The following is a 56,528-nucleotide window of genomic DNA, read 5'->3' as shown; positions in this document are numbered from 1 at the left end:
GGCGTCATGGCGATCATCGGCGACCTGATCCCGCCCCGCGAGCGCGGCAAGTACCAGGGCATGATGGCCGGCGTGATGGCCCTCGCCATGATCGGCGGACCGCTGGTCGGCGGCACCATCACCGACCACATGGGCTGGCGCTGGTCCTTCTACATCAACCTCCCGCTCGGCGCCGTGGCCCTGGCCATGGTCACCGCGGTGCTGCACCTCCCGAAGAAGCAGCACGAGGAACGCCCCAAGATCGACTACCTCGGCGCGGCCCTGCTGACGGTCGGCATCACCTCCACCGTCCTCGTCACCACCTGGGGCGGCACCGAGTACGCGTGGGGCTCCACCGAGATCATCGGCCTGATCGCCGTCGGCATCGCCTCCATCGCCGGCTTCCTCTACGCCGAGACCAAGGCCGCCGACCCGGTCATGCCGCTGCACATCTTCCGCAGCCGCAACTTCACCCTCATGTCCGTGATCGGCTTCCTGGTCGGCTTCGCGATGTTCGGCGGCGTGCTGTACCTGCCGCTCTTCCAGCAGTCGGTCCAGGGTGCCTCGGCCACCAACTCCGGCCTGCTGCTCCTGCCGATGCTGCTCTCGATGATGGTGGTCTCGCTGGTCGCGGGCCGCATCACCACCAGCAGCGGCAAGTACAAGATCTTCCCGATCATCGGCGGCGGGCTCATGGTCGTCGGGCTCTTCCTGCTCGCCACCATGGACACCGGCACCAGCCGCCTGATGTCCGGTGTGTACATGGCGGTGCTCGGCGCGGGTCTCGGCTTCCTGATGCAGATCACGATGCTGGTCGCGCAGAACAGCGTCGACATGAAGGACATGGGCGTCGCGTCCTCCTCGGCGACCCTGTTCCGTACGCTCGGCGGCTCCTTCGGCGTGGCCCTGATGGGCTCCCTGTTCACCAGCCAGGTCACCAGCACCATGACCGACCGGCTCGGTCCCGAAGCGGCGGTCAAGGCGGGCTCCGCCCAGCTGGACGCGGCGAGCCTGGCGAAGCTCCCGGAGGTCGTCCGGGACGCCTACCAGCACGCGGTGGCCGCCGGTACGCACTCGGCGTTCCTGCTGGGTGCGGGGATCGCCGTACTGGGCTTCGCGGCGGCCTGGTTCGTCAAGGAGGTCCCGCTGCGGGGCGCCGGTCCGGCCGGCGCGTCCGGTGGTGGCGGCTCGGCGAAGTCCGAGGCGGCGCCGGAGGCGGCCGTCGTGCACTGAGCCGCTCTCGCGGCCGGTCGTGGTGGGCCTGGCTCGTTGGATCTACGGATCCTCCGGGCCGGGCCCACCGGCACACCCGGCGCGGCACCAGGCGTCGCGGGCCCGGCAAGATCCGAAAGAGACGGCCTAGCGCAGGGCCGACTTCTTCTGCCAGTTCTCCCACGACAGGTTCCACTCGCCGTAGCCGTTGCCGGCGGCCACCGTTTCCTTGCCGCCCGTGACGTCGAAGACGTCGCCGACCTGGGCCTGGTCGTAGAACCACGTGGCGTCGGCCCTCTTCATGCCGATGCAGCCGTGGCTCCTGTTCGCCGAGCCGATGTAGCTCTCCGCCCATTCCGCCTGGTGCGCGAAGGTGCCCGAGACCGTCAGGCGCATCGACTTGTCGACCCACTGGTCGTAGCCGGTCAGGCCGACCGACTGGGCCGTCATCTTGATCTTGCCCTCCTTGGCCATCAGGGGCATCTTCCCGCTCCACGTCGGCGTCTTCGCCGGATCGCCCGCCGTGATCGGGATCGACTTCACCACCTGGCCGTCGCGCTCCAGTGTCAGTTCGTGGCCGGTGATGTCGACCTTGGCTATCTGGCTCCTGCCGATGGTGAACGAGGTCGTGTACGACTTCGTCAGGTAGCGGCCGTCCCCCGTGGCGGCCCCCGACAGGGGGGCTTCCAGCGTCACCCGGGTGCCCGGCTTCCAGTACTCCTTCGGGCGCCAGTCCACGCGGTCCAGGCCGGTGAGGGTCTCCGTCAGCCAGCCCCACGAGCCCTCGGTGGCGTTGTTCGTGGTCACCTTCAGCCGCCGCTCGATCGCGGCCTTGTCCTTCACCTTGTGGTCGAAGGTGAGGGAGAGCGGCTGGCCCACGCCGACGGTCGTCCCGCCCGCGGGCCGCACGGTCACCGTCTCCGTCTGGTCCTTGGAGGGTTCGAGGGTGTGGAAGGTGGACTCCGAGACGGTCTCCTTGCCGTTCTCCGACGCGGCCGTCGCCCTCACCTTGTAGTCAGCGTCCACCGCCAAGCCCTCCTTCGGGGTGAACACCCCGTCCTCGACCGTGCCGTCGGCCGGCTTCCCGTCGGGTCCGGTCACCGTCAGCGCCGTCAGCGTGCCGTGGTTCACGCGCGCCGTGAGCGGCTCGTCCGGCTTGACGTCCTTCGCTCCGTCAGCCGGTACGAGGCTCAACTCGGCCGCCGGCCGCGAGGATTCCGAGGCGTCCCCGCCCCCACCGGCCCCACACGCCGTCACCGCCAGGGCGAGCGCGGTGAGCAGGGCCGGCCATGCGTACGGGTGGGTTGTCGCTGCCTTGCGCATGGGTAGGTGAACCTCCTGCTCGAGCCCGGGTCTTGGGACCGGGATGTCCGGTATGAGGCCGGTCCGCGCGTCCCCGGTTTCAGTCGGGACGGAATTCGGGACGATGGAGGACCAAAGTCCTGCAACCCGGAATTTATGGGCCATTCGGCTGGAACCCCGCATCCACGGCCGACGTCCTGACCAGTGCGAGCTCACACGGGGACGTCGATTCGGGGAGTTGAGACAGCACATGGGGTTCATGGCGCGCACGCGGATGCAGCGGATGCAGGGGACGAAGGCACGGATCGCCGTCGCCGCGGCGGTGGCGGCGGTGGCCGCGACCGCCTGGGGGGTGACGGCGGTCGTCGACCCGGGGCACGAGACCAACCACCAGAACGTGTCCCGGCAGACCGACGACCCCGCCAAGGGCGGCGACGGCGATCCCCAGGCCCCCGGGGAACCGGGCGGGCGGGTCCCGGACGGCATAGCCCACGCGTCGGAGAGCGGCGGCGACGCGGTCAACATCACCATCGACGACGGGCCCGACCCCAAGTGGACCCCGAAGGTGCTGGAGGTGCTGAAGAAGTACGACGTGAAGGCGGTCTTCTGCATGATCGGACCGCAGGCCAAGGACCACCCGGACCTGGTCAAGAAGGTCGTCGCCGACGGGCACCGGCTCTGCGACCACACCATGGACCACAACACCGGGATGGACAAGAAGCCCCCGGCCTACCAGCGGCAGCAGATCCTCGACGCGAAGAAGCAGATCGAGGACGCCGCGGGCGGCGGGGCCAAGGTGGAGTACTACCGGGCCCCCGGCGGCGCGTTCACCCCCGAGAGCCGGGCCCTGGCCGCCGCCAACGGCATGCGCCCGCTCGGCTGGAACATCGACACCAAGGACTTCAGCAAGCCCGGCGTCGCCGCGATCGTGGGCACGGTCAAGGCCGAGATCGGCAACGGCCCGACCATCCTCTTCCACGACGGCGGCGGCGACCGCACCCAGAGCGTCGCGGCACTCGACCAAGTGCTCGCCTGGCTGAAGGAGCAGGGCCGGCCCACCGGCTTCCCCGTGGTCACCGGCCCCAGCGCCTGACCCGCGGTCCACCACCGTCCGGCCGGATCCCGTACGGGTGAAAGGGCGCCCGGCGTCGTTCCGGCCCGCCGGAGGGTCCCGTTGGTCCGGGCATGAACCGCACCCGCACCGCCGCCCTCGTCCTCGCCGCCGCCGCGGCGGCCCTCGCCCCGGCCCTCTCGGGCGCGGCCACCGCCGCGGAGGGTACGTACCTCCAGGATCCGAGCGGCGGGGAGAAGTCGATGAAGTCGATGTGGACCAAGGACGACATGCACAAGGTGGAGGCGCAGTTCCGCTTCCACCCGTCCGTCCAGTACAAGACGATCACCCGCCCCGGCCCCAAGGGCGCCGAGGAGTACGAGCGCAAGATCGGCGATCCCAAGACCCTGGCCTGGGAGCCCGGGTACGAGTTCGCGTGGTCGGTGGCGGATTCGCAGGGTGTCAAGAAGGTGCTGACGACGAAGGACGGCAAGCAGGTGCTCGTCCTGCACGCGGTCCTGCGCGACTCCCGGCGCGCCGAGGTGGCCCAGGTGCACCAGGAGCTCAAGAACCGGCCCGCGACGGGCCGTACGAAGATCCCGGGCGGCAAGCGCATCAAGTGCGACACCGGGACCTACACGGTGGAGTGGTCGGTCACCCGCACCGGCTACGGCACGCTCACCGGGTCCCTGCCGTGGGACTCCAGCTGCGAGCAGTACCGCGTGGCGTTCACGCCGAAGAACCAGGGCGCGAGCTGATCGACGGCCGTGGCGGCCGGCCTCCGGGTAGGGAGAGGAGCGGAAATTCCCACGGGAACCCCCTGGCCGCCCGCCCGCCCATAGGATTGCCCGCATGGCTATGGACGGCATGCAGATGACCCCGGACGTGGTGGAGGACGTGTTCGACGGACACGCCACGGGCATCGAGGTCGAGGACCCCGGCGACGACACGATCCGGATCCAGCGACCTTGGAATCCGGACCAGATCCGTGTGAACACCAGCCAGTTCTCGCTGCGCAACATCCTCGACCAGATCGACGAGGGCTCTATCGAGCTTGCGCCGGACTTCCAGCGGTTGCAGGTCTGGCGGACGGACCAGAAGTCGCTGTTGGTCGAGTCGCTGCTGCTCCAGATTCCGCTGCCCGCGTTCTACTTCGCGGAGGACACGGACGGGTCCTTCCGCGTCGTGGACGGGCTTCAGCGGCTGTCCACGCTGCACGCGTTTGTCCGGGGCGGAGAGGACGGCTTCGCCCTCGGAAAGCTAGAACACCTGAACGATCTCAAGGACCTGAGGTTCAGTGATCTGCCCGTGCCGTCCCAGCGGCGGATCAACAACACCCAGCTGATCGTCAACGTGATCGACCCGACCACGCCGCGTGGGGTCACCTACGAGATCTTCAAGCGGATCAACACCGGTGGAACCCCGCTGAACGCCCAGGAGATCCGGCACTGCATGAGCAGTCCGCGCAGCCGGGACGTCCTCCACCGGATGACCCACACGCCTGCCTTCAACAAGGCCACCGGGGGCCGCCTCACCAACCACATCCGGATGAACGACCGGGAGATGGCCCTGCGGTTCGCCGCGTTCTGGCTGAAGGGGGTCTCGGCCTACCAGGACCGACCCATCATGGAGCAGTTCCTGATGGACGCGACCGAGATGCTCGACGATCCGAAGCAGGTCCCGGACAGCCAGGTGGCGGAGCTCGAGGCGGCCTTCGAGCAAGCGATGGCACACGCGTACCTCGTCTTCGGCGAGCACGCCTTCCGTAAATGGCCGAACGGCGACGACTACCGCCGTCCGATCAACCGCGCCATGTTCGAGAGCTGGTCCATGGCCCTGGCCGACCCGGACTGCACGGCCGCCGACCTGCGCGAGCGTCGCGTGGCCATCGTGAAGGCGGCCCGTGAGCGGATGACCACCGATGTCACCTACCTCAACTCCATCACGTCCTCCACCGCCGACCGGTTCCGGGTGGACTACCGGTTCAAGGCCGCCGTGGCGGATGCGGAAGCCGGGCTGTGATCACCTCGCTGGAGATCCGGGGCTTCAAACGATTCGAGTCCGAGTCGTTCGGCCTGCGCCCGTTGACCGTCCTGACCGGCGTCAACGGCGGTGGCAAGAGCACCGTGATCCAGGCACTGCTACTGGCGAGGCTGGCAGCCACGTCAGGCACGGCGCCCGGGGGGACGGTCCGGCTGAACGGTCCGCTCGGGCTGGCCCTCGGCGAGGCCCGGGACGTACTGAACTGGACGACCGACGCCCGGGAGATCACCGTGCGGCTGGGCGGCCGGGGTGGTGAGTCCTGGGTGTACGGCTTCGGGCTGCCCGACGCCGAACAGGCGCTGCACCTCGATGTGCGGCGGTTGCCGGTGGCGCACGTCCCCGGTATCGGGCCGGCCGTCGCGGACCCCGCCTTCACCTACCTGTGCGCCGAACGTCTGGGCCCCCGCGACACGCTGTCGGTGTCCGCTGAGGAACCCGACCGGATCGGCGTCGGGGTGCGGGGCGAGTTCACCGCACAAGTGCTGGCACTGCGCGAGTCACGCGCGGTAGGTACGCGAAGGGCGGTCCGGAGAGCGTTGTCCCACACGGAGGCCGCCGGACCGCAGCTGAGGGTCCAGGCGGAGTCGTGGGCGTCGGAGATCATCCGTCCGCTACGGATCACCGCACGGGTGGCCGTGGGGATCATGGCCACGACGATCCGGTTCGGCGAGCCGGGCCTGAGCGGTGAGGAGATCCGCCCCGCCAACACCGGTTTCGGTATCTCCTACGCCCTGCCGGTCATCGTCGCGGGGCTGCTCACCGAGCCGGGCGACCTCCTGATCGTGGAGAACCCCGAGGCGCATCTGCACCCGGCGGGACAGTCCCGGCTCGGCCGGTTCCTCGCGCGGGTGGCGGGCAGCGGGGTGCAGGTCGTGGTGGAGACGCACAGCGACCACGTTCTCAACGGAATCCGCCTCGCCGTCGCGCAGGACCGCTCTCTCCCGGCAGCGGACATGATCACCCACTACTTCGATCACGACCGTGCCCTGCCCATCGACATCAACGACAAGGGCGAGCTCAGCTACTGGCCCCATGGCTTCTTCGATCAGATCGAGACCGACCTTGGGGGACTGGCCCGTGCCCAACGTGGCAGGTAGGAACGGAGGGGAAGACCAGCAGGCGCCGTCGGGTACCGTCGCCGCCCCCGACGGCGACGGCGACTACCGGGTCGTGATCGCGGACGAGTGCTTCGACTGGCGCGAACTGACGGACTCCGGCCTGCAGGACGCGCTGAACGCCCTGGCACAGGCACTCCAGCCGTTCGCTGACGGCCGTTCGGCAGCCTTCATGGAGCCGGCGTACGACGTCGAGTGCCGGCCCTCGGTCACGCTGATGGACGCCCTGTACTCCCCGGACGGCGGCCTTCCCCGGGACAAGCGGGCCCGTCTGCAGCAACTGGTGAGCAAGTGTCGGTGCGTGAAACCGGGCGAGGCGGATCTTCCACAGCCGGTCCGGGTGCCCGACGGTGAATGGCGGGAACCGTCCTGGGGTGCGGCCCACGCCCTGGCCCGGGCAGCAGAGGGCCGCGCCATGTCCTGTCTTGTGGGTTCGCATGCCAAGGAGCCCGACTGGCCGTCCGGATGGATCACCGTCACGCGGACGACTGAGGCAGGCCAGGACGAGGTGACGGTGCACGTCCTGCGCCTGGCCGATGACATACCGGTCTTCTGGCGCCGCCTCCTCACCCACGAGAGCGTTCCGGCCGAGCGCTTCTTCACCTTCACCGGGCAGGCCTTCCCCCGGTTGCTCTTCGCGGACTCCCTGCGGCTGCACCACTTCAAGGGGGACTATCCCGAAGTCCTCCCCTGGCTCGTGAAGTTGCTCGGAGCGCTCGACGACCACTTCACCAGGACACTGGCCGAATGCGGTGGCGACCAGACGCAGGTCGTCCGCAGGTTCGCCGCGCAGGGTCTGGACATTTCACCCGAGAGTGCGAACACGAAGAAGAACGCGAAGGCGTGGGAACAGCGCAACGTCGAGTACAACAGCGGCACCTACCGGTGCGAGTGGCACGGCAAGCGGCTCTGGGACCGCGATAGGGTCCATTTCTCGCTACCGATCGCCGCATACGGCGACCGGATACTCATCGGGGTCTTCGCGGAGCACCTACCGACCTGATCGAGAGGCCGCCGGTACGAGCTGTCCGCCCGACGGTGCCGAGTGGGATCGGCTTCCCCGCGCGAGGTGGGGCCGGCCGCCCCGCGCGCCTTGTGGGCGCTTGCGGGCGACTGGGCCTCGGCCTTGGATCAAAGCCGTACCAGCCATGATGCCGCCCGGGGTGGGGTGCGGCAGGGGGCGAAGGTCCCTTTCTGCAGGGGCCTTCGGGGGGACTTCCGCGTCGGCGGGGAGCCGGGTCGCGCCGGTGGGGCGCAAGGTGGCGTCGGCGGGGCGCCGGGTCAGCGCGCCGCCTTCTTGGCCTCGTTCGCCTTGGCGGCGATCTCCTCCAGGACGGCCTTCGGGTCGCCGGAGGGGTCGACGGCGCGGCCGATGTTGCGCTTGATGGTGTCGCTGATGATCACCCAGGACGGGTCGTTGACCGGGTAGAGCTGCGCACCGCGCAGGGCGTTCAGGAACTGCTGGTCGTTCTCGTCCATGCCCGAGGAACCGGCCATGGTGCGGGAGGCCGAGACGGTGGACGGCAGCAGGTGGTAGCGCCCGGCGAAGTCCGACAGGTTCTTGTCCCTGTAGACGAAGTCCAGGAACTTGCCGATCTCGTCGCGGTGGCCGTTCTGCTTGAAGGCCATCATCCAGTCGGCCACGCCCACGTTCGGCGGGGCCTGTCCGGTGTTCAGCGTGTCCGAGACGGGCATGGCGACGGCGCCGACCTTGATCCCCTTGTTGCGCGCCTCGTGGGCGAGCTGGGGGTAGCCGTTGAGCATGCCGACCTCGCCGTTCGCGAAGGCGGCGAAGGCGTCGGCGCGGTTGAGCTGGGACGGGGGCGTGGGACCGAGCAGCCCGGGGGCGACCAGGTGCTGCTTGATCCACTTGAAGGTCATGATGTTCTGCTCGGACGCCAGGCTGTAGTTGCCGCTGTTGTCGGCGTAGCCGCCGCCGTTGCTGAGCTCCCAGATCATCGCCTCGGCGTGCGCCTCTTCGGGGCCCAGGGGCAGGGCGAACGGCGTCTTCACGCCCTTGGCCTTGAGCGCCACGGCCGCGGCCTTCAGGTCCAGCCAGGTCTTGGGCTGCCAGCCGTTCTTGGAGTCCTTCGGGATGACCCCGGCGTCGGTGAGCAGCTTCTCGTTGTAGAAGAGGAGACGGCTGCTCGCCACGAAGGGCAGGCCGTAGAGGGTGTTGCGGACGGAGCCGGCGTCGGCGAGGGGCTGGAGGAAGTTCGCCTCGGCGCTGACCGAGAGGAGCTCGGGCGCGGAATAGAGCTTCCCCTGCGCCGCGAAGTCCGAGTAGCCGCCCATGAGGGCCATGTCCGGGGCGTTGCCGGCCTTGACCATGCGCGAGACTTCGCGGTCGATGTCGGCCCACGGCAGGATCTCGACCTGGACCTTGATGCCGGGGTTCGAGGCGGTGAAATCGTCCGTCACCTTGTCCCAGAAATCCTTGGAACTGTTGGTCGAGGTGTCGCCGTATTCGGCGGCGACGAGGCGGAGGGTGCCGTCGTCATCAGCGCTTCCGCCGGGGCCGCCGCAGCCGGCCAGCGGTATCAGCAGACCGAGCACGACCGTGGTGGCGGCCGCGCTGAAGATTCTTCGTCGCACGGGTGGGTTCCCCTGATTTTCTTTTGAGTCGCGTTATTACTTATGAGTTGCTCCGGGCTTGGTGTCCCTCCATGGCCCGTTGGCCGGAATTCTCTCCTGTGGAAGGGCGGTTGGTTCCATTGGGTCGGTACTTATGGTCAATGCTCCAACTGCGGCATTTCGGAATGGTGTTTTCCGATATGTGATCAACAATTCGGACGCGCGTAGACATGCCGAAACGCCCGTTTCCGGCCAAGGGGCGGCGGAACGGGCGTCGGGGGAGTGGGGAGGTAGGTGGGGGAGGAAGGTGTGGGCGAGCGGGCGGGACTCAGTCCGCGAAGTCGCCCGCGTACGGATCGGGCTCGCCCGTTTCGGGGTTGCGCCCCTCCTGCCAGCGGCGCTGGGCCTTCTGCCAGTGCACGAAGCTGAGGTGGCCGCCGTCCCAGAAGGTGATGCTGACCGGGCTCACGTCGAACTCGTCGGAGCACAGCAGGTAGAGGAACTCGGCCATGCCGTACGGGTACACCGCGAAGGAGTCGGCGGTGTGCCGGCCGACCACCAGAACGGGCCAGCGGTCGGGGTCGGGGTCGGTCGTCAGCCAGCACAGGATGTCGGAGCCGCCGGTGACGCCCCAGGCGAGGATCGACTCCGGGTCCACGTCCAAGGCGGCCCGGCCGCCCTCCGCCTCCCAGACCTGGCGGGCGTTGCCCGTCTCCTCCGTCATCTGTGCGGGATCCCACTGGAGTCCGGGCTTGGGCAGCGGAAGCAGCACGCTGGCCTCGCCGTTGATGGAGCCCGCGCCGAAGCGGCCCATGAAGGCCACGTAATCGGAGGGGAACCGGCTGCCCCAGACGGCCTCGGCCGCCTGCCAGTCGATGTCCTCGTCGGCCCCGTGGGTCGCCGGCATGATCTGCTCCAGCGCTTTGACGCGCGCGTTCTCGGTCATGCCGCTCCCCTGCCACCCCAGCTCAACCGCCCCAACCTACCGCCGGCGCGGGGTGGCGCCTAGCCGCCGGTGAGACGGACCCGCAGCGGGGACCCGACGCGCAGCCCCCAGGCGGCCATGGCTCCGGCCTCGGCTTCCAGGACGTGGCGGGCGCGCAGCCGGGGGAGGCCGAGCCGGCCGGGGGGCATGGTGGTCAGCGCGATGACGGTGAGCCGGCGGTCGAGGTGGGCCACGTCGATGGCGAAGCGCATCCGGAAGGTGTGCACGCTCGACGCCGGGGTGAGGAGCATCGCCCCGTCGATCCCGTCCCGTCCGAGCAGACCGCGCGTGCGGGCCCGGTAGGAGGCCGCCACCTCCACCGGCACCTCCAAGGGCGCCTCCGGCACCTCCAGGGGCCTCTCCGGCACCTCCAGGGGCGCCCCCGGCGCCTCCGGTCGTCCCGCCCGCCCCCGGTCGACGTAGAGCGTCCCCGGGCCGTCGTGCCACCGCTCCCTGTTCCCCATGCGGGCCACCCTAGGGTGCGTCCCGCCCCCGGATCCGGCCTTCGGCGTCAAGCCGGTGCACCCGGCCGGGTCCCCCGGGGGAGGGACGGCACGAGGTTGCTCCGTACGGGCGCGTGCCGGGCCCCCACAAGGCCTGTGGGGGCCGTCCCGGCTCTGCGGAGTGCGCCCGGGTGGCTGCGGAGCGTAGTCGTGTCGCGGTGATGCGCGCAGCAGGCTTTACGAAGGGTTATGGTGGAACCCCCCCCTCGGGCCGGTCCGTATCCCCCCCACGGACCGGCCCGTTTTTCGTTCCCGCGCAGTCTCGGGACAGGGTTGGGCGAACGCGCAGGTCAGCCCCGCTGGGCCCAGATGTTGGCGCCGGGGGTGGAAACCGCGAAGGAGTCGATCTCCTTCAGCTCCGCGTCCGACAGCGGTGCGCCGGCCAGAGAAGCCACGTTTTCCTCGAGCTGCTTCACGCTCGACGCGCCGATCAGCGCCGAGGTCATCCGCTCGTCCCGCAGCACCCAGTTCAGCGCGAGCTGGGCCAGCGTCTGCCCGCGCCGCGCCGCGATCTCGTTCAGCCCGTTGAGCCGGCGCACGACCTCGTCCGACAGCAGGTCCGGGTTGAGGGACTTGCCCTGCGTGGCCCGCGAGCCGTCCGGGATGCCCTTGAGGTACTTGCCGGTCAGCAGGCCCTGCGCGAGCGGTACGAAGGAGATGCAGCCCATGCCGGCCTCCTCCAGGGTGTCCAGCAGGCCGTCGTCCTCCGTCCAGCGGTTGATCATGGAGTACGAGGGCTGGTGGATGAGGGGACGGATCCCCATCTCCTTCAGCAGCCGGGCCGCCTCGGCGGTCTGCTCGGCGGTGTACGAGGACACGCCCACGTAGAGCGCCTTGCCCTGCTGGACCGCGGACGCCAGCGCGCCCATGGTCTCCTCCAGCGGGGTCTCCGGGTCGAAGCGGTGGGAGTAGAAGATGTCGACGTAGTCGACGCCCATCCGCTTGAGCGAGGAGTCCAGCGACCCGAGCAGGTACTTGCGGCTGCCCCACTCGCCGTACGGCCCCTCGTGCATGAGGTAGCCGGCCTTGGTGGAGAGGACCAGCTCCTCGCGGTGGGACGCGAAGTCCTGCGCGAAGATCTTGCCGAAGTTCAGCTCGGCCGAGCCGGGGGGCGGGCCGTAGTTGTTGGCCAGGTCGAAGTGGGTGACGCCGAGGTCGAAGGCCCGGCGCAGGATCGCCCGCTGGGACCCGAGGGACTTGTCGTCGCCGAAGTTGTGCCAGAGGCCGAGGGAGATCGCGGGGAGCTTGAGGCCGCTGCGGCCGGTGCGCCGGTACTCCATGGAGTCGTAGCGCGAGGGCTCTGCCCGATAGGGATTGTTTTCAGTCACGTTGTCCTCCCTATCACGGACTTGTGACAGGACCGAGTTGGATGCCGGATCCCGTCGCGCAGTAATGTGGCGGTCTGTGGACTTGGGGGGGACCACCGCATTCCGCACGGGGGTATCGCTCGGAGGGGCTGGAAGATCGTGAAGCTGCGCGACCTGGTACGCCGTCCTGTGTACAGGCTCTACGCACGCCGGGTGGAAGGCCGCATCGACCATGACGAGACGCCCAAGCACATCGGCGTGATCCTGGACGGCAACCGGCGCTGGGCCAAGGCCTCCGGAGGCACGACGGTGCAGGGGCATCAGGCCGGCGCCGACAAGATCTCCGAAATGCTGGGCTGGTGCACCGAGACGGACGTCGAGGTCGTCACCCTGTGGATGCTCTCCACGGACAACCTCGACCGGCCCGAAGTCGAGCTCCGCCCGCTGCTCAACATCATCGAGAACACCGTCCGGGGCCTCGCCTCCGACGGCCGCTGGCGCGTCCACCACGTCGGCAACCTCGACATCCTGCCCGCGGGCACCCAGAGCGTCCTGAAGGAGGCCGAGGAGGCCACGCGCGACATCGACGGGATACTCGTCAACGTCGCCGTCGGCTACGGAGGCCGCCAGGAGATCGCCGACGCGGTCCGCTCGCTGCTGCTGGAGCACGCCTCGAAGGGCACCTCCTTCGAGGAGCTCGCCGAGATCCTCGACATCGAGCACATCGCGGAGCACCTCTACACGCGCGGCCAGCCCGACCCGGACCTGGTGATCCGCACCAGCGGGGAGCAGCGGCTGTCCGGATTCATGCTGTGGCAGAGCGCGCACTCCGAGTACTACTTCTGCGAGGTTTTCTGGCCGGCCTTCCGCAAGGTCGACTTCCTGCGCGCCCTGCGCGACTACGCCGCCCGCCACCGGCGCTACGGCAGCTGACCCGCCCGCCGGGGCCCACCCGTACGGCACCTGACCTGCGGGTCTTTGACACCCCCTCGGCACCTCACGGCGCGCCCGGACTCCTCCGTGGCGCGCCGTACCCGTGTTCCCGTACGGCAGTGCCCGCCCCCTGTGACCCTCCGCGCGAGGCCTTCACCAGGGATTCACCGAGCGTCCGTCATATGCCATGGCATGGCTGGACCCATTCGGGGAATATCCCTTGCAGGTCGACGCCCGATCCACGGGTGTCGAGTCTCAGCGGACGGCATGGGGTCGTCCGCCCGGGAGGCCCTTTGCACCAGGACGCACGTGCGGCTCGCACGGACGGAGTGGAGGGCCGGAAGTCGGCCCGCGCAGGGGTGCCGATGACCGGTCCGGTCTTCATGGCCCGACCTCTTCCGAGGGGGTACGTCCTTCCGTGGTGACCAGCACTAAGAGCCGCCTGCCCGACAGGCGGACCTACGTCCTCGACACCAGCGTCCTGCTGGCAGACCCCAACGCGATCTCCCGATTCGACGAGCACGAGGTCGTGCTCCCGATCGTGGTGATCACCGAGCTGGAGGCAAAGAGGCACCATCCCGAACTCGGTTACTTCGCCCGTCAGGCCCTGCGGCTGCTCGACGAGTTCCGGGTCCTCCATGGTCGCCTCGACGCACCCATCCCGCTGGGCGATCTGGGCGGCACCCTGCGCGTCGAGCTCAACCACTCCGACCAGAGCGTCCTGCCCGCGGGCTTCAGGCTGGGGGACAACGATTCGCGGATCCTCGCGGTCGCGCGCAACCTCCAGGCCGAGGGCTACGACGTCACGGTCGTCTCGAAGGATCTTCCCCTGCGCATCAAGGCCTCCTCCGTGGGGCTGATGGCCGAGGAGTACCGCGCGGAGCTCGCGATCACCGATGCCGGCTGGACCGGCATGACCGAGCTGGCGCTCTCCGGGGAACAGGTGGACCTGCTCTTCTCCGAGGAGCGGCTCTACGTACCGGAGGCCGCGGAACTTCCCGTGCACACCGGTCTGGTCCTCCAGTCCGAGCGCGGCAAGGCGCTCGGCCGGGTCACGGCCGACGGCAACGTGAAGCTCGTACGGGGCGACCGCGAGGCCTTCGGGCTGCACGGCCGCAGTGCCGAGCAGCGGATCGCCCTCGATCTCCTGCTCGACCCCGAGATCGGGATCATCTCGATGGGCGGCCGGGCCGGCACTGGAAAGTCGGCGCTGGCGCTCTGCGCGGGGCTGGAGGCCGTACTCGAGCGGAGGCAGCATCAGAAGGTGATGGTCTTCCGGCCGCTGTACGCGGTCGGCGGCCAGGACCTCGGCTACCTCCCCGGGGACGCCGGCGAGAAGATGAGCCCTTGGGCCCAGGCGGTGTTCGACACCCTCTCGGCGGTCGCCGGGCGCGCGGTCATCGAGGAGGTGCTGAACCGGGGGATGCTGGAGGTCCTGCCGCTCACGCACATCCGCGGCCGCTCGCTGCACGACGCGTTCGTGATCGTGGACGAGGCGCAGTCGCTGGAGCGCAATGTCCTGCTGACCGTTCTGTCCCGGATCGGGGCCAATTCGCGGGTGGTTCTCACCCACGACGTGGCCCAGCGGGACAACCTGCGGGTCGGCCGGTACGACGGAGTCGTCGCCGTGGTCGAGAAGCTGAAGGGGCATCCGCTCTTCGCCCACATCACGCTGACGCGGTCCGAGCGCTCCCCGATCGCGGCGCTGGTCACCGAGATGCTGGAGAACCTGTAGGGCCCGGCGCGCCGGCCGCACGGGCCGCAAAACAGGTAAAACGCCCATAGCGGGAAGGCGAGTTGGCGCCGCCCGGCAAAGGCCAGAGAGCCTAGCCGGGCGGCGCCTCCGTGCACAGGGGTTTGCCGGAACCGGCGGCGACATGCCAGGTGTGACCTTTCCCACGCAACGATGAATTGCCCTCCGGCGTCGGGGTCCGGCAGAGTCTGTTTTCCGTCAGGCCCCGCATACGGCACACCTGTATCTCCCGTGAGATACGCGCACCACCGCTAACTCCACAATCGTTCGCCGTATGCCGCCCGGAGCATCACGCGGCACTCCCGCAAGGGAGTTGCCCACGGGCCCGCGCCTCCAGTGACCGCACCATCATGGAGGCCAGCGTCAAGGGCACTATTGCGCCCGCGCAGTCACTGCGGACGCTGCTGGAAGGAAACCGTGTGAGCCGGATCTCGGTTCGGGGATTCGCGGTGGCTTCGGCCACCGCCGTCACCACCGTCGGCGCCGTCGTGGGTGTTGCCACTGGCGACCCCGCCTCGAACGATCTCGAGACGACCGCGTCCGGGACGCTCCTCACTGACATCCCGGTCGGCGAGCAGGCGCAGGTCCAGAACGCGTCCCTGACGCAGCAGGCCGACTCCATCGCCCACGCCGCCGATGCCGACGCCAAGCGCTCGGCGGAGGAAGCGGCCCGCATCCAGGCCGCTTCGGACGCCAAGTCGAAGAAGGCCGACGCGCAGAAGGCCGCGGACGAGAAGGCGAAGAAGGAGCGCGAGGAGAAGGAGCAGGCCGCCAGCCGTTCCACCTCCCGCGACGGTTCCTCCTTCGCGCCGCAGGCCTCGTACACGGTGGCCCAGGTCAAGGCGATCGCCCAGCAGATGGTCCCGGCCGGGCAGTGGTCGTGCTTCTCCAAGATCATCAACCAGGAATCCACCTGGAACTACCGGGCCGTGAACGCCTCCTCGGGCGCCTACGGTCTCGTCCAGGCCCTCCCCGGTTCGAAGATGGCCTCGGCCGGCGCGGACTGGCGCACCAACCCCGCCACGCAGATCGAGTGGGGCCTGAACTACATGAACAAGCGGTACGGCAGCCCGTGTGCGGCCTGGAGCTTCCACCAGGCCAACAACTTCTACTAAGCCGCGGGATCGAGAGCGCCCCGCGCGCCTCAACCTCGAAGAGCCCCGCACCGTTCCTACGGTGCGGGGCTCCTCGCGTGTACGGTCTTTCGAGGCGTGCCCCGGCGCGCTGACGCGCGGTCCAGGGCGGGGGGAAGGGAACGACATGGCGAAGACAGGCTGGCTCGGCCGGCTCGGCAACAGGCTGAGCGACGTGGAGGCCCGGCTCGCGGAGCGGCGTGCCGAGGTCGAGGCCGAGACCTCCGGCGACCTGCCGGTCCCCGGGCGCGGCCAGGCCGCGGCCCCGGCCGCCCCCGGTTCCCCGGCCTCCCCGCCCGCCGCCTCCCCGGCACCCTCCGTCCCGCCGCCCGCGTCCCCGGGCGCCGAACACGCGGGCCACGCCGGCCACGCGGGCCCCCTGCGCCCCGACCCCGTGTCCGTCATCCCGTGGGGCGTGCGCGTCGCCGCCGAGGCGAGCTGGCGGCTGCTGCTGCTCGCCGGGATGCTCTGGGTCCTGATGCGGGTCATCAGCGAAGTCCGCCTGGTCGTCCTCGCCTTCGCCGCCGCCCTCCTGGTGACCGCGCTGCTCCAGCCCTTCGTGGTCCGGCTGCGCCGGCTCGGGATGCCCCGGGGACTGGCCACGGCCGTCACCGCGATCCTCGGGTTCGTGGTCATCGGGCTGGTCGGCTGGTTCGTGGTCTGGCAGGTCATGGACAACCTCGACGACCTCTCCGCCCGGCTGCGCGAGGGCATCAACGACCTCAAACTCGCCGCGCTGGACAGTCCGTTCCACGTGACCGAGAAGCAGATCAACGAGATCGCCAAGAACCTCAGCGAGACCATCGGCACCAACACCGAGCAGATCACCTCCGCCGGTCTGCAAGGCGTCACGGTCCTCGTCGAGGTCCTGACGGGCATGCTGCTCGCGATGTTCTCCACGCTCTTCCTGCTCTACGACGGCAAGCGCATCTGGACCTGGTCCCTGGGCCTGCTCCCCGCCGCCGCCCGCCCCGGAGTCGCCGGCGCCGGTCCGCGCGCCTGGCGCACCCTGACGGCGTACGTGCGCGGCACGGTGCTGGTGGCCCTCATCGACGCCGTGTTCATCGGCCTCGGGCTCTACTTCCTCGACGTGACGATGGCCGTGCCGCTCGCCGTCTTCATCTTCCTGTTCGCCTTCATCCCGCTCGTCGGCGCGGTGATAAGCGGCGCCCTCGCGGTGGTCGTGGCCCTGGTGACCCAGGGGCCGTTCACCGCGCTGATGGTGCTGCTGGTGGTGCTGGCCGTGCAGCAGATCGAAGGCCACGTGCTCCAGCCCTTCATCCTGGGCCGGGCGGTACGGGTCCACCCGCTCGCGGTGGTGCTCTCGGTGGCGGCCGGCGGAATGATCGCCGGCATCGGCGGAGCGGTGGTCGCCGTCCCGCTGGTCGCCGTCACCAACACCGTGGTCGGCTACCTGAGGGCCTACTCGCGCGAACAGCTCCACCACGGGCTCTCCCCGGTCGGCCCCGGGCCGCACGGGGCGACGGCCCTGGGTCAGACGTCATTCGAGGCGGAGGAGACACGTACGGGTGATAACGGAGCCTGAGTTCGACGGCGGCTCGTCCGGCATACCGGGGCCGGAAAGGTCTGGGGGGCCGGAGGGGCCTGAGGGGTACGAGTACTACGGGGGAGCCCCGGCTACGGGCCGCCGTCCCTGGCGGTGGGCGCTCGGCGGGGCCCTGACGGCCTCCGTGCTGTGGGCGGGCGCCTGGTGGGCCGCGGCCCCGCAGGACGACCGGCCGCCCCTGCGGTACGGGCTGCCCGCGAGTCTGTGCGACGCGGCGAAGCTGCCCACGCTGGCCCGGCTGGCCGAGGTGATCCAGTGGAACCCCACCCCGAAACTGTTCGAGCACGCGGGAGTGGACCAGGCGTACTGCCAGCTGAGCATCCCGAGGGAGCCCTCCGAGAGCGGGTCCCGGCTGGAGTACCAGATCCAGACCTCGGTGTCCCTGCACAAACGGACCGACCCCGCGCCGGAGTTCGGCGCGAATCCCGCGCCCGCGGGCTGGGGCGGCCTGAGCACCGCGGAGCCGCGGTCGGTGCCGGGGCTCGGGGAGCGGGCGCTGATCTGGGAGACCGAGTACGAGCAGTCGTGGCGGCTCGCCGTCCTCGACGGGGGCGCGGTGTTCACCGTGGACGTGACGGTGTGGTCGTACGGCCCGGACACGTTCGACGACGACGGCAATCCGATCCCCGGCTCCGGGCCCCCGCAAGATCCACCGAAGCCCGACTCGGACGCGGTCCAGGCTGCGATGATCGACGACATGCACGGCCTGATGAAGGCGCTGCACAAGTAGTTCCGGGGGCGCGGGAGCGCGGGGGCGGGGGACACGGGGATGATCGGCGAGCCCGAGATCGACGGGGACTGGCACACGGCGACCGGGTCGGCGGGGGCCGCCGAGGCCCTCCCGGGCGGGGGCGAGCAGGAGCGGGAGCGCGTACGGGGCACGCGCAGGCCGTGGCTGTGGGCGCTGGGCGGGGTGGTGCTGTCCTCGGCGGTCTGGGCGGGCACGCTGGCCGTGCAGGAACGCTTCCTCCCGGACGTGCCGCGCCTCGGCTACCGGCACTCCCCGGACGTGTGCAAGGAGTTCGAGCTCAAGACGGTCGGCCAGGCCGCCGGCCGGGCGTTCGAGAGCAGCCGGAGCGGTGCCGGAATGTCCGTCGCGCAGGACTGGGCGTACTGCGCGGTCTCCACGGAGTACCAGGAGGGGACCATGCAGTACGGGGCCCAGCTGCTGGTCGAGCTGCACAAGGAGACCGACCCGCAGGCGGAGTTCGCCACCGGTCCCGGGGTGGAGCCGGAGACCCGGATGGACACCAGCGGGAGCCTCGTGGTCTCGGGCCTCGGCGACCGGGCGGTGCTCGACCGGCAGTACGCGCACGACGGATCGCGGCTCATGGTGCTCGACGGAGGGGCGGTCTTCACCCTCACCGTGCAGTGGTTCCAGCTGACCAAGGACCAGACCGAGCCGGACGCCATCGACGAGGACGCGATGCACGCGGCGATGATCGAGGACATGCGGGCAGTGATGACGAAGCTGAGGCGCTAGGCCGTCTCTTTCGGATCTTGCCGGGCCCGCGGCGTCTGGTGCCGCGCCTGGCCGCACTGCCGAGGCGACCACGTACGCCCAGTACGCGAGCGCCCCGACAGCACGCCCAGGCACGGCACCAGACACCGCGGGCTCGGCCGACAAGATCCGAAAGAGACGGCCTAGGTCACGAACGCGCGCGGGGCCCCGCGACCGGAGTCGCGGGGCCCCGCGGTGCGAACGGTGCTCAGGGGGGGGCAGGGTCACACGCCCGCGAGCACGGCCTCGGAGTCGAGGGTGACGGCCACGGCCTGGATCACCGAGGCGATCTTGAAGGCCTCCTGGACCGACTCGCGGTCCACGCCGGCCTTGCGCAGGACCTGCTCGTGCGAGTCGAGGCACTGGCCGCAGCCGTTGATCGCCGAGACGGCGAGGCACCAGAGCTCGAAGTCGACCTTGTCCACACCGGGGTTGCCGATGACGTTCATCCGCAGGCCCGCGCGCAGGGTGCCGTACTCCGGGTCGGAGAGCAGGTGGCGGGTGCGGTAGAAGACGTTGTTCATCGCCATGATCGCGGCGGCGGACTTCGCGGCGGTGTACGCCTCGGGCGACAGGGCCGCCTTGGCCTCCGGCTCCAGCTCCCCCAGGACGCGCGGGGAACGGGCCGCGATGGCGCAGGACAGGACGGTGCCCCACAGCTGCTGCTGCGTCAGGGTGTCCTGATTGCCGATGACCGAGCCGAGGTTCAGCTTCAGGTCCTTGGCGAAGTCCGGCAGGGCGGACTTGAGGGAGTCGAGGGACATGCGCTCACTCACCGGCCAGCAGTGCGCCGGCGTCGATCGTGCTGTCGCCCTTGGTCCAGTTGCAGGGGCACAGCTCGTCGGTCTGCAGGGCGTCGAGGACCCGCAGGACCTCCTTGGGGTTCCGGCCGACGGAACCGGCGGTCACCATGGAGAACTGGATCTCGTTGTTCGGGTCCACGATGAAGACGGCGCGCATCGGCAGACCGTCCGAACCGAGGATGCCGAGGTCGGCGCAGAGCTCGCGCTTGATGTCGGACATCATCGGGAAGGGCAGGTCGCGCAGGTCGGCGTGGTCCTTGCGCCAGGCGTGGTGGACGTACTCGGAGTCGAGCGAGAAGCCGAGGATCTGGGCGTCACGGTCGGCGAACTCGTCGTTCAGCTTCCCGAAGGCGGCGATCTCCGTCGGGCACACGAAGGTGAAGTCGAGCGGCCAGGAGAACATGATCTTCCACTTGCCCTCGTAGGTCTTGTGGTCGATCTGCGCGAACTCGGCTCCGGCCTCCAGCGAGACGCAGGCGGTCAGGTCGTAGGTGGGGAACTGGTCGCCGACAGTGAGCACGTGCTCTCCTTGCGCAGAGGAAAGTGACCCTTTTGGGGGCTTTCCGGGGGGTTGGACGTATCTCACATGCTGACATAGTGGCATTGATTGCAGAAATAGCTAGCCTGGTGCCGAGTGATCGGAGATACCTATCAGTGACTGTGGGAAATGGCCTGGGCCATAGAGGAACGAAGCAGGCGACGCTCGCCCAGCTGAGGGCCTTCGCCGCCGTGGCCGAGCACCTGCACTTCCGGGACGCGGCCGCCGCCATCGGGATGAGTCAGCCCGCGCTCTCCGGGGCCGTGTCTGCACTGGAGGAGGCGCTCGGGGTGCGGCTGCTGGAGCGGACCACCCGCAAGGTGCTGCTCACGCCCGCGGGGGAACGGATCGCGGGCCGCGCGCGGGCCGTGCTCGACGCGATGGGCGGGCTGCTGGAGGAGGCCGAGGCGGTACGGGCCCCCTTCACCGGGGCGCTGCGGTTCGGGGTGATCCCCACCGTGGCCCCGTACCTGCTGCCGACCGTGCTCGGGCTCTTCCACCGCCGCTACCCCCGCCTCGACCTCCAGGTGCACGAGGAGCAGACGGCCTCGCTGCTCGAAGGGCTGGCCGGCGGGCGGCTCGACCTGCTGCTGCTCGCCGTACCGCTCGGGGTGCCGGGGGTCACCGAACTGCCGCTCTTCGACGAGGACTTCGTCCTGCTCGCGCCGCGCGACCATCCGCTCGCCGGCCGCAGGGACATCCCGCGCGAGGAGCTGCGCGGTCTGAGGCTGCTCCTGCTCGACGAAGGGCACTGCCTGCGCGACCAGGCCCTCGACATCTGCCACGACGCGGGACGCGTCGCCGGGGCGGACGTCACCACGACCGCCGCCGGGCTGTCCACCCTCGTACAACTGGTCGCCGGGGGACTCGGCGTCACGCTGCTGCCGCGCACCGCGCTGCGCCTGGAGACCGCCCGCAACGAGCACCTGGCCACGGGCTATTTCGCCGAACCGGCGCCCTCGCGGCGGATCGCGCTGGCCATGCGGACGGGAACGGCCCGCGAGGAGGAGTTCCGCGCCGTGGCCGACGCCCTGCGCGAAGCCGTACGCCCGCTCCCCGTCTGGCTGACGGACTGAGGAGCGGGCGCGGGCCTCGCGGATCCGGAGCTACTCCGTGCGCAGCCCGTCCGGGCGCATCAGGCGCAGCAGCGGCGGCAGGCTGAGCAGGGTCACCAGGGCGGACACGCCACCGCCGATGCCGACCATCCCCAGGACCGCGGTCCAGTTGATCGTGATGGTGGAGCCCGTCATCTGCAGCAGCACGATGCCGAGCGCGAGCCCGACCACCGTGGCCAGGGCCAGGCCCAGACCGATCGGGATGGCGGTCTGCCACAGCACGGAGAGGCTGAGCGTGGAGCGCTTGGTGCCGAAGGCGACCAGCGCGGACAGCAGCTGCTTGCGCTCGCGCAGCTGCTCCAGCTGGGAGACCAGCAGGCTGGCGCCGATCAGCATCAGCACCAGGGCGGCGCCCACGAACAGGCCGGTCCGGATGGAGGCGAAGCGGTCGTTGACCGCGGTGGCCTGGATCGTCATGGGGACGGACATCGGGTCGGCCTTGAAGGCGGCGGTGCGGGCCAGCTCCAGCGCGTCGGGCACCTTCGGGTCCAGCTTCACGTAGACCTGGGAGGACTGGTAGCCCCCCATGCCCTGCGGGGCGGCGGCCGGGGTGACCAGCAGTCCGCTCAGCGTCTCGCCCATGGGGCCCTTGCGGGGCTGCACGGTCCGGGCGTCGGCGGGCACGGTCCAGGCGACCGGCTTGGTGTGGTCGTCCTCATTGTCTTCGAAGATGTTTCCGGCGAACAGCTTCTCGCCCGGCTTGGCGCTGTCGCCGGTCATGCCCTCGGACTGGGTGGGGCCGCCGATGACGAAGGCGTCGCCCTCCTTGCAGGAGGGCAGCACCGCGAACTCCTTGAGGGCCGCGCAGGTGCCGGTCGTCACCGAGATCGCCGTGTCCGAGTAGCTCATGTCCGGGCTGCGCCCGGCATTGGCCGAGGACTGCGCGATGGCCTGGGTGACGCCCTTGGTCCCGGCCAGCACCTGGGCGACGGCCTCGCCGCCGCCGCGGGTGCGCTGCAGAACGGAGATCGAAGCCCGGGAGGGGTCGTGGCCGGTCTCGCGGGTGTACGAGTCCTCGGTGGTGGCGAAGAGCATCTGCAGGGCGATGGCTCCGGCGACCGCGACGGCGATGCCGTTGACCAGCCGGGCGGAGCTTCCACTGGTGAGCTGGAGCCGGCGGGCGGCCAGCTGCCAGGAGACGGGGCCCGCGCCGCCGATCCGGCCGACGACCCGTTCCAGCACCCAGGGGAGCAGGACGGTGATGCCGACGAGGAGCAGGACCACGCCGCCCGAGACCTGCCACTGGTTGAACTGTCCGCTGTCGTTGCCCTTGCCGATCAGCGGGGCCAGCAGGCCGAGTCCGGCCAGCGGGAGCAGCAGCCGCCACCAGATCCGGCGCTTGGCCGGGGTCGTCGTACGGACCACGCCGAGCGGCTCGATGACGACGCCGCGCAGGGCGAACAGGGTCACGGCGACGGCCGCGGCGGGCACGGCCAGCGCGATGAGCGCGGCCAGCCAGGGCGCCGGATTGAGGTCGGAGGGGAAGACGCTGCGCTGGTAGAGGTCCATGGCCGGGGCCAGTTGGCGGGCGGCGAGGAAGAAGCCGGCGCCCAGCGCCAGGCCGATCAGCGATCCGGCCGCGGCCTCGCCCGCGGCGATCCGGCGGACCATCCGGCCGTCGGCGCCGACCAGGCGCAGGGCGGCGAGCCGGCGGTCGCGGCGGTCGCCGCCGAAGCGGACGGCGGCGCCGATGAACACGGCGACCGGCATGAGCAGGGCCACGAAGGTGAGCACCACGAGGAGGGTGAGGACCGGGTCGAGGGCCTCCTTCTCCTGGGTGTTCTCGAAGGTCGTGACCCGCTGGATGTAGTTCGGCGCCTCCTTCTGGAGCGCGGGGAGCCGGTCGCTGCCCGCGTAGAAGTAGAGGTCGCCGGGGCCCACCAGGCCCGCTTCGCCGATGGTCCCGACGATCTTCCCGTCGAGGCGGTCGCGCAGCAGCTTCCCCTCGTCCGTCTTCATCAGCTTGTCGAGGGCGGGGGAGACGACCAGTTCGCCGGCGCCGGGGAACTTCTTCACGCCCGGGGGCAGCGGGGCGTCCGGGCCCTCGGGCTGCACGAGCCGGCCGTCGACCCCGTAGGCGCGGTAGGTCTGGTTCACGTCGGTGATCAGCAGCGTGTCGCGGCCGGGCTGCTCGGCGGTGGGCGAGGTGAAGGTCTGGCGGGCGGCGGCGCGCGCGTCACGGGCGGCCAGGGCGCTGGGGACCGCGCTGGTGACGAGCAGCAGGGCGACGCCGAGGCCGACGCCCAGGCCGGTGAGGAGGGTGCGGGTCCAGCCCTGGCGGCCGCCGCCGAAGGCGAAGCGGACACCGAGGCGCAGGTCGCGGAGCCAGACGGCGAGTGCGCCCTGCCTGCCGGGGCCACCGGTGCCGGGTCCGGGTCCGGCGGGGCCGCCGTGCTTGGCGTGCTTGCCGTGCGTGTCCTGCGTGTTGAGGGTCTCGTGACTCATACCGCGCGCTCCATGTCGCGGGACTTGCCGTCGCGCACGACGATCTCGCGGTCGGAGTACGCGGCCACGCGGGTCTCGTGCGTGACGAGGACGACCGCGGCGTTCGTGGACCGGGCGGCCTCGGTGAGCAGCTGCATGACAAGCTCGCCGTTGAGGGAGTCGAGGGCGCCGGTGGGCTCGTCGGCGAAGATCAGCCGGGGGTTGGTGACCAGGGCGCGGGCGACGGCGACGCGCTGCCCCTGGCCGCCGGAGACCTCGCCGGGGCGCTTGCCGCCGAGGTCGTCGACCTGGAGCCGCTCCATCCATTCCAGGGCGGTGCGTTCGGCCTGCTTGCGCTTCACGCCGGTGAGGCGGAGCGGCAGGGCGACGTTCTCCACGCAGGTGAGCTCGGGGACGAGCTGGCCGAACTGGAAGACGAAGCCGAACTCGCCGCGGCGCAGGGCGCTGCGCTCGGCGTCGTTCATGGCGGAGAGCTCGCGTCCGGCGTAGGTGATGGTGCCGGAGTCGGGAGTCACGATCCCGGCGAGGCAGTGCAGCAGGGTCGACTTGCCGGACCCGGAGGGGCCCATGATCGCGACGACCTCGCCCGCGTGGATGGAGAACTCGGCTCCGTCGAGGGCGTGGGTGGATCCGTAGGTCTTACGGAGGTTCGTGGCGCTGAGCAGCGTGCCGGCGGGGGTCATCGGCCTATCTCCTGGGCGAGCTGGTCGAGTCGGGCGGCGGTGAGTTCGAGCCACCGCAGGTCCGCTTCGAGGTGGAACAGGGCGTGGTCGCAGACCAGCTGGTCGGCGAGGTCACCCTTGCGCTTGCGCTGGGTGAGGATGCGCATCAGGCGCAGGTGTTCGGAGCGCTGGGTGTCCAGCAGCTCCTGGGCGCTGCGGCCGGTGAGGAGGGCGAGCACGACCTTCGTGTAGAGGGTCGACTGCAGGTACGGCTCGGGCTTCTCGGGCTGGGCGAGCCAGCCCTCGACGTCGGTGATCCCGGCGTCGGTGATCGCGTACCGCTTGCGCTCGGGGCCGCCGCCGCTCTCCACGCCGTCGACCTCGACCAGGCCGTTCTTCAGCAGCCGGGACATGGTCGAGTAGACCTGCCCGTACGCGAGGGGCTTGTCGTGGCCGAATCTCTCGTCGAAGGTCCGCTTGAGGTCGTAGCCGTGCCGGGGACCGGCTTCGAGGAGGCCGAGGAGTGCGTGACTGATGGACATGTGGAGGACTATACACGCGGTGTATACCCTCGATGTATACGCGCAGTGCATAGGGGCGGGAGGCGGTCGCCGGTCCTCGGAGTGTCTGCCATTCGAAGGAACCTGACCGCGCGGGAGACGGCCCCGGGCCCGGCCCGTGACGGCGCTGGCATCTTGAAGGTTCATGCGAGCACCCACCGGCAACGCCACCGCACTCCCACCGCAGCAGACGGGCATCGAGGCACGGACGGCGCCGAAACCGTCCGCGCCCGGCCGCCCCGCATCCGACTGGTGGATCTGGGCCATGGCGGGAGCCCTGTTCTTCGCCTACATGGCGCTGTCCCTGCGGATCCACGAGCGCCTGCTCTCCCGCAGCTTCGATCTGGGGATCTTCGCCCAGGTCGTGCGTTCCTACGCGTCCGGGCACCTGCCCGTCTCCGAGGTCAAGGGGCCGGACTTCCCGGTCCTCGGAGACCACTTCTCGCCCGTCCTGGCCCTGCTGGCGCCCCTGTACTGGCTGTGGCCGTCGGTGAAGGTGCTGCTCGTGGCGCAGGCCGCGCTGGTCGCCGGGAGCGTGCTGCCGCTGGCCTTCTGGGCCCGCCGGACGCTGGGCACCGCGGCCGCCGCGGTCATCGGCGCTTGCTACGGGCTCTCGTGGGGCATCGCGAGCGGGGTCTCCTCCGACTTCCACGAATGGGCCTTCGCCCTTCCGCTGCTCACGCTCTCCCTGACGGCCCTCGGCAGCGGCCGGCTGCGCGCCGCCGCGTACTGGGCGCTGCCGCTCCTGCTGGTGAAGGAGGACCTCGGTCTCACGGTGGCCGTGATCGGCCTGGTCATCGCCTGGCGCGGCGGCCGGGGCGGCCGCGGGCCGGGGCTCCTCACGGCCGCGGCCGGCCTGGTCGGGACCGGGCTGGCCCTGCTGGTGCTGGGCTCCTTCCATCCGGGAGGGTTCAAGGGCTATCTCGTCTCCCACAACCCCGGAGGCGGCGCGGGCGCCGGTCCCGGCGGCGCCTTGGTGGGCGAGGCGCAGGGCGGCGCGCTGGAACTCCTCCACCAGCTGACGCTCGGTCTGATCACTCCGCAGGAGAAGGTCACGACCCTCGTCCTCATCCTGGCCCCGACCCTGTTCCTGGCCCTGCGCTCGCCGCTCGTGCTGGTCGCCGTGCCGTCGATTCTGTGGCGCCTCGCCTCGAACTACCCGCCCCACTGGGGCACCGGCTACCACTACTCGCTCCTGGTCATGCCGATCGTCTTCGTGGCCTTCGTGGACGCCCTGCATCGGCGGGGCGCGAGCGGCCGCAGCCTGTACCGGTACCTGGCGGGCTCCGCGGCGATGGCCTTGCTGCTGCTGCCGCACTTTCCGCTCTGGCAGCTGACCCAGCCGGAGACCTGGGTGAAGGATCCCCGCATCGCGACGGCGCACAGCGTGATGGACCGGATCCCGGACGACGCGACGGTCCAGGCGTCCAGCTATCTCGTGCCCCACCTCGCCGACCGCACCAGCGTCAGCCTCTACGGCTGGGGGGACAGCCGCCCCAATCCGGAATGGATCGTGGTCGACACCCAGGTGCGGCCGGCGCTGCGGTGGCCGATGTCGGTCGTCCACGAGCAGATCGCCCTGGACCAGGCCCGGGCCCGCGGGTACCGCACGGTGGACCTGAGGGACGGCTTCGTCCTGCTGAGCCGCACCGGATAGCCGCGTGGCGCCGCGGGTGCCGGAGTGGGGCGCGGGCCGCGGCCGGCGCCCCGCACGGCTGTCCGTACGGCTGTCCGCGGGGTCAGCCGCCCCCGGTCACGCGGCCGGGCGCCGCACGGTGACCTCCTTGATGACGACGGGCTCCTTGGGCCGGCCGTCGGTGGCTCCGTCCTCGGTGCCCTTCGCGGCGATCTTCCGCAGCACGTCCAGCCCGCTGACCACCCGCGCGAAAGGCGTCCAGTCGGGCTGCATGCGGAAGTCCGGATCGGCGTAGCTGAGGAAGAACTGGCTGCCGTTGCGGCCCGGGACCGCCTTCGACATCGCGACGGTGCCCGCCGGATAGGTGGCGCCGTCCAGGTTCTCGTCCGGGAAGAAGTACCCGGGGTCGGCCGTGCCCAGCCCGGCCGGGTCGCCGCATTCCAGTACGAAGATCCCGCGCGTGGTGACCCGGTGGCAGGTGCTGCCGTCGAAGTACTTCTTCCCGGCGAGGAAGGCGAAGGACGTGGTGGAGCAGGGCGCGGCCTCGGTGAGCGCCTCGATGACCACCTTGCCCTGCTCCGTGACCAGCTCGGCCCGGTACGGGCGGGCCCGCGCGGGATCGTGCACGGGCAGGCCGAGACCCTTGGCGCCGCCGCCGGTCGCCGTGTAGGAACAGGCGGCGGCGGCCGCCGCGGGCGCCTTGGAGTCGGCGGGGGTGCCCGTCAGGGCGAGCGCCGTCCAGGTCAGCCCGGCACACACCGCGGCCACCGCCGCAACGCCGGCCGCTCTTCTCGCGATGCCGCGGTGGCGGGCGCCCTTCGCGGTGTCCGCCACCGTGTCCGGCGTTCCCGCCGCCGTTTGCGACGCGGGTCCGGCCGCCGTTTGCGACGCGGCTCCCGCGTCCGGTTCCGCGCCGCTTCCCGTGGCGGGCCCCTCGCCGCCTTCCGTGCCGGGCCCCTCGCCGGGTCCCGCACCGGGTGCATCGCCTGGTCCCGTACCGGTCTTCGCGTCGGCTTCTCCGCCGGTCCAGTTCATCCGAGTCCTCGAATTCGGTGAGACCCCCCGGGGTGACGCGCCGAGCGTACCGAGACGGCTTCAGGAATCCGGAGAGGCGCGGGGACGGCCCCGGGGCGGGATGGGGCCCGCCCCGCCGGGGAGCCGGCCGGCTTCGGACAGGGCGCGGCGGAGCAGGAACTCGATCTGCGCGTTGGCGCTGCGCAGTTCTTCCCCCGCCCACCGCGCGAGCGCGTCGTGCACCTGCGGGTCGAGCCGCAGCAGCACCTGCTTGCGGGCCTGGCGCCCGGCCTTGGGGGCCGGGGCCGGCTCCCCGGCCGCGCCGGGGCCGGGGGGCTCCGTACCGCCGTCGGGGCTCACTGGTAGAGGGTGCCCGTGTTGACGACCGGCTGGGCCGCGCGGTCACCGCACAGGACCACCATCAGGTTGGACACCATCGCCGCCTTCCGTTCCGGGTCGAGGTCCACGATCTCCTGCTCCGCGAGGCGGGTCAGGGCGAGTTCGACCATACCGACCGCGCCCTCGACGATCTGCTTGCGCGCCGCGACGATCGCTCCGGCCTGCTGGCGCTGGAGCATCGCGGAGGCGATCTCCGGGGCGTACGCGAGGTGGGTGAAGCGGGATTCGATGATCTGGACGCCGGCCGCGTCGACCCGGGCGGCCAGTTCGGCGGTCAGCTTCTCGGTGATCTCCTCGGCGTTGCCGCGCAGCGACAGGCCGCCGTCCTCGTGGGCGTCGTAGGGGTACTCGATCGCGATGTGCCGGACGGCCGTCTCGGTCTGGGTCTCGACGAACTCGGTGAAGTCGTCGACCTCGAACACGGCGCGCGCGGTGTCCTCGACCCGCCACACGACCACGGCCGCCAGCTCGATCGGGTTGCCGTAGGCGTCGTTGACCTTCATGACGGGGGTCTCGTGATTGCGGACCCGGGTGGACAGCCGCCGGCGGGAGGTCAGCGGGTTGACCCAGCGCAGTCCGTCGGTGCGGACGGTGCCGCGGTAGCGGCCGAACAGCTGGACCACGCGGGCCTCGCCCGGCGCGACCGTGTTCAGCCCGCCCATGGCGATGACGGCGGCGATGGTCAGGACGACCCCCGCCGCGATCAGGCTCGCCTTGGCCGCGTCGCTTCCGGACACCGCGCCGAGCGCGATCAGGCCCGCTCCGGCGACCACGCCCGCCAGGCCGAGCAGCAGCGCCAGTCCGCCGCCCACGCTCCGCGCGGGGAACTCCCGTACGCCGCTCGCGGTTCCACCCGTGGTGTTCGTCATCGTCTGCCCCGTTTCGTCAGTGGCGGCCGGTCGGGCCGCTTAGCAAAGTGATATCACTTTTTTGATTCGGGCGGGAGTGCGACCCGGGGCCCGGCAACCTTCCGGGCCCCGTTCGCGTCGGTTCCGGTGGGGTGGGTGCTCATTGTCACGTCCGAATTGCCCGCTATGCGCACCCGTTGGCCGGTTTTTGTCACAGGCTCCGGTGTTAGCTTTCTGAGCTGACGTCGGGGGGTTATCGAGCGGAGCGGGAGCGATGGGCCGAGCAGAAGCGCGTAGGGCGCAGCAGCAGCGCGGTGCACGACGAGCGCCGCGCGGGCGCGCCAAGGGCAGGGGCGGGCAGCAGGGCGGCAAGCCGGCGGGCATACGCCGCTTCTTCACCTGGAAGAAGATCCTCGGAACCTTCTTCGGGGCCATCCTGCTCGGCATGGCCGCCCTGGTCGGCCTCTACTTCTACGTGGACGAGCCGGACCCCAACGCCGACGCGCTGACCCAGAACAACGTCTACAAGCTGGCCGACGGCACCGTCATCGCCCGCGTCGGCAAGACGAATCGTCAGATCGTGCCGATCGACAAGATCCCGGCGGACGTGCAGACGGCCTTCATCGCCATCGAGAACAAGTCCTTCTACGAGGACCGGGGCATCGACCTCAAGGGCATCGGCCGCGGCCTGTTCAACACGGTCACCGGCAAGGGCAAGGCCGGCGGCTCGACGATCACCCAGCAGTACGTCAAGAACTTCTACCTGACGCAGGACCAGACGGCGACCCGCAAGCTGAAGGAGCTGATCATCTCCCTCAAGGTCGACCAGTCGAAGGAGAAGCCCGAGATCCTCGCGGGCTACCTGAACACCAACTTCTACGGCCGCAACGCCTACGGCATCCAGGCCGCGGCCCAGGCCTACTACGGGGTCGACGCCAACAAGCTGACCCTGGAACAGGGCGCGTACCTCGCCGCGGTCCTCCAGGCCCCCAGCCAGTACGACTGGGCCACCGCCGGCCCGAACGGCAAGCGCCTCGTCATGATCCGCTTCAACGCCGTCCTCGACAACATGGTCGAGATGGGCAAGCTGGACGCGGCCAAGCGCAAGGACATGAAGTTCCAGGAGCCGATCAAGCCCAAGGCGCTCCCCGGCATGGAGGGCCAGAAGGGCTACCTGATCCAGGCCGCCGACGAGGAGCTCAAGCGGCAGACCGGCATGACCGAGGCTCAGCTCAAGGCCGGCGGCTGGGACATCACCCTCACCGTCGACCCGAAGAAGCAGGCGGCGCTGGAGAAGGCCGTCCAGGACGAGCTGGAATCCAAGCTGGACCGCAAGGGCCGCGCCGTCGACTCCGCCGTGCAGGCGGGCGCCACCTCCGTGGACCCGAAGACCGGCGCGATCGTCGCGATGTACGGCGGCACCGGGCAGAGCGAGCAGTGGGCCAGCAACGCCCTGCGCAAGGACTTCCAGCCCGGCTCCACCTTCAAGCCGGTCGTGCTCGCCTCCGCCCTGGAGACCAAGGCGACCACGCAGGACGGGAAGCCGATCACGCCCAGCACCCTCTACGACGGCACCAGCAAGCGTCCCGTGGTCGGCAGCAACGTCCCGTTCAACCCGCAGAACCAGGACGACGCGGACTACGGCGACCCGATGCTGACGGTGCAGTCCGCCACCAACTCCTCGGTGAACTCCGTGTACGCGCAGATGATCGTGGACGTCGGGCCGAAGAAGGTGAAGAAGACCGCGCTGGAGCTCGGCATGGTCGACCGCGACGGCTGGCCCGAGGACAAGCCGGCGATGTCGCTCGGCACCATGAGCGCCGACACCGTCGAGATGGCCGGCGTCTACGCCACCTTCGACAGCCACGGCAAGAAGATCACGCCGAGCATCATCAAGTCCGCCAAGCACGCGTCCCGCGAGTTCAAGCCGGTCCGCGCCGTCGGCGACACGGCCATCAGCCGCAAGACCGCCGACACCGTCACCAAGGTGCTCACCGGCGTGGTCAAGGACGGCTCCGGCAAGGCCGTGCGGAGCTCGGCCTACGAGGCCGCGGGCAAGACCGGCACCTCGGAGAGCAACTACGCCGCCTGGTTCACCGGGTTCACGCCCGAACTCGTCACCGTCGTCGCGATGTTCGGCGAGGAACCCGGCACCCACAAGCAGACCACCCTGACCGGTACCGCCGGCGGCGGCCGTGCGGGCGGCTCCAGCTTCCCCGCGGCGATCTGGAAGGAATACACCCTCGCCGCGCTGGGCGGCGTGGAGACGGGCTCCTTCGACCTGGACGAGGCCGACATGGGCAAGGTCCAGTTGCCGACCGCCAGCACCACCCCGTCCGGCACGCCGAGCGGCTCCGAGAGCTCGCAGTCGCCGAGCGGCACGCCCAGCGGAACGCCGAGCCGCACGCCGAGCCGGACCCCGAGCGGTACGCCCAGCGGAACGCCGAGCGAGACCCCCAGCGGGACGCCGAGCCGGACGCCGAAGCCGACCACGTCCTCCTCGAAGTCGAACACGCCGAAGCCCCCGCCGCCGGAAGAGGAGCCCGAGCGGTAGACACCGCAGGACCGGTCCCCGTACGCACCACTGCCCCGCAGGCGCGAAGCCGCGGGGCAGTGGTGTGCGCGGGTGCGGACCGCGCTCCGGTCAGCGGCGCTCCGGCGCCCCCGGCGCGGCCGGCAGCGCGAGCTCGAACCAGACGACCTTGCCACTGCTCAGCCGGGTGGCACCCCAGCGGCGGGCCATCCGGTTGACCAGGAACAGGCCGCGGCCGCCCTCGTCGTCGTCCCTGGCCCGGCGCTGGCGGGGCAGCTGCGGGGAGTCGTCGCCGACCTCGCAGCGCAGTACGTCCGTCCGCAGGAGGCGCAGGGTCACGGGCCGCTCGGCGTACCGCACGGCATTCGTCACGACCTCGCTGACCAGGAGCTCCAGGGAGTCCTCCAGCTCCTCCAGACCCCAGCGCGCCAGCGCGCGGCGGGCGAACCGGCGGGCCCGGCCCGGAGCGGTCTCCTCCGGGTCCAGGAACCAGTACGCCACGTCGCTGGGCGCGATCCCGTCGAACCGGGCCGCGAGCAGCGCGATGTCGTCGTCCCGGTCACCGGGGCCGAGCATGTCCAGGATGTCGTCGCACAGGGCCTCCAGCGGCGGCGGGTGGTCCAGGCCCGTCAGCTGCGCGGTGGTGGCGAGGCGCTCGCGGAGCTGCTCGATGCCGGTCCAGACGTCCCGCAGCCGGGACTCGACGAGCCCGTCGGTGTACAGCACGAGGGTGGCCCCGGCGGGGGCGTCCAGCTCCACCGCCTCGAAGTCCACGCCGCCGACGCCGATCGGGGCGCCGGGGGGCACGCGCAGCACCTCGGCGCGGCCGCCCAGGTGCAGCAGGACCGGCGGCGGGTGGCCGGCGTTGGCGATGGTGATCCGGTGCGACACCGGGTCGTAGACGGCGTAGAGGCAGGTGGCCATCCGGTCGGAGCCCAGGCGCTGTGCCTGTTCGTCCAGGTGGTGCAGGACCTCGGCGGGCGGCAGGTCGAGCTGCGCCAGCGTCTGGGCCGTCGTACGGAGCTGTCCCATGATGGCGGCCGAGGTCATGGAGTGGCCCATGACGTCGCCCACGACGAGTGCGACCCGGCTGCCGGGCAGGGGTATGGCGTCGTACCAGTCACCGCCCACCCGGGCCGTCTCGGCGGCGGGCAGGTAGCGGCTGGCGAGCCGGACCCCGGTGGGCTGGGGGAGGCTGTCGGGCAGCATCGTGCGCTGGAGCTCGTCGGCGATGTAGGCCTCGCGGCCGTAGAGCACGGCCTTGTCGATGCCCAGCGCCGTGTGGGTGGCCAGCTGCGCCGCGACGAGCAGGTCGTTCGTCTCGAAGGCCGGCCGCTCGGGGGTGCGCAGGAACACCGCCGCGCCGATGACGCGGCGGCGGCCCCGCAGCGGCGCGAGGATGGCCCGCTGGCCGCGCGGGACCGGGTGGTCGGCGCCCAGCAGCTCCGGCAGCGCGGCGCGGGCGGCGGCGGAGGACCCGAAGACGGGCCGTACGCCGCGCAGCACCTCGGCGAGCGCCCCGCCGGGGCGGATCTCGCAGAGCTCGGCCGCGGGCAGGTCACCCTGCGGGCCGACCAGGGCCAGCTGGCTGAAGTCGAGCTCGCCGTCGGGGGTCATCGCGCCGGCGACACCGGCCGCCGCCGCGGCTCCCGCTCCCGTGAACTCGTCGATCGGCCGGAGCCGGTCGGTTCGGCGGAGCCTTAAAACGACCGGTCCGACGGGCCGCTCGTCGCCGACCGGCAGGGGATCGCGCAGGTAGACGAGGATGGCGTCGGAGAAGGTGGGCACGGTGGCCCGGCACAGGCCGAGCACGATCTCGTCGAGGTCGATGCCGCGCGCGATCCGCCGGGTGGCGGCTCCGACGAACCGCAGCCGGTCGCCCTCCCGCCGCGCGATGGTCGCTTCGGACCCGATGCCGCTGGGCAGTCCGGAAGCGGCGGCCTGCCCGAAGGCGGGGGCCTGCCCGGTCGCGCCGGGCAGCCCCGCCGCCTCGCGGGCGGCTTCGCCGTCGCGGGTGCGCGCGCTGCCGGCCTCCGCGGCGGCGGCCTCGTCACGGCCGGCCCGGACCCGGGCGGCGCCCTGGCCGGGCGCGGAGCTCTGGCCGGGCAGGGGGCCCTGGCCGGGCGCGGAGGCGGGTTCGCCGGGCTCTCCGGCCCCCTCGGAGGCGGACGGTGCCCCCTCGGTGGCGCGGGGGCGGGGCAGGTCGGCCGCCTGGGGCTGAGCATGCGTGCGCACGGCCTCGGCCGCCGGAAGCGGGGCCTTGCCGTGGCCCAGTTCCTCCGTGCCGTGGCCGGGCTCGTCGGTCCGACCGCCGGAGGCAACCGGCTGGGGGCCCTCCTGAGAGGTGGGGTACTCCGTCACGCGTGGCATTCCGTCCGTTTGCGCTCGATGTGCGCTGCACTCAACTCGGTCAGTCGCGGTATACCCGCTCAGCGGCGGGGACACCATCACCCCGCGTTTCCGCGTCCCGCTCGTTACCTCTCGTCATCGCGTCGGCCTAGGTCAAATGCGTTTCTGCTGGCGACAATTGACCGCCGACGCCCCGGCGGAGGACGATCCTACGATTGCCCCCCGGGGGCGCATCAAGGGTCTCATGAGGTCATATGCGCCGGAGTGCGGTCCCAGTCCTCCGGCAGGGCCGGTACGCCCCAGGCCGGGTCCGGCCGCCAATCCTGCCAGCCGTCCGAGAACGGCGGACCCCAGGCCCTGATCACGGCCACCGCCGCGCGTCCGGCCTCGCGGACGCGCCGGGCCTGTTCCGGGTCCATCAGACCCGACCGCTGAGCCTGCGCGAACTCGTCCTCGTCCCGCCACTTCCACGTGCGGTCAGGGTAGACGGAGATGTCCAGGAAGTGGTCCTCGGAGTCGATGCCGCCGGACCACCGGGTCCGCGGCTCCTCCAGATTCACGTACCAGCTCTTGAATTCCCAGCCGTGGTCCCAGAACAGCCACACCGACCAGGGGTCCCCGGGCCGGGCCAGCTTCAGCACGCCCGCCCCGAACCAGCGCGACCGTACGGTGGTCCGCGGCGCGGTGTACCGGGTGGCGAGCGGCTCCTCGTGGACCGGGGTCCCGTCGGCGAGCACCGGCTTGACGCACTCGGTCCCGGGGGCCATCCACACCGCGAGCAGCTCGTCGGTGTCGGTCACCACGGTCACGGGCCGGCAGATGTGGACGGCGCCCTTCGCGTCGGGCGCCTGATCGCGGTAGCGCCAGAGGATCTGCTCCCCGGGCGCCCAGCGGACGCCCTGAGCACCGTCCCGCTCCGCACGCCGCGCCGAACCCCGTGCCGAGCCGCGCGCACTGCCGCCCCCGCGGCCTCCGGTACCTGTCATGGGCAGATCTTAGGGCTGGGGTCCCGGGGATCGCCGCGCTGCAGGTCAACGAGGTGTCCGAGGGCGGGAAACGACCGGATCCAGACCCCCCTGAGGGGGCGGGACGGGGCAGGCCGGGTCAGGGCGGGGCGGGGCGCGCCGGGCGCGCCGGGGTCAGGGGCGGGTCATCCGCAGCACGTCCAGGGCTTCGTCGAGCTGCTCCAGGGTGAGGTCGCCGCGGTCCACGTAGCCCGACTCCAGCACGACCTCCCGGATCGTCTTGCGCTCGGCGAGGGACTTCTTGACGACCTTGGCGGCCTCCTCGTAGCCGATGTACCGGTTCAGCGGGGTCACCACGGAGGGCGAGGACTCGGCGTACTCCCTGGCCCGAGCCGTGTTGGCGGTGATTCCGTCGATGGTGCGGTCGGCCAGCAGGCGGCTCACGGAGCCGAGCAGCCGGATGGATTCCAGGATGTTGCGGGCCATCACGGGGAGCATCACGTTGAGCTCGAAGTTGCCCGCGGCGCCCGCCACCGCGACGGCGGCGTCGTTCCCCATCACCTGGGCGGCGACCATCAGGGCGGCCTCGGGGACGACCGGATTGACCTTCCCGGGCATGATCGAGGACCCCGGCTGGAGATCCGGGAGATTGATTTCGGCCAATCCGGTGCGCGGGCCCGAGGCCATCCAGCGCAGGTCGTTGCAGATCTTGGTGAGCGAAACGGCGACCGTACGGAGCATTCCGGACGTCTCGACGAGGGCGTCCCGGGCACCCTGGGCCTCGAAGTGGTCCCGCGCCTCGGTCAGCGGCAGTCCCGTCGCCGCCGCCACCTCGGCGATCACGGCCGCCGAGAACCCGGGCGGGGTGTTGATCCCGGTGCCGACGGCGGTCCCGCCGAGCGGCAGCTCCGCCAGCCGGGGCAGCGCCGCGCGCAGCCGCTCGACGCCGTAGCGGAGCTGGACCGCGTATCCGCCGAACTCCTGGCCCAGGGTCACCGGGGTGGCGTCCATCAGGTGCGTCCGGCCGGCCTTGACCACCGCGGCGAACTCGGCGGACTTGCGCTCCATCGCGCCGGCCAGGTGCTCCAGGGCGGGGACGAGCTCGCCGGTGACGGCGGCGGTGGCGGCGATGTGGATGGAGGAGGGGAAGACGTCGTTGGAGCTCTGCGAGGCATTGACGTGGTCGTTGGGGTGGACCGGGCGGCCCAGGCGCTCGGTCGCCAGGGTGGCGATCACCTCGTTGGCGTTCATGTTGGACGAGGTGCCGGAACCCGTCTGAAACACGTCGACGGGGAAGTGCTCGTCCCAGCGGCCCCCGGCGACCTCGTCGGCCGCCGAGACGATGGCGGCGGCGATGTCCGCGTCGATCACGCCGAGCCGGCCGTTGACGGTGGCGGCCGCGGCCTTGATCCGTGCCAGGGCGTCGATGTGGGCGCGCTCCAGACGCTGTCCGGAGATGGGGAAGTTCTCCACGGCGCGCTGGGTCTGAGCTCGCCATTTGGCGTGCGCGGGGACGCGTACGTCCCCCATGGAGTCGTGCTCGGTGCGGTACTCCTCGGGAGCCCCGCCGTGCTGCTGATCACTGGTCATCTGTGGTGCCTCCTCAAAAAGTTGAGCAATTGTCTTGTTCGGACTGTTCCCAACTCGCCTACCGGCCAGTAAATACCGGGGGTAACACCGAGATCGGGGAGGCGTTCATGGCACGTGCCCGTACACAATCAAGGATCAGGCTCAGATCTACCTTCGCCGCCGTCGCGGCGGCGGCGGCCGCCCTCGGGGGCGTCACCGCCATCACCCCCATGGCCCACGCGGCGACCACCGCGGAGTCGTCCGCGGGGTCCGCGGGCACGGCCCTCACGCCCGAACTGGAGGCCATCCGGGCCGCCGAGGCCGTCAAGATCTACGGCGACTCCGCGATCCGCCCCCTCGCCGACCGCAAGACCGGTCTGATCTCGCTCGGCGACAGCGAGATCTCGGGCGAGGGAGTCGGCACCTACGACCCCGCGACCAACACCCCGTCCAACCAGTGCCACCGTTCGCCGGACTCGGCGATCCACCGCACCGGCATCGCGGCGGACTACACCTTCAACGCGGCCTGCTCCGGCGGCTACACCGGCAACATCAAGATCGGCGGGAGCAAGCAGTACGCCGACGAGCTGGTGCAGAGCGACAGCCTGGCCATCAAGGCCCGCAACACCAGGATCAAGATGGTGCTGCTGGTGGCGGGGGCCAACGACGACCTGCAGTTCGGCCCGGTCATGACCGACTGCGTCACCCGCTGGGTGCTCAGCCAGGGCACCTGCGAGCCGAAGTACGGTCCGGGCTGGCAGGCGCGCGTCGACGGGCTGAAGCCCAAGGTGCAGTCGACGATCGGCGACCTGAAGTCTGTCATGCGCGACGCCGGGTACGCCGACTCCGACTACAAGCTGGTCGTGATGGGCTACCCCAGCCCCATCGGCCCCGACTTCAACGACAACCCCGACTTCCCCGGCAAGCTCCCCGGCGGCTGCGCCGGCTACGACTCCGACGCCACCTGGGGCCGCAACTACGCGGTGCCCACCTTCGAGAAGGGCATGCGCGCGGCCGCCCTCGCCGCGGGCGCGACCTACCTCGACAACTCGCGGCTCTTCAACGGCCACGAGGTCTGCATGGAGGACACCTGGGCCCGCGGCCTCTACCTCGACCTCGGGGACCACTTCCCGTGGGACGAGAACACCGCCCGCCAGTCCTTCCACCCCAACTACCGCGGCCACGGCGCCTTCGCGTCCTGTCTGACCCAGCTCTACGCCTCCGGCCTGCGCGAGGCCTCCTGCGCCGACCCGGCGAGCACCGGCACCCCCGTCCTGCAGGCCGGCGCCTGGGACGACCTGTACAAGCCGCTGAAGAACGAGGCGACGGGCAACTGCGTCGACTCCAGCGGAAGCTCCAGCGCCAACAACACCAAGGTCCTCGGCTGGGACTGCCACGGCGGCCGCAACCAGGGCTGGTGGTACGACTCCGCGAAGAAGTCCCTCCACGTCGAACTCACCCACGACCGCTGCCTGGACGCGCCCGGCGCCAACTACGGCAACGGCACCGCGATGATCATCTGGAACTGCCACGGCGGCGCCAACCAGCAGTTCGTGCGCGACGGAGCCACCCTCCGGCCCGCCGCCGCCCCGGGCATGTGCCTGACGGTGGCCGCGGCCCACGAGCCGCTGCGCCTCCAGACCTGCAACGGCTCGGCCAACCAGCGCTTCGCGTAACCGCCCGCGGATCCGTACCCCCGTGGGTCCGACGCCCCGTACGACCGTACGACCCCCCACGCCCGGCCGGCGCACCCCGGCCGGGTGTTCACATGTCCAGCAGCAGTTTGCGCACGTCCCGGGGCCGGTTGGTGATCAGCGTGTCCACGCCCAGGCGGACGCAGAGCTCCACGTCCTCGGGCTCGTCCACGGTCCACACGCGCACCCGGAGCCCCTTCGCCTTCAGCCGGCCCACCAGAGCCGGGTCCTGCCGTACGAGCTCGATGCCCGGGCCCGCGTGGGTGGCGTACGGAGGCCGCGGCGGCCGGATCCTGCGCTCGATCAGGTACACGGCGGGCAGTCCCGGGGCGAGGCGGTGCATGCGGGTCAGCGCGGACCGGGAGAAGCTCATCACCTCGACGCGGCCGGCCCCGCCGTCGGCGAGCCCGTACTCCTCGAGCAGCCGCACGAGCTCGGCCTCCAGGCGGCCGCCCGCACGGGTGGGGTGCTTGGTCTCCACGGCCAGCCCGACGGGATACGGCGCGGCCAGCGCCTCCTTGAGCAGGTCCTCGAAGAGCAGCACCCCGGCCCCGGCGTGGCCGGGCCCCTTCCACGCGCCGAAGTCGAGGGCGCGCAGTTCCTCGTACGTCATCTCGGAGACGACCCCGCGCCCGTCGGAGGTCCGCTCGACCCGCCGGTCGTGCACACAGACCAGCCGGTGGTCGGCGGTGAGCCGTACGTCGCACTCGAGCGCGTCGGCCCCGTCGTCGATGGCCTGCCGGTACGCGGCCATGGTGTGCTCGGGATGCTCGTGGGAGGCCCCGCGATGGGCGATGACCCGCGTGGCGCGGGCCTGGGGGGAGGGCTGCTCGGTCATACCGCAGACGCTATCCGGATGCGCCGAACGGGCCGGGGCGGCATGCTGCACCGATGTCTGAACAGTTCGTGACGCTGCACTGCGAGCCCTGCGCCTCCTGCCGGTACGAGACATGGCAGCGGATCGTCGACGGCAGCCTGTGCTGGTACGACAACTACCACTGCGCCGCGTACGGAGTCCATGCGTGCGACGAGGGCCGGGGGGTCCCCCCGCCGTGGATCCGCGAGCGGATCGTCGCCGCGGAGGGCACCGTGCGCCTCGCCGTCGGCGGGCCGGACGGTGTGCCGCTGAAGGTCGTCCGCGCGTGGTACGGACTCACGCTCCCGCAGCTGCGCGAGGTGCGGGCGCACGGCCTGGACGCGACCCCGGTGGAGGCGGAGCTGCTGCGCGGGATACGGAGCGGGCCCCAGGGGTGATCGCCCCGCCCCCGGCCCGTCCGGCATGGCCGAGGGCCCCGCCGTCTTCGGCGGAGGGGCCCTCGGTGCGGGTTACAGGCCCGGGCCGCGGACCGGGATGTGGGTGAAGGTGGGTTCCGGGGCCGGGTTCTGGAAGAAGTCGTTGCCCTTGTCGTCGACCACGATGAAGGCCGGGAAGTCCTCGACCTCGATCTTCCAGACGGCCTCCATGCCGAGCTCCTCGTACTCCAGGACCTCGACCTTCTTGATGCAGTCCTGCGCGAGGCGCGCCGCGGGGCCGCCGATGGAGCCGAGGTAGAAGCCGCCGTGCCTGCCGCAGGCGTCGGTGACCTGCTGGGAGCGGTTGCCCTTGGCCAGCATGACCTTGGAGCCGCCCGCCGCCTGGAACTGCTCGACGTAGGAGTCCATGCGGCCGGCCGTGGTCGGGCCGAAGGAGCCCGACGCGTAGCCCTCGGGCGTCTTCGCGGGGCCCGCGTAGTAGACCGGGTGGTCCTTCAGGTACTGCGGCATCTCCGCGCCAGAGTCGAGGAGTTCCTTGATCTTGGCGTGCGCGATGTCGCGCGCCACGACCAGCGGGCCCGTGAGGGAGAGGCGGGTCTTCACCGGGTGCTTGGTGAGCGTGGCGAGGATGTCGTCCATCGGCTGGTTCAGGTCGATGGAGACCACGTCCGCGGAGGCGTCGTCCAGGTGCTCGTCCGTCGTCTCCGGGAGGAAGCGTGCCGGGTCGCGCTCCAGCTGCTCCAGGAAGACGCCCTCGGGGGTGATCTTCGCGGTGGCCTGGCGGTCCGCGGAGCAGGAGACGGCGATCGCGATCGGGAGGGACGCGCCGTGGCGGGGGAGGCGGACGACGCGGACGTCGTGGCAGAAGTACTTGCCGCCGAACTGCGCGCCGATGCCGATCTTCTGGGTGAGTTCGAAGACCTGCTGCTCCAGGGCCTCGTCGCGGAAGCCGTGGCCCAGCGGGGAGCCCTCGGTGGGCAGCTCGTCCAGGTAGTGCGCGGAGGCGTACTTCGCGGTCTTCAGGGCGTGCTCCGCCGAGGTGCCGCCGACCACGATCGCCAGGTGGTACGGCGGGCAGGCCGCCGTGCCGAGCGAGCGGATCTTCTCTTCCAGGAACTTCATCATGGAGGCCTCGTTGAGGACCGCCTTGGTCTCCTGGTAGAGGAAGGACTTGTTGGCGGAGCCGCCGCCCTTGGCCATGAAGAGGAACTTGTACGCGCCGCCGTCGGTCGCGTACAGCTCGATCTGCGCGGGCAGGTTCGAGCCGGTGTTCTTCTCCTCCCACATGGTGACCGGGGCCATCTGCGAGTAGCGCAGGTTCAGGCGGGTGTACGCGTCGTAGATGCCGCGGGACAGGGCCGCCTCGTCGGCGCCCTCCGTCAGGACGTTCTGGCCGCGCTTGCCCATCACGATCGCCGTGCCCGTGTCCTGGCACATCGGCAGGACGCCGGCCGCCGCGATGTTCGCGTTCTTGAGGAGGTCGAGCGCGACGAACTTGTCGTTCGCGGAGGCCTCGGGGTCGTCGATGATGCGGCGCAGCTGCGCGAGGTGCGCGGGGCGCAGGAAGTGCTGGATGTCGTGGATGGCCTCTTCGGCGAGCTTGCGCAGCGCCTCCGGCTCGACCTTGAGGAACGTACGGCCGTCGGCCTCGAAGGTCGAGACGCCTTCGGAGGTCACCAGGCGGTACGGGGTGGAGTCCTCGCCCAGGGGCAGCAGGTCGGTGTACGCAAACTCTGGCATGACGGCAGTCATTCCCTCACTCGGCAGACGGCGCTGACGACCGTTTGGCAGCGCGGTATCCAGCGTAGAACCTCTTCCGGTGGCTTTTGTTGTGAGGTAAGGCTCACTGGCCAGTATCGCGATCTATCGTGTCTCGCTATGCTGGGGCCCGTGGACCTGGAAAAGCAGCCCTCATCCGCGCCGGCCCCCGCGCCGGCCCCCGCGCACGCCCCCGGGCTGCGCGCCTCCGACGCGGACCGGGACCGGATCGCGCAGATCCTCGCCGACGCCGTCGCCGAAGGGCGGCTGACCGCCGAGGAGCACTCCGAGCGGCTCGACTCGCTGTACGCGGTGAAGACGGTCGCGGAGCTGGACGTGCTCGTACGGGACCTGCCCGCGCCCGGCGCCGGCAGCCGGCAGGAGCCCGCGTACGCGGGGGCGCCGGCCGGCGCGCCCGTCGAGACGGTCGTCGCCGTGTGCAGCAGCTCCTCCCGCAAGGGCCGCTGGCGGCCGGGCGCGCACACCCGCGCGGTCTCCGTCATGGGCGACATCAGCATCGACCTGACCCAGGCGGTCTTCGAGCAGCAGGTCACCGAGATCAGCGTGACCAGCATTCTCGGCAACGTGGAGATCCTGGTCCCGGAGAACGTCACCCTGCGCGGCTACGGCAGCGGGGTCCTCGGCAACTTCGAGGTGCGGGGCGAGGGGCGCGGCGAGACCGACCCGCAGGCCCCGGTCGTGATCGTCCGCGGCTTCGCGCTGCTGGGCAACATCGAAGCCCGCCCCAAGTTCGGCGCCCGCCTGGTGGACCTGGCGAACCGGCTCCGCAAGGGCCGGGAGGGCGCCCGGTGAGCCCGACACGCCGGCAACTGCCTCTGAAATGAGCCTCTTTGGCCGATGGGTGATCGTAGGGTCGCGCTCATGACCGCATCCAAGTGGGACCTGCTCGACCAGGCGTACGGGGCGCTGCGCTCCGTCGCGGCCGCCGTACCGGCCGATGCCCTCGGCGCACCGACGCCCTGCGACCAGTGGAATGTCGGCCAAGTGCTCCAGCACGCGGCCGGCGACCAGCTCGCCTACGCGGGCCGCATCACCGGCGGGCCGGGACCGGACGAGGACCCCTTCGCGCCCACCGGCGCCCTGACGGGCAGTCCCGCGGAGCTGCTGGAACCCGCCCTCACCGCCGCCGCGGAGGCCTTCGCCGGGGTGCTGCCGGGCACCGCCGAGGTGGCCGTGCCGCTGCCCCCGTTCACCCTCCCCGCCGAGACCGCGGTCGCGGCGGCCGCCCTCGACGCGGCCGTCCACGCCTGGGACCTCGCGGTCGCCACCGGCCAGGCCTCCCCGCTGACTCCCGCCCTCGCTGCGGCCCTGAGCCCGGCCGCCCGGGCGCTCGCCGAGCCGCTGCGCGGGTTCGCGTACGCCCCGGCGCTCCTGCCCGCGCCCGATCCGGACACCGATCCGGCCGGTGCGCTGCTCGCCTTCCTGGGTCGCCACCCTGACTGGACGCCGTCCGCCGCATGACATCCGGGTGACGGGGGCGCGGCCGGGCGGGATCACCTTTCGGTCGAACCGGCCGGATCGGCGGCACACGGTGCATAGGGGCGCGCACAGCGGGTAGGGACAGGTGCGTCGCCTCTCTCGCTCGCGTATACGTCGTCAGGAGTAGACCGTGCCGCATCCGCCGCGCCAGTCCCTGCAGGTAGCCGCCGTCCAGAGTCTTCAGGGGCGCCCGGCGGCGGTGGTTCCGAAGCCTCGGGTGCCGGCCAGGGAAGAGGACGGCCCCTGGCACGCGGACGCGGTGTGCCGGCGCGACGAGGCCGGGCTGTTCTTCGCCCCCTCCAAGGAGCCGACCGCCGCCCGGCTGTCCCGTGAGGACGCCGCCAAGCGGGTCTGCGCCCGCTGCCCCGTCATGGTCGCCTGCCGGGAGCACGCGCTGATCCAGCCCGAGCCCTACGGAGTCTGGGGCGGGCTGACGGCCGCCGAGCGCCGGGTGGTGCTGGCCCGCCGGCGGCGCCGGGCGGGGGAGCTGCGCGAAGCCTCGTAGCGAGCCGTCCCGTCAGGGGACATGCGGAAGGGGCGCCCCCGCCGCACGCGGGAGCGCCCCTTCCGTATGCCCGGCGTAGCCGTGCGTCCGTCGTCCTACTTGGCGCGGTCGAAGTCGATCGCGCTGTACGCGCGGAGCTTCGAGAGGCGGTGCGTCGAGTCGATCTGCCGGATCGTGCCCGACTTCGAGCGCATGACCAGCGAGGAGGTCGTCGCGGTCTCCGAGCGGTAGTGGACGCCGCGCAGCAGCTCGCCGTCCGTGATGCCGGTGGCGACGAAGAACACGTTGTCGCCGGAGACCAGGTCGTCCGTGAACAGGACGCGGTCCAGGTCGTGGCCGGCGTCGATCGCCTTCTGGCGCTCGGCCTCGTCCTTGGGCCACAGCTTGCCCTGGATGGTGCCGCCCATGCACTTGATCGCGCAGGCCGAGATGATGCCCTCGGGGGTGCCGCCGATGCCGAGCAGCAGGTCGATGCCGCTGTCCTCGGTGACCGCCAGGACCGAGCCGGCGACGTCGCCGTCGGAGATGAACTTGATGCGCGCGCCGGTCTCGCGGATCTCCTTGACGATGCCCTCGTGACGGGGACGGTCGAGGATGATCACGGTGACGTCCTCCACGGCCATGTTCTTGGCCTTGGCGACGCGGCGGATGTTGACGGAGACCGGGGCGTTGATGTCGACGAAGTCGGCGGCCTCGGGACCGGTGACCAGCTTCTCCATGTAGAACACCGCGGACGGGTCGAACATGGTGCCGCGGTCGGCGGCGGCCAGGACGGCGATCGCGTTCGGCATGCCCTTGGCGTTCAGGGTGGTGCCGTCGATGGGGTCCACGGCGATGTCGACCTCGGCACCGGTGCCGTCGCCGACCCGCTCGCCGTTGAAGAGCATCGGGGCTTCGTCCTTCTCGCCCTCGCCGATGACGACGACGCCGTTCATCGAAACGGTGGAGATCAGGGTCCGCATCGCGTTGACGGCAGCGCCGTCGGCGCCGAGCTTGTCACCGCGTCCGACCCAGCGGCCCGCGGCCATGGCGGCGGCCTCGGTGACCCGTACGAGTTCCAGGGCGAGGTTGCGGTCGGGTGCCTCCGGAGAGACTTCGAGCTGGGGCGGCAGGTTGTGCTCGGTCATCGGAGCGCACCTTTCTGTACGGCGACGGCCGGGAGTGAGGGTCCCTCGACTCTATCGGTACGTCGACATATTGAGCAGACCGGGTCACGTATGAGCGCCATATCGGTCAGCGGATTGTCCTGAGCGGACATCTTGCGCCGCGCGCGGCGTGCCTTCCGGACCCCGGCGGTGATCGTCCGGAGCCATGCGGGACCATGGGGGTGTGGCAGGTATGAAGGGCAAGCAGACGGTCGTGGACATGGTCCGGTCGCTGGTGGTGATCGGCCTCGTGGTCGGGGGGATCTATCTGGTCATCCCACATGACGAGAAGGCCGACCCGACGAGGGTGGTCGACTACCGCGTCGAGAGCCTCACGGCCCGGCGCGCGGCGCCGTACCCCGTGGCGGTGCCCGTCGGGCTGCCGCCGGAGTGGCGGGCGACCTCGGTGAGCTACACGCGCAAGGACGCCGCCGCCTGGCACCTGGGCTTCCTGGACCCGGCGCAGCAGTACGTGGCGGTGGAGCAGTCCGCGGACGCCACGGACAAGTACATCGCGAAGGTCACCCGCAAGGCGGAGGCCACCGGGGAGACCCAGCAGGTCGGCGACCAGGTCTGGGAGCGCTGGGACGGCGAGAAGTACGACGCCCTCGTCCGGCACGAGCAGGGCTACGTCACGGTGGTGACCGGGACGGCCTCCTTCGAGCAGCTCGGCGCGATGGCCGCGGCGCTGGAGTTCAAGCAGGGTTCGTAGGGCTGCCGGGCACGGCGGACACGGAAAAGGCCGCGCTCCCCGGGATTCCGGGGAGCGCGGCCTTTCGCGTTCACTGCCTGCGGGGCTGGGCTCAGACGGTCGTGATGACCTGGTCGAACTCCAGGCGCGGGGAGCGCGGGAACCAGGCGTCCTCGCCCGGCTTGCCGATGTTGACGACCATCAGCGGGGTGTGGTCGCCGTCCAGGAACTCCTTCTGGAGGCCGGCGAAGTCCAGGCCGGTCATCGGGCCGGCGGCCAGGCCGGCGGCGCGGACGCCGATGATGAAGTACGCGGCCTGCAGCGCGCCGTTGACCAGCGCGGACTGCTCGCGGACCGGGCGCTCGGCGAAGAAGGCGTCCTTGGCCTGCGGGAAGTGGGGGAGCAGCTGCGGGAGCTCCTCGTGGAACTCGTTGTCCACGGACAGGATCGCGACCAGCGGGGCGGCGGCGGTCTTGGCCTGGTTGCCCTGGGCCATGTGCTTCACGAGGCGCTCGCGGGCCTCGGGGGAGCGGACCAGGGTGATGCGCAGCGGCGTCTGGTTGAAGGCGGTCGGGCCGAACTTCACCAGGTCGTAGATCGCCTGGACCTGCTCCTCGGTCACCGGCTCGTCGGAGAACGTGTTGGCGGTGCGGGCCTCACGGAAGAGGAGGTCCTGAGCGGCGGCGTCGAGAACGAGAGACATCGGAAAGCCTTCTTCTGTGCGGACTGCTGAAGCGATGTCCGAAACTCTACGACGGAGATAGGTGAAAATTCAACTAAATCTGCCCGCAGGTGAGGGGGATCACTCCGGGCCGGCCCCGCCCGGCCCGCCGGCGCCCTCCGCCGCCTCGCGCGCCGCCAGCGCCGAGTCCAGCCGGGCGCGGGCCCCCTCCAGCCAGTGGCGGCACACCTTCGCGAGCTCCTCGCCGCGCTCCCAGAGCGCGAGGGAGTCCTCCAGCGACGTGCCGCCGGCCTCCAGCTTGCGGACGACCTCGATCAGCTCGTCCCGGGCCTGCTCGTACCCCAGCGCCGTATCGCTTTCGGCCATTCCCGCTCCCACCTTAACTGTGTAGTACAACGAAATCTGTTGCGGCAGTGTGAAGCGTTCTGCCGGTCCTGCCCGCGGCTCCGGTACCGCCTACGAGGGCTCCTCGGCGGCGGTGACCCGCACCGGGAACTCCCCCTCCGCCACCCGAGCCCGCAGCACGTCGCCCTCCACCACGTCTCCGGGCGCGCGCACCACGTGCCCGTCGGCCCGCTGGAGCACCGCGTACCCGCGCTCCAGAGTGGCCGCCGGGGACAGCGCCACCACCCGGGCGAGGGTGTGCGCCAGCTCCGAATCGGCCCGGTCCAGCAGGTGCCCCAGGGTCCGGCGGCCGCGCGCCAGCAGCGCGTCCACCTCCGCCTCCCGGGTCTCCACCATCCGCTGGGGATGGACGAAGACCGGCCGCGCGAGCGCGTGGGCGAGCCCCCGCTCCTCCCGGTCGAGCAGCCCGCGCACGGCGCGCAGCCCCCGGCCCTGCAGCTGGCTCACCCGCTCCAGCTCCTCGCCGACGTCCGGGACCACCTTCTTCGCCGCGTCCGTGGGCGTGGAGGCCCGCAGGTCGGCGACCAGGTCCAGCAGCGGGGAGTCCGGCTCGTGCCCGATCGCCGAGACCACGGGCGTACGGGCCGCCGCGACGGTCCGTACGACCTCCTCGTCGGAGAAGGGCAGCAGGTCCTCCACGCTGCCGCCGCCGCGGGCCACGATGATCACGTCGACCTCGGGCATGGCGTCCAGCTCCTTGACCGCCTGGATCACCTGGGGCACCGCGTGCACCCCCTGGACGGCGACGTTGCGGACCTCGAAGCGGACCGCCGGCCACCTGCGCCGCGCGTTCTCCAGCACGTCGCGCTCGGCCGCGGAGGCCCGCCCCACCACCAGCCCGATCAGCTGCGGCAGGAACGGCAGCGGCTTCTTGCGGTCCAGCGCGAAGAGCCCCTCGGAGGCCAGCGAGCGCTTGAGCCGCTCCAGCCGGGCCAGGAGCTCGCCGATGCCGACGGGCCGTATCTCGGTGGCCCGCAGGGACAGCTGCCCGCGCGGGGCGTACCACTCGGGCTTGGCGAGCACGACGACGCGCGCGCCCTCCGTCACGGAGTCCGCGACCTCGTCGAAGACCTGCCGGAAGCAGGTCACGCTCAGGGAGATGTCGTGCGAGGGATCGCGCAGCGTCAGGAAGACCACCCCCGCTCCCGGCCGCCGCGAGAGCTGCGTGATCTGCCCTTCCACCCACACCTGGCCGAGCTTGTCGATCCAGCCCCCGATGAGCCGGGACACCTGACCGACCGGCAGCGGCGCGTCAGCCGACGAATTCAGACCCATGCACGCAGGCTAACCGCCAGAGCTGACACCGGCGTCGGGCAGGGACCCCTCGTCCCGCCCGCGTCGCCCGCGCTGGGCCACCAGGATGCACAGGCCCACCAGCAGCCACACCGCCCCCACCAGTTGCGCCGTCCACGAGGCTTCGACGATCACGGCGATGGTCACGGCGGCGCCGAGGACCGGGATCACCAGGTGCTTGAACCAGTTCGGGGCCCCCTCGCGGCGCTTGACCACGAACCAGCCGACCACCGAGGCGTGCAGCAGCGTGAACGCCACGAGCGCCCCGATGTCGACCACCGACACCAGATGGTCCAGCCCGTCGTCGCGCCGGGCCGCCCACACGGCCGCGATCAGCGTGACCGTCGCCGCCACCAGCAGGGCCGGGCGCGGGGTCCCGTGGGAGGTGCGGGCGAGTGCGCGGGGCAGCCGCCCCTCACGGGCCATCGCGAAGAGCAGCCGGCCCGCAGCGGCCTGCCCGGCCAGCGCGGCGAAGGCGGCCCCGATGGCCTTGCTGACGGCGACCAGGTCGTGCAGCCACATTCCCACGGAGGCCTCGACGGTCGTGTAGAAGGCCGAGCCCTGCTTCCCGGGGTCGGCGGCCAGCTCCGCGGCCGAGAGGGGGCTGAGGAGGGCCGCCAGGTAGGTCTGGGCGATGAACAGCACCCCGGTCAGCGCCAGGCAGAACAGCACCGCCCGGGCCACCTTCGCGCTGCCCCCCGTCACCTCCTCGGCGAAGGAGGCGATGGCGTCGAAGCCCAGGTAGGACAGGACCGCCACCGACACCGCGCCGAGCACGGCGGCCATGGAGAAGCCGCCGAGCGAGCCGTCGCCCGTGAAGGGGGAGAGCCAGTCGCGGTGCTCCGCGCCCTGGACGAGCACGGTCACCGCCGAGACCAGGAACACCAGCAGGACCGCGATCTCCATGGCCAGCACGGCGAAGCCCACGCGCGCGGCGGCCCGGACGCCCCACAGGTTCAGCAGGGTGGTCACGATCACCGCCAGGGCCGTCCACACCCACCGGGAGACCTCCGGGACCAGCGCGTTCATGGCGATCCCGGAGAACAGGTACGCGACCGCCGGGATCAGCAGGTAGTCGAGCATCGCCATCCAGCCGGCGATCAGCCCGGGACCCTCGCCGAGGCCCTTGCGGGCGTACGTGAAGACGGAGCCGGCCTGCGGGGCCACGCGCACCATCTGCGCGTAGGAGAAGGCGGTGAAGGCCATCGCGATCGTCGCGAAGAGGTAGACGAGGGCGACGGCCCCGTGCGACTTGGCGTCGAGGGTGCCGAAGACCCCGACCGGGGCCATGGGGGCGATGAAGAGCAGCCCGTAGACCACCAGGTCCCGGAATCCGAGACTGCGGCGCAGCGAGGTGTCCGGCGCGGCGGACGGGCCGCCGGGCGGACCGGCCGGGCCGGACGCGCCGGGCGGCGTACTGGGATCCGTCGCGGACGCCATCTTTCCTCCGGGGGTAAGGCACATGCGGATGTTCGACCCAGTTTGTGCCGAACGGGCGATCCCCGGCCTGCTGGACACCCCCGTACGATGGAGCCCATGACTGCTGACGCCCCCGCTCCCGCATCCCGCCGCGTTCTCCTCGCCGCTCCGCGCGGCTACTGCGCGGGCGTGGACCGAGCCGTGATCGCCGTCGAGAAGGCCCTCGAACAGTACGGCGCACCGGTCTACGTGCGGCACGAGATCGTGCACAACAAGTACGTCGTGAAGACCCTGGAGAACAAGGGCGCCATCTTCGTGGAGCGGACCGAGGAGGTCCCCGAGGGCTCCATCGTGATGTTCTCCGCGCACGGCGTGGCCCCGGTGGTGCACGAGGAGGCGGCCCGCGGCAAGCTCGCGACGATCGACGCCACCTGCCCGCTGGTCACCAAGGTGCACAAGGAAGCGATCCGCTACGCGAACGAGGACTTCGACATCCTCCTCATCGGCCACGAGGGCCACGAGGAGGTCATCGGCACCTCCGGCGAGGCCCCGGACCACATCACCATCGTGGACGGCCCGCACGACGTGGAGAAGGTCACCGTCCGCGACGAGTCGAAGGTCGTCTGGCTGTCGCAGACCACCCTCTCCGTCGACGAGACGATGGAGACGGTAGACGCCCTGAAGACCAAGTTCCCGCTGCTCGTCTCGCCGCCCAGCGACGACATCTGCTACGCCACCTCGAACCGCCAGGAGGCGGTCAAGGTGATGGGCAAGGACTGCGACCTGGTCATCGTCGTCGGCTCCAAGAACTCCTCGAACTCCATCCGCCTGGTCGAGGTCGCCCTCGACGCCGGCGCGAAGGCCTCGTACCTCGTGGACTTCGCGAGCGAGATCGACGAGGCCTGGCTCGAAGGCGTCACCACCGTCGGTCTGACCTCGGGCGCCTCGGTGCCGGAGGTGCTGGTCGACGAGGTGCTGGAATGGCTGGCCGCGCGCGGGTACGGGGACGTGGAGATCGTCAAGACGGCCGAGGAGTCCATCGTGTTCTCCCTGCCCAAGGAGCTGCGCCGCGACCTGCGCGCGGAGGCGGCGGAGCTCGTGGCGGCGCCGGGCGCGGGGTCGGGCGTAGAGAAGTAGGCCTCTCCCCGGCAGGGCGTGGCGGCCGGTCTTTTCGTACGGTGAGTCCATGGAGATCTTCGGCGTGGACATCGGCGGTTCCGGGATCAAGGGCGCTCCCGTGGACCTGAACCGTGGCGACCTGGCGCAGGAGCGCCACAAGGTACTGACACCGCAGCCGGCCACCCCCGACGGGGTGGCCGGCTGCGTCGTCGAGGTGGTGCGCCACTTCGACTGGGACGGCCCGGTGGGGGTGACCTTCCCCGGGGTGGTCACGGGCGGGGTGACCCGGTCGGCGGCCAACATGGACAAGGCCTGGGTCGGCGTGGACACGGCGGCACTGCTCTCCTCGAAGCTCGACGGCCGCCCGGTGACGGTCCTGAACGACGCGGACGCGGCCGGGGTCGCGGAGATGGCCTACGGAGCGGGGCGCGGGGTCGACGGCACCGTCATCCTGCTCACGCTGGGCACCGGGATCGGCAGCGCGCTGTTCACGGACGGGCGGCTGGTGCCCAACACCGAGCTGGGTCACCTGGAGCTGAAGGGCCACGACGCGGAGACGCGGGCCTCGGTGAAGGCGAAGGACGACGGGGACCTGACCTGGGAGCGCTGGGCGCACCGGGTGGGGAAGTACCTGGCACACGTGGAGATGCTCTTCTCCCCGGACCTGTTCATCATCGGCGGGGGCGTGAGCCGCAAGCCGGAGAAGTTCCTGCCGCTGATCGAGGGCGTCCGGGCACGGATCGTGCCGGCGGAGCTGCAGAACAACGCGGGCATCGTGGGCGCGGCGATGGCGGCGCGGACGGCTTCAGGGGCCGGGTAGCGGGAGGGGCCGGTCTGCCGACGGGGCGACGGGGCCGGCCGGGCGGACCAGGGTGCGGGGCGGCGGGGATCGCTAGGCGGCGCGGCGGGGCATGCGGCGCCGGCCGATGAGCACGGCCTTGCGGACGAGTGCGATCAGCGCCGCGACGAGCGTCCCCGCGTACAGCCAGCCCGCGTGCAGGGACAGCGCGGACACCAGCCCCATCACCTCGCCGGCGAAGCCGCCGGAGCCGCCCGACACGGGCCACACTCCGGCGGCGAAGGCGATCGGGGCGCTGATGGGCGCGGTGATCAGGTCCGCGGGCCGCACCCACAGGGCGGTGGCGGCCGCCACGGGCAGGAAGAGCAGGCCGTAGACGAACAGCGAGGCGTCGAACAGCAGCCAGTCGAGCCCGCCGATCAGGAACATCGCGGCGCAGGCGAAGAGCCCGCCGCCGATCCCGGTCAGCCGGGGCCGCGGCAGCCGGCGCACCCGTACCGGCGCCGGCCCGGCGGCGGGTCCGGGGGCCGCGGCGGCCCGCTGCGCGGGGGCCGGGGCGGCCCGCTGGGCCGGGGCCCGCTCCGCCGGGTGACGTACCGTACGCGCCTTGTATCGCTCCACCCCCCAAAACTAGGCGGGGAGGCCGCCGATCGTGTGCCCGGACACGCGTACATCGGGGCCCCCTCATCGGAAAGTAAACTGTCCGGTGGCCCACTCCGGGCCGCCGCCCCCTCCAGCTACGGGAAGTCGCCAACGTGTCGCTCACGATCGGAATCGTCGGCCTGCCGAATGTCGGCAAGTCGACCCTGTTCAACGCCCTGACCAAGAACGACGTGCTGGCGGCCAACTACCCGTTCGCCACGATCGAGCCGAACGTCGGCGTCGTCGGCGTTCCGGACGCCCGCCTCGGCGTCTTGGCCGGCATCTTCGGTTCCGCCAAGCTCCTCCCGGCCACCGTCGACTTCGTCGACATCGCCGGCATCGTGCGCGGTGCGTCGGAAGGCGAGGGCCTCGGCAACAAGTTCCTCGCGAACATCCGCGAGTCGGACGCGATCTGCCAGGTCATCCGCGCCTTCAAGGACGAGAACGTCGTCCACGTCGACGGCAAGGTTTCGCCGAAGGACGACATCGAGACCATCAACACCGAGCTGATCCTCGCGGACCTCCAGTCCATCGAGAAGGCGGTGCCGCGCCTGACGAAGGAGTCCCGCCTCCAGAAGGAGAAGATCGCGGTCCTCGCGGCCGTCGAGAAGGCCGTGAAGATCCTCGAAGCGGGCGACACCCTCTTCTCGCACGGGATCACGAAGGGCACGGAGCAGGGCGACCTCCTCCACGAGCTGCACCTGCTCACGGTCAAGCCGTTCCTCTACGTCTTCAACGTCGACGAGGACGAGCTGACGGACGACGCCTTCAAGGCGGAGCAGAGCGCGCTGGTCGCCCCGGCCGAGGCGATCTTCCTGAACGCCAAGCTGGAGGCCGAGCTCATCGAGCTCGAGGACGACGAGGCGCTGGAGCTCCTCCAGTCGGTCGGTCAGGAAGAGCCCGGCATGGCCACCCTCGGCCGCGTCGGCTTCGCCACCCTGGGCCTGCAGACCTACCTGACGGCCGGCCCGAAGGAAACCCGCGCCTGGACCATCAAGAAGGGCGCCACCGCCCCCGAGGCCGCCGGCGTGATCCACACGGACTTCCAGCGCGGCTTCATCAAGGCGGAGATCATCTCCTTCGAGGACCTGGTCGCCTGCGGCTCGGTCGCCGAGGCCCGCTCCAAGGGCAAGGCCCGCATGGAGGGCAAGGACTACATCATGCAGGACGGCGACGTGGTGGAGTTCCGCTTCAACGTCTGATCCGGTCTGGCCAAAGGCCGTCTGACCTGCTGCGGAGCAGGTCGGGCGGCCTTTGTCGTCTGCGCGGCGTGCTGACTTCGATCAGCGCGCGGGGGAGCGGCTACACCTCGGCGAGGTGGCTCGGCTGGAGACCGGTGTAAGGGTCCGGCTGGATGAGGAGGGTGGCGCAGCCGCGGGCGGTGCGTTCGGCGGCCATGGCGTGGTCGAGCACGGTGAAGTCGTCGTCGATCCAGACGACGGGTGCTCTGCCGGGCCAGGGGTCGACGTGGTCGCCGGGGCGATGCGCGGCTTCGGCGCCGTCCGGGGCGTCGGCGACGCGGTCGGCATCAAGAACTCCTGCGGGCTCGTCCGGGCGAGGGTCATCGAGATCGGCCGGCGCAAGTTCGGGGACCGGAACGCGGCGTGGGCCGATGCCGGGCTCCTTCTGGAGGACGGGAAGGTGGTCACCGGCGGGGGAGAGGTGCTCGACGTGCCGACGCTCCCGGTCGACTACCTCGAAATGGGCTACCCGCACTCCCCGTACGGGGTCCGGGGCATCGGCGAGGCCCCGACCCTGTCGTCGACCCCGGCCGTCCTCGCGGCGATCCGGGCGGCGACCGGGCTGGAACTGAACAGGACGCCGGTCCGCCCGGAGCACATCACGGGGTCCTGAGCCGGGTGACGAAGGGGGGGGCCGGCCGGCAGGCCCGGGAGCCGGCCGGCGCCCCTCAGGCCGTGGCCAACTCGGAAACAACAGCGGGTACTTCACCCGACCGCGCCCTGCGCCGCCCGGTCCGGCGGCGCAGGGCGCGGGCCGTCGGGAGCAGGGTGCACAGGGCCGAGAGCACCGCGCAGACACCGGCGACCGCGCCCATCGCGAGCCAGGGGACCGCCACCGGCGGGTCCACTCCGAGGACCGCGAGGGCGGCGCGCACGCCCGCCAGGTTGACCGCGGTGACCGCCGTCCCGAGCAGGGCGCCGACCGTGACCGCCAGCAGGGACTCGGCCGCCGTCACGGCGAGGACCTGCCCGCGGGTGGCTCCGGCCAGCCGCAGCAGACGCAGGTCGCCGGCCCGGTCGGAGGTGGCCATCAGCAGGGTGTTGGCCAGCGCGATCGCCGTGTAGGCCAGGGCGATGCCGAGCACCAGTACGTAGCCGAGCACCGTGATGCGGTTCGTGCGCGGGTGCGTCGCCGCCACCCACTCCTGCGTGGTGCGGGCCGTGGCCCCGTACCGGGCCGCCGCCTCGCGGACCGCGCCGGCCGCGGACGCGGGGGCCCTGACCTCGATGCGCGAGACCTTGGCGCCGGGTGCGTTGCGCGGGGTGACGTACGCCCCGTTGTCGCCGGTGCCCGTCCGCATCACGGCCACGATCCGCAGACGGGCGGCGGTGCCGTCCGCGCGCCACAGCGGTACCGAGTCCCCGACCCGGTGCTGCCACCACTCCTCGGTGACGATGATGCCGCCGTCGTCCAGGTCCGCGACGGACCCCGCCACCACCGGCAGCCGCGAGACCTCCGCCAGCGCCGCCGGGTCCACGGCGAAGGCCTCCGTCGGCACCTTCACGAACCCTTCCTCCAGCACCGTCAGCCGGGTGTCGGCCACGGAGAGCGTGCTCGCCGCGGGGACACCGGCCAACTCCGCGGACTCCGGCAGCCGCCCGCCGGTCAGTACGTAGTCCGCGCCGGTCCGGGCCCGGGCCTCCACCGCCTTCGCCCCCTTCAGGGTCGCGGCCGCGCCCAGCAGGGATCCCGTCAGCGCGACCATGACCAGCACCGGCGCCGCCACCGCGGCCGTCCGGCGGATCCCGGCGGCGGCGTTCGCCCGCACCAGCCGGCCCGCGTAGGAGGTCAGCCGGGCCGGGAGCCACATCAGCAGCCGTACGACGGGCCGTACGAGCACGGGGGCCAGCAGTCCGCACGCGGAGATCAGCAGCATCGGCTGCACGGTGTACGTCTTGCGCTTGAGCAGCGAGCCCGGGTCCGACCCGAGCCGCCACCCCACGAAGGCCACCGCGCCCAGCAGCAGCCCGCCCCCGGCCACCCAGCGCCCCGGGGTCATGGGCCGCTCGTCGGTCACCGCCTCGCGCAGCGCCTCCAGGGGCCCGACACGGCCGGCCCGCCGGGAAGCGGCGTACGCACCCGACAGCGCGACCAGCAGACCCGTCCAGAACGCCGTGTGCAGCGGCCAGCTCTGGTCCCCGATCGCGTACCCGGCGGGCGCCAGCCCCTCCGCGACCGTCCAGCGGGCCATCAACGGCGCACCCGCCGTGCCCAGGGCGATCCCGGCCGCCGAACCGGCGAGCCCCACGGCCGCCGCCTCCGTCATCACCAGGCGCCGCAGCTGCCCCGGCGTCGACCCGGCCAGCCGCAGCAGCCCCAGCTCGCGCCGCCGCGCGGCCACCGCGTACGAGAAGGTCGACGCCACCACGAAGGCCGCCACGAACGAGCTCACCCCGCCCGCGGTGCCCAGCATCGAGTTGAGCCCCACCACCTCGGCCCCCGCCGGCAGCGCCGCCGAAGCGGCCAGCCCCAGCCCCATGACGGTCATCAGCGCGACCCCCAGGGCCACCGCCACGAACGTCCCCACCTGTGTCATCCAGCGCCGCCGCAGCGACCTCAACGCGATCTTCAGCATGGTCCCCAGCCAACCGGCCGCGCGGCCCCCGGTCAGCGGGGCAGGGGCGAGCTTCGAGGGTATGGCCAGCCCTACCGCGCCGCCCGCGCCCGCCGCCTACCGTGGACGCATGCCGCTCTCCCTCCCCGCTCCGGGCCGGTACCTGCGCTCCGCCCGGCCGTGGCGCGCCGCCGCCTACCTGCTCACCGGCGGCATCACCGGCGCCCTCGCGTTCACCGTGCTGACCCTGCTCGCCATGTCCGGGGCGGTGCTCGCCGTCGTCCTCGTCGGGCTTCCGCTGCTGGCCGCGCTCGCGCTGGCCGGCGTACCGTTCGCGGCCGTCGAGCGCCGCCGGCTGCGGCTGTGGGACCCGGACTCCGCGCCGCTGCCCGACCCGCACCGCGATCCGGACCGTACGGGGCCCGCGGCGTGGGCCGGTACCCGCTTCCGCGAGCAGGCGACCTGGCGGGAACTGGCCTACGCGGTGCTCGCCGCCACCCTGCTGTGGCCGCTGGAACTGCTCGCCGTCGGTACCGCGCTCCTGCTGCCCGCCGACCTGCTGGCGACCCCGGTGCTGTTCGCCCTCGACGGGCAGCAGGCCAACCCCCTCAAGATCCACGGCATCACCGGCTACCCCGAGGCCCTGCTCTGCGCCGCCGCCGGCCTGCTGCTCCTCCCGGTCTTCCTCTACGCGCTCGGCGCGGCGGCAGCGGCCCGCGCGGCCCTGGCCCGGCTGATGCTCGGCCCCGGCCCGGGCGACCTGTCCGTCAAGGTCACCGAGCTGACCAGCTCCAGGGCCCGGCTGGCGGCCGCCTTCGACGCCGAACGGCGGCGCATCGAAAGGGACTTGCACGACGGGGCGCAGCAGCGCCTCGTCGCGCTGTCCATGACGCTGGGCCTGGCCCGGCTCGACGCCCCGCCCGGCAGCCCGCTCGCCGCGCAACTGGCCGCCGCCCACGCCGAGGCCGGGCTGGCGCTGACCTCGCTGCGCGAGCTCGTCCACGGCATCCACCCGCAGGTGCTCAGCGATCGGGGCCTGCCCGACGCGGTCGCGGATGTCGCCGACCGCTCGCCGATCCCGGTCGACACCGACTTCGACCTCCCCGGCCGGCTGCCCGAACAGGCCGAGTCCGCGGGGTACTTCTTCGTCAGCGAGGCCCTGGCCAACGCGGCCAAGCACAGCGGGGCCCGGCGGATCACCGTCACCGGGCGGCACGACGGCACCCGCCTCACCGTGGAGGTGACCGACGACGGCCGCGGCGGCGCGGACCCGGGGCGGGGGAGCGGGCTGACGGGACTCGCCGACCGGGTGTCCGTCGTGGACGGCAGACTGACCCTGACCAGTCCTCCCGGAGGTCCGACCCTGCTGCGTGTGGAGATCCCTTGCATCGCGAAGGCACCGAAGACACCGAAGACACCAAAGGCACCGAAG

The 56,528-nt window shown here is 71.5% G+C and carries 50 protein-coding genes and 1 pseudogene (2 of these 51 running past the window's edge); 26 read left to right on the top strand and 25 right to left on the bottom strand.

Features of this window, described 5'->3' with window-relative positions; all coding sequences use genetic code 11:
* A protein-coding gene (locus tag ACFYYB_RS15570; protein ID WP_389435750.1) for an MDR family MFS transporter crosses the window boundary here: on the top strand, window positions 1-1,212 show its 3' portion. Its footprint begins 381 nt before the window's first position; the window shows 1,212 of its 1,593 coding nt (coding positions 382-1,593); the start codon falls outside the window, past its left edge; the stop codon is at window positions 1,210-1,212.
* Window positions 1,213-1,338: 126 nt separating this feature from the next.
* Here the strand turns inward: ACFYYB_RS15570 and ACFYYB_RS15565 are convergent, their stop codons facing one another.
* On the bottom strand, window positions 1,339-2,514 hold the full coding sequence (locus ACFYYB_RS15565) for an Ig-like domain-containing protein (RefSeq protein WP_389435749.1): 1,176 nt from the start codon (window positions 2,512-2,514) through the stop codon (window positions 1,339-1,341).
* Between the two features lie 238 nt (window positions 2,515-2,752).
* Here ACFYYB_RS15565 and ACFYYB_RS15560 point away from each other — a divergent pair, with 238 nt between their 5' ends.
* From ACFYYB_RS15560 to ACFYYB_RS15540, 5 genes are all read left to right on the top strand, one after another.
* Window positions 2,753-3,586 (top strand): polysaccharide deacetylase family protein, encoded by an 834-nt coding sequence (locus ACFYYB_RS15560; RefSeq protein WP_389435748.1) that lies wholly within the window; start codon window positions 2,753-2,755, stop codon window positions 3,584-3,586.
* Window positions 3,587-3,678: 92 nt separating this feature from the next.
* Entirely contained in the window at window positions 3,679-4,302 is a 624-nt protein-coding gene (locus ACFYYB_RS15555) for a hypothetical protein (protein ID WP_389435747.1), read from the top strand.
* 94 nt (window positions 4,303-4,396) lie between these two features.
* The gene (locus ACFYYB_RS15550; RefSeq protein ID WP_389435746.1) at window positions 4,397-5,566 is read left to right on the top strand and encodes a DUF262 domain-containing protein; all 1,170 of its coding nucleotides are present in this window, start codon (window positions 4,397-4,399) and stop codon (window positions 5,564-5,566) included.
* Window positions 5,563-6,684: a DUF3696 domain-containing protein gene (locus tag ACFYYB_RS15545; protein WP_389435745.1), complete on the top strand. Its 1,122-nt coding sequence runs from the start codon at window positions 5,563-5,565 to the stop codon at window positions 6,682-6,684. The genes ACFYYB_RS15550 and ACFYYB_RS15545 overlap by 4 nt, the downstream gene beginning before the upstream one ends.
* A complete protein-coding gene (locus tag ACFYYB_RS15540) occupies window positions 6,674-7,705 on the top strand; it encodes a hypothetical protein (protein ID WP_389435744.1) in 1,032 nt (343 codons plus the stop codon). The genes ACFYYB_RS15545 and ACFYYB_RS15540 overlap by 11 nt, the downstream gene beginning before the upstream one ends.
* Window positions 7,706-7,983: 278 nt before the next feature.
* Here ACFYYB_RS15540 and ACFYYB_RS15535 read toward each other — a convergent pair whose 3' ends face one another.
* The 4 genes from ACFYYB_RS15535 to mgrA all read right to left on the bottom strand — a co-directional run bounded on the left by ACFYYB_RS15535 (window position 7,984) and on the right by mgrA (window position 12,092).
* Entirely contained in the window at window positions 7,984-9,297 is a 1,314-nt protein-coding gene (locus tag ACFYYB_RS15535) for an extracellular solute-binding protein (protein ID WP_389435743.1), read from the bottom strand.
* A 307-nt stretch (window positions 9,298-9,604) separates the two neighbouring features.
* Window positions 9,605-10,222, bottom strand: a complete 618-nt coding sequence (locus ACFYYB_RS15530; RefSeq protein ID WP_389435742.1) for an SMI1/KNR4 family protein — start codon at window positions 10,220-10,222, stop codon at window positions 9,605-9,607.
* A gap of 59 nt (window positions 10,223-10,281) precedes the next feature.
* A complete protein-coding gene (locus ACFYYB_RS15525) occupies window positions 10,282-10,725 on the bottom strand; it encodes a DUF192 domain-containing protein (RefSeq protein WP_389435741.1) in 444 nt (147 codons plus the stop codon).
* A gap of 329 nt (window positions 10,726-11,054) precedes the next feature.
* Window positions 11,055-12,092: an L-glyceraldehyde 3-phosphate reductase gene (gene mgrA / locus ACFYYB_RS15520; protein WP_389435740.1), complete on the bottom strand. Its 1,038-nt coding sequence runs from the start codon at window positions 12,090-12,092 to the stop codon at window positions 11,055-11,057.
* Window positions 12,093-12,230: 138 nt separating this feature from the next.
* Between mgrA and ACFYYB_RS15515 the strand changes: the two genes are divergently transcribed.
* From ACFYYB_RS15515 to ACFYYB_RS15490, 6 genes are all read left to right on the top strand, one after another.
* Complete coding sequence (locus ACFYYB_RS15515) at window positions 12,231-13,004, top strand: isoprenyl transferase (protein WP_389435739.1); 774 nt, start codon at window positions 12,231-12,233, stop codon at window positions 13,002-13,004.
* 418 nt (window positions 13,005-13,422) lie between these two features.
* Window positions 13,423-14,739, top strand: a complete 1,317-nt coding sequence (locus tag ACFYYB_RS15510) for a PhoH family protein (protein WP_327304836.1) — start codon at window positions 13,423-13,425, stop codon at window positions 14,737-14,739.
* A 419-nt stretch (window positions 14,740-15,158) separates the two neighbouring features.
* A complete protein-coding gene (locus ACFYYB_RS15505) occupies window positions 15,159-15,872 on the top strand; it encodes a transglycosylase SLT domain-containing protein (RefSeq protein ID WP_389436212.1) in 714 nt (237 codons plus the stop codon).
* Window positions 15,873-16,017: 145 nt separating this feature from the next.
* Entirely contained in the window at window positions 16,018-17,436 is a 1,419-nt protein-coding gene (locus ACFYYB_RS15500; RefSeq protein ID WP_389435738.1) for an AI-2E family transporter, read from the top strand.
* Window positions 17,420-18,187, top strand: a complete 768-nt coding sequence (locus ACFYYB_RS15495; protein ID WP_389435737.1) for a hypothetical protein — start codon at window positions 17,420-17,422, stop codon at window positions 18,185-18,187. The genes ACFYYB_RS15500 and ACFYYB_RS15495 overlap by 17 nt, the downstream gene beginning before the upstream one ends.
* Window positions 18,188-18,226: 39 nt before the next feature.
* Window positions 18,227-18,940 (top strand): hypothetical protein, encoded by a 714-nt coding sequence (locus tag ACFYYB_RS15490; RefSeq protein ID WP_389435736.1) that lies wholly within the window; start codon window positions 18,227-18,229, stop codon window positions 18,938-18,940.
* Between the two features lie 242 nt (window positions 18,941-19,182).
* Here ACFYYB_RS15490 and ACFYYB_RS15485 read toward each other — a convergent pair whose 3' ends face one another.
* Window positions 19,183-19,722 (bottom strand): alkyl hydroperoxide reductase, encoded by a 540-nt coding sequence (locus ACFYYB_RS15485; RefSeq protein WP_389436211.1) that lies wholly within the window; start codon window positions 19,720-19,722, stop codon window positions 19,183-19,185.
* Between the two features lie 4 nt (window positions 19,723-19,726).
* Window positions 19,727-20,281, bottom strand: a complete 555-nt coding sequence (locus ACFYYB_RS15480) for a peroxiredoxin (protein ID WP_389435735.1) — start codon at window positions 20,279-20,281, stop codon at window positions 19,727-19,729.
* A gap of 134 nt (window positions 20,282-20,415) precedes the next feature.
* On the opposite strand from ACFYYB_RS15480, the gene ACFYYB_RS15475 reads away from it, so the two are divergent.
* Entirely contained in the window at window positions 20,416-21,375 is a 960-nt protein-coding gene (locus ACFYYB_RS15475) for a hydrogen peroxide-inducible genes activator (protein WP_389435734.1), read from the top strand.
* Window positions 21,376-21,405: 30 nt separating this feature from the next.
* On the opposite strand, the gene ACFYYB_RS15470 is transcribed toward ACFYYB_RS15475, so the two are convergent.
* Genes ACFYYB_RS15470 through ACFYYB_RS15460 form a run of 3 tightly spaced genes read right to left on the bottom strand, consistent with a single transcriptional unit; the run spans window position 21,406 to window position 25,063 of the window.
* Window positions 21,406-23,859, bottom strand: coding sequence for an ABC transporter permease (locus ACFYYB_RS15470; protein WP_389435733.1), 2,454 nt, complete (start codon window positions 23,857-23,859; stop codon window positions 21,406-21,408).
* On the bottom strand, window positions 23,856-24,542 hold the full coding sequence (locus tag ACFYYB_RS15465; RefSeq protein ID WP_327304827.1) for an ABC transporter ATP-binding protein: 687 nt from the start codon (window positions 24,540-24,542) through the stop codon (window positions 23,856-23,858). Before ACFYYB_RS15465 ends, ACFYYB_RS15470 begins: the two co-directional genes overlap by 4 nt.
* On the bottom strand, window positions 24,539-25,063 hold the full coding sequence (locus ACFYYB_RS15460; protein ID WP_389435732.1) for a PadR family transcriptional regulator: 525 nt from the start codon (window positions 25,061-25,063) through the stop codon (window positions 24,539-24,541). The genes ACFYYB_RS15465 and ACFYYB_RS15460 overlap by 4 nt, the downstream gene beginning before the upstream one ends.
* A gap of 163 nt (window positions 25,064-25,226) precedes the next feature.
* Here ACFYYB_RS15460 and ACFYYB_RS15455 point away from each other — a divergent pair, with 163 nt between their 5' ends.
* On the top strand, window positions 25,227-26,738 hold the full coding sequence (locus ACFYYB_RS15455; RefSeq protein WP_389435731.1) for a DUF2079 domain-containing protein: 1,512 nt from the start codon (window positions 25,227-25,229) through the stop codon (window positions 26,736-26,738).
* 96 nt (window positions 26,739-26,834) lie between these two features.
* On the opposite strand, the gene ACFYYB_RS15450 is transcribed toward ACFYYB_RS15455, so the two are convergent.
* The 3 genes from ACFYYB_RS15450 to ACFYYB_RS15440 form a co-directional block, all read right to left on the bottom strand.
* A complete protein-coding gene (locus ACFYYB_RS15450) occupies window positions 26,835-27,551 on the bottom strand; it encodes a peptidylprolyl isomerase (RefSeq protein WP_389435730.1) in 717 nt (238 codons plus the stop codon).
* A gap of 261 nt (window positions 27,552-27,812) precedes the next feature.
* A complete protein-coding gene (locus ACFYYB_RS15445; protein WP_389435729.1) occupies window positions 27,813-28,091 on the bottom strand; it encodes a hypothetical protein in 279 nt (92 codons plus the stop codon).
* A complete protein-coding gene (locus tag ACFYYB_RS15440) occupies window positions 28,088-28,999 on the bottom strand; it encodes an SPFH domain-containing protein (RefSeq protein WP_389435728.1) in 912 nt (303 codons plus the stop codon). The genes ACFYYB_RS15445 and ACFYYB_RS15440 overlap by 4 nt, the downstream gene beginning before the upstream one ends.
* A gap of 253 nt (window positions 29,000-29,252) precedes the next feature.
* Between ACFYYB_RS15440 and ACFYYB_RS15435 the strand changes: the two genes are divergently transcribed.
* Window positions 29,253-31,532: a transglycosylase domain-containing protein gene (locus tag ACFYYB_RS15435; RefSeq protein WP_389435727.1), complete on the top strand. Its 2,280-nt coding sequence runs from the start codon at window positions 29,253-29,255 to the stop codon at window positions 31,530-31,532.
* Between the two features lie 90 nt (window positions 31,533-31,622).
* Here ACFYYB_RS15435 and ACFYYB_RS15430 read toward each other — a convergent pair whose 3' ends face one another.
* The 3 genes from ACFYYB_RS15430 to ACFYYB_RS15420 form a co-directional block, all read right to left on the bottom strand.
* Entirely contained in the window at window positions 31,623-33,872 is a 2,250-nt protein-coding gene (locus tag ACFYYB_RS15430) for a SpoIIE family protein phosphatase (protein ID WP_389435726.1), read from the bottom strand.
* 230 nt (window positions 33,873-34,102) lie between these two features.
* A complete protein-coding gene (locus ACFYYB_RS15425) occupies window positions 34,103-34,846 on the bottom strand; it encodes a DUF402 domain-containing protein (protein ID WP_389435725.1) in 744 nt (247 codons plus the stop codon).
* A gap of 153 nt (window positions 34,847-34,999) precedes the next feature.
* Window positions 35,000-36,415, bottom strand: a complete 1,416-nt coding sequence (locus tag ACFYYB_RS15420) for a class II fumarate hydratase (protein WP_389435724.1) — start codon at window positions 36,413-36,415, stop codon at window positions 35,000-35,002.
* Between the two features lie 107 nt (window positions 36,416-36,522).
* Between ACFYYB_RS15420 and ACFYYB_RS15415 the strand changes: the two genes are divergently transcribed.
* A complete protein-coding gene (locus ACFYYB_RS15415) occupies window positions 36,523-38,070 on the top strand; it encodes a ricin-type beta-trefoil lectin domain protein (RefSeq protein WP_389435723.1) in 1,548 nt (515 codons plus the stop codon).
* Window positions 38,071-38,158: 88 nt separating this feature from the next.
* On the opposite strand, the gene ACFYYB_RS15410 is transcribed toward ACFYYB_RS15415, so the two are convergent.
* Window positions 38,159-38,926 carry a glycerophosphodiester phosphodiesterase gene (locus ACFYYB_RS15410; protein ID WP_389435722.1) on the bottom strand — a complete coding sequence of 256 codons (768 nt, stop codon included), beginning with the start codon at window positions 38,924-38,926 and terminating at the stop codon, window positions 38,159-38,161.
* Window positions 38,927-38,979: 53 nt separating this feature from the next.
* On the opposite strand from ACFYYB_RS15410, the gene ACFYYB_RS15405 reads away from it, so the two are divergent.
* Complete coding sequence (locus ACFYYB_RS15405) at window positions 38,980-39,342, top strand: hypothetical protein (protein ID WP_389435721.1); 363 nt, start codon at window positions 38,980-38,982, stop codon at window positions 39,340-39,342.
* 72 nt (window positions 39,343-39,414) lie between these two features.
* On the opposite strand, the gene ACFYYB_RS15400 is transcribed toward ACFYYB_RS15405, so the two are convergent.
* Entirely contained in the window at window positions 39,415-41,082 is a 1,668-nt protein-coding gene (locus ACFYYB_RS15400; protein WP_389435720.1) for a fumarate hydratase, read from the bottom strand.
* 150 nt (window positions 41,083-41,232) lie between these two features.
* Between ACFYYB_RS15400 and ACFYYB_RS15395 the strand changes: the two genes are divergently transcribed.
* The 3 genes from ACFYYB_RS15395 to ACFYYB_RS15385 all read left to right on the top strand — a co-directional run bounded on the left by ACFYYB_RS15395 (window position 41,233) and on the right by ACFYYB_RS15385 (window position 43,105).
* Window positions 41,233-41,913: a DUF1707 domain-containing protein gene (locus tag ACFYYB_RS15395; protein ID WP_389435719.1), complete on the top strand. Its 681-nt coding sequence runs from the start codon at window positions 41,233-41,235 to the stop codon at window positions 41,911-41,913.
* Window positions 41,914-41,982: 69 nt separating this feature from the next.
* Window positions 41,983-42,582, top strand: coding sequence for a TIGR03086 family metal-binding protein (locus tag ACFYYB_RS15390; protein WP_389435718.1), 600 nt, complete (start codon window positions 41,983-41,985; stop codon window positions 42,580-42,582).
* 148 nt (window positions 42,583-42,730) lie between these two features.
* On the top strand, window positions 42,731-43,105 hold the full coding sequence (locus tag ACFYYB_RS15385) for a WhiB family transcriptional regulator (RefSeq protein WP_374213444.1): 375 nt from the start codon (window positions 42,731-42,733) through the stop codon (window positions 43,103-43,105).
* 95 nt (window positions 43,106-43,200) lie between these two features.
* Here the strand turns inward: ACFYYB_RS15385 and glpX are convergent, their stop codons facing one another.
* Complete coding sequence (gene glpX / locus ACFYYB_RS15380; protein ID WP_243335787.1) at window positions 43,201-44,232, bottom strand: class II fructose-bisphosphatase; 1,032 nt, start codon at window positions 44,230-44,232, stop codon at window positions 43,201-43,203.
* A 211-nt stretch (window positions 44,233-44,443) separates the two neighbouring features.
* On the opposite strand from glpX, the gene ACFYYB_RS15375 reads away from it, so the two are divergent.
* The gene (locus tag ACFYYB_RS15375; protein ID WP_389436210.1) at window positions 44,444-44,962 is read left to right on the top strand and encodes a DUF4245 domain-containing protein; all 519 of its coding nucleotides are present in this window, start codon (window positions 44,444-44,446) and stop codon (window positions 44,960-44,962) included.
* A gap of 91 nt (window positions 44,963-45,053) precedes the next feature.
* Here the strand turns inward: ACFYYB_RS15375 and ACFYYB_RS15370 are convergent, their stop codons facing one another.
* The 4 genes from ACFYYB_RS15370 to ACFYYB_RS15355 form a co-directional block, all read right to left on the bottom strand.
* Window positions 45,054-45,644, bottom strand: a complete 591-nt coding sequence (locus ACFYYB_RS15370) for a malonic semialdehyde reductase (RefSeq protein WP_389435717.1) — start codon at window positions 45,642-45,644, stop codon at window positions 45,054-45,056.
* Window positions 45,645-45,743: 99 nt separating this feature from the next.
* Window positions 45,744-45,989, bottom strand: coding sequence for an exodeoxyribonuclease VII small subunit (locus tag ACFYYB_RS15365; RefSeq protein ID WP_389435716.1), 246 nt, complete (start codon window positions 45,987-45,989; stop codon window positions 45,744-45,746).
* A gap of 90 nt (window positions 45,990-46,079) precedes the next feature.
* On the bottom strand, window positions 46,080-47,303 hold the full coding sequence (gene xseA, locus ACFYYB_RS15360) for an exodeoxyribonuclease VII large subunit (RefSeq protein WP_389435715.1): 1,224 nt from the start codon (window positions 47,301-47,303) through the stop codon (window positions 46,080-46,082).
* Window positions 47,304-47,312: 9 nt separating this feature from the next.
* A complete protein-coding gene (locus ACFYYB_RS15355) occupies window positions 47,313-48,761 on the bottom strand; it encodes an APC family permease (protein ID WP_389435714.1) in 1,449 nt (482 codons plus the stop codon).
* Window positions 48,762-48,848: 87 nt separating this feature from the next.
* Between ACFYYB_RS15355 and ACFYYB_RS15350 the strand changes: the two genes are divergently transcribed.
* Together ACFYYB_RS15350 and ppgK are read left to right on the top strand one after the other, a co-directional pair.
* On the top strand, window positions 48,849-49,877 hold the full coding sequence (locus tag ACFYYB_RS15350) for a 4-hydroxy-3-methylbut-2-enyl diphosphate reductase (protein ID WP_389435713.1): 1,029 nt from the start codon (window positions 48,849-48,851) through the stop codon (window positions 49,875-49,877).
* A 49-nt stretch (window positions 49,878-49,926) separates the two neighbouring features.
* On the top strand, window positions 49,927-50,679 hold the full coding sequence (gene ppgK / locus ACFYYB_RS15345; protein WP_389435712.1) for a polyphosphate--glucose phosphotransferase: 753 nt from the start codon (window positions 49,927-49,929) through the stop codon (window positions 50,677-50,679).
* Window positions 50,680-50,751: 72 nt separating this feature from the next.
* On the opposite strand, the gene ACFYYB_RS15340 is transcribed toward ppgK, so the two are convergent.
* Window positions 50,752-51,279: a DUF6542 domain-containing protein gene (locus ACFYYB_RS15340; protein ID WP_389435711.1), complete on the bottom strand. Its 528-nt coding sequence runs from the start codon at window positions 51,277-51,279 to the stop codon at window positions 50,752-50,754.
* A gap of 134 nt (window positions 51,280-51,413) precedes the next feature.
* Here ACFYYB_RS15340 and ychF point away from each other — a divergent pair, with 134 nt between their 5' ends.
* Window positions 51,414-52,502, top strand: a complete 1,089-nt coding sequence (gene ychF / locus ACFYYB_RS15335; RefSeq protein ID WP_389435710.1) for a redox-regulated ATPase YchF — start codon at window positions 51,414-51,416, stop codon at window positions 52,500-52,502.
* A gap of 325 nt (window positions 52,503-52,827) precedes the next feature.
* A pseudogene (locus ACFYYB_RS15330) lies at window positions 52,828-53,154 on the top strand (hypothetical protein); the annotation flags it as partial.
* A 55-nt stretch (window positions 53,155-53,209) separates the two neighbouring features.
* Here the strand turns inward: ACFYYB_RS15330 and ACFYYB_RS15325 are convergent.
* Window positions 53,210-55,117, bottom strand: coding sequence for an FtsX-like permease family protein (locus tag ACFYYB_RS15325; protein WP_389435709.1), 1,908 nt, complete (start codon window positions 55,115-55,117; stop codon window positions 53,210-53,212).
* Window positions 55,118-55,226: 109 nt separating this feature from the next.
* On the opposite strand from ACFYYB_RS15325, the gene ACFYYB_RS15320 reads away from it, so the two are divergent.
* A protein-coding gene (locus ACFYYB_RS15320) for a sensor histidine kinase (protein WP_389435708.1) crosses the window boundary here: on the top strand, window positions 55,227-56,528 show its 5' portion. Its footprint extends 27 nt past the window's final position; 1,302 of the gene's 1,329 nt are visible here — the first part of the coding sequence; the start codon lies at window positions 55,227-55,229; its stop codon lies beyond the right edge, outside the window.

Source organism: Streptomyces sp. NPDC002886 (assembly GCF_042888445.1).
GTDB lineage: Bacteria > Actinomycetota > Actinomycetes > Streptomycetales > Streptomycetaceae > Streptomyces.
Note: the sequence above shows the minus strand (reverse complement) of the source record. Positions and strands in the feature narration are given on the sequence as shown.

Bases quoted from the DNA above. Each gene is read 5' to 3' on its own strand.
- ACFYYB_RS15565 (WP_389435749.1), bottom strand. From the start codon at position 2,514: ATGCGCAAGGCAGCGACAACCCACCCGTACGCATGGCCGGCCCTGCTC.
- ACFYYB_RS15560 (WP_389435748.1), top strand. From the start codon at position 2,753: ATGGCGCGCACGCGGATGCAGCGGATGCAGGGGACGAAGGCACGGATC.
- ACFYYB_RS15555 (WP_389435747.1), top strand. From the start codon at position 3,679: ATGAACCGCACCCGCACCGCCGCCCTCGTCCTCGCCGCCGCCGCGGCG.
- ACFYYB_RS15550 (WP_389435746.1), top strand. From the start codon at position 4,397: ATGGCTATGGACGGCATGCAGATGACCCCGGACGTGGTGGAGGACGTG.
- ACFYYB_RS15530 (WP_389435742.1), bottom strand. From the start codon at position 10,222: ATGACCGAGAACGCGCGCGTCAAAGCGCTGGAGCAGATCATGCCGGCG.
- ACFYYB_RS15525 (WP_389435741.1), bottom strand. From the start codon at position 10,725: ATGGGGAACAGGGAGCGGTGGCACGACGGCCCGGGGACGCTCTACGTC.
- ACFYYB_RS15500 (WP_389435738.1), top strand. From the start codon at position 16,018: ATGGCGAAGACAGGCTGGCTCGGCCGGCTCGGCAACAGGCTGAGCGAC.
- ACFYYB_RS15490 (WP_389435736.1), top strand. From the start codon at position 18,227: ATGATCGGCGAGCCCGAGATCGACGGGGACTGGCACACGGCGACCGGG.
- ACFYYB_RS15485 (WP_389436211.1), bottom strand. From the start codon at position 19,722: ATGTCCCTCGACTCCCTCAAGTCCGCCCTGCCGGACTTCGCCAAGGAC.
- ACFYYB_RS15470 (WP_389435733.1), bottom strand. From the start codon at position 23,859: ATGAGTCACGAGACCCTCAACACGCAGGACACGCACGGCAAGCACGCC.
- ACFYYB_RS15465 (WP_327304827.1), bottom strand. From the start codon at position 24,542: ATGACCCCCGCCGGCACGCTGCTCAGCGCCACGAACCTCCGTAAGACC.
- ACFYYB_RS15460 (WP_389435732.1), bottom strand. From the start codon at position 25,063: ATGTCCATCAGTCACGCACTCCTCGGCCTCCTCGAAGCCGGTCCCCGG.
- ACFYYB_RS15455 (WP_389435731.1), top strand. From the start codon at position 25,227: ATGCGAGCACCCACCGGCAACGCCACCGCACTCCCACCGCAGCAGACG.
- ACFYYB_RS15440 (WP_389435728.1), bottom strand. From the start codon at position 28,999: ATGACGAACACCACGGGTGGAACCGCGAGCGGCGTACGGGAGTTCCCC.
- ACFYYB_RS15435 (WP_389435727.1), top strand. From the start codon at position 29,253: ATGGGCCGAGCAGAAGCGCGTAGGGCGCAGCAGCAGCGCGGTGCACGA.
- ACFYYB_RS15425 (WP_389435725.1), bottom strand. From the start codon at position 34,846: ATGACAGGTACCGGAGGCCGCGGGGGCGGCAGTGCGCGCGGCTCGGCA.
- ACFYYB_RS15420 (WP_389435724.1), bottom strand. From the start codon at position 36,415: ATGACCAGTGATCAGCAGCACGGCGGGGCTCCCGAGGAGTACCGCACC.
- ACFYYB_RS15415 (WP_389435723.1), top strand. From the start codon at position 36,523: ATGGCACGTGCCCGTACACAATCAAGGATCAGGCTCAGATCTACCTTC.
- ACFYYB_RS15410 (WP_389435722.1), bottom strand. From the start codon at position 38,926: ATGACCGAGCAGCCCTCCCCCCAGGCCCGCGCCACGCGGGTCATCGCC.
- ACFYYB_RS15405 (WP_389435721.1), top strand. From the start codon at position 38,980: ATGTCTGAACAGTTCGTGACGCTGCACTGCGAGCCCTGCGCCTCCTGC.
- ACFYYB_RS15400 (WP_389435720.1), bottom strand. From the start codon at position 41,082: ATGCCAGAGTTTGCGTACACCGACCTGCTGCCCCTGGGCGAGGACTCC.
- ACFYYB_RS15390 (WP_389435718.1), top strand. From the start codon at position 41,983: ATGACCGCATCCAAGTGGGACCTGCTCGACCAGGCGTACGGGGCGCTG.
- glpX (WP_243335787.1), bottom strand. From the start codon at position 44,232: ATGACCGAGCACAACCTGCCGCCCCAGCTCGAAGTCTCTCCGGAGGCA.
- ACFYYB_RS15375 (WP_389436210.1), top strand. From the start codon at position 44,444: ATGAAGGGCAAGCAGACGGTCGTGGACATGGTCCGGTCGCTGGTGGTG.
- ACFYYB_RS15370 (WP_389435717.1), bottom strand. From the start codon at position 45,644: ATGTCTCTCGTTCTCGACGCCGCCGCTCAGGACCTCCTCTTCCGTGAG.
- ACFYYB_RS15365 (WP_389435716.1), bottom strand. From the start codon at position 45,989: ATGGCCGAAAGCGATACGGCGCTGGGGTACGAGCAGGCCCGGGACGAG.
- xseA (WP_389435715.1), bottom strand. From the start codon at position 47,303: ATGGGTCTGAATTCGTCGGCTGACGCGCCGCTGCCGGTCGGTCAGGTG.
- ACFYYB_RS15355 (WP_389435714.1), bottom strand. From the start codon at position 48,761: ATGGCGTCCGCGACGGATCCCAGTACGCCGCCCGGCGCGTCCGGCCCG.
- ACFYYB_RS15350 (WP_389435713.1), top strand. From the start codon at position 48,849: ATGGAGCCCATGACTGCTGACGCCCCCGCTCCCGCATCCCGCCGCGTT.
- ppgK (WP_389435712.1), top strand. From the start codon at position 49,927: ATGGAGATCTTCGGCGTGGACATCGGCGGTTCCGGGATCAAGGGCGCT.
- ACFYYB_RS15325 (WP_389435709.1), bottom strand. From the start codon at position 55,117: ATGCTGAAGATCGCGTTGAGGTCGCTGCGGCGGCGCTGGATGACACAG.